Here is a 56,480-nt window from a genome sequence, read left to right as displayed (position 1 = left end):
GCGGTGACCGACGCGTGGGCCGTCCGGCGCAGGCCGACCGGTGGTCCGGCCACGGTGGCGGGCTCACCGCCGTCTTCGCGCGGGTCCAGCAGGTCTACGCTGACGAAGTCGGCGAGCGCGGGCACGCACACGTCCGCCAGCTCCTGCGCGGTGCGGGTGACGTCGAGGGTGCTGCCGATGCGCACGCTGGCCTCGTTGACCAGTTGCAGCCGTTCCCGGGCGCGGTGCTGCTCCGTGAAGTCGTGGGCGCTCACACACACGCCGCACACCTGACCGTCGGCGTCGGTGAGCGGCGCGATCCGGGCGCTCCACGCGTGGGCGCGGCTCTCGCCCACGGCCCTGAGGTGGGTCTGCATGTCGTGCCGGCGGCCGGAGGCCAGCACCCGCCGCATCTGCCGTTCCAGCTCCGCGTTCTGCGGCCGGCCGCTGATGTCGGTGGCCCGCAGGCCGCGCACGCGGTCGGGCGGGAGCCCCACCAGCCGCGCCATCGCGTCGTTGACCCCGCGCAGCAGGAGCCGGTCGTCGAAGATCATCATGGCGCAGGGGGACTGGGTGAGGGCCGCTCTGAACAGCGGGTCGTCCGCCGCTTCTGGGGCCGGTTCCAGCGGGGTGACGGCGAGCCATGTGCCCGGGGTGTCGTCCGTCGCCGGTCTGAGGTGTGCGAGCACCCACACCGACACGGTGTGCCCGTCGCGGTGCCGCAGTGCCAGGGTGCCGCTCCACTGTGCGTCGTCGCGCCCGGGTGGCTTGCCGCCCCGGCCGTCGGCGAGCAGGTCGGCGGCGGGGCGCCCCACGATCTCGGCGGCCCGGTGGCCGAGCAGCAGTCGGGCACCCTCGTTCCACTCCCGCAAGGTGCCGGACTCGTCGACGACGACGCGGGCCGTGGCGGCATCGTCGAACGGGTTCACCGGACTCATCGTCGCCACTCCATTGCGCACACCCACAGTGATCAGCGCGTCACCTTCTTCCCAGACTAGTGGGTCCGGGCGGCGTGCGGACCCGAACCCACCGGACCCGGGGAGCACGCCCCGTGCGTGCCGCGGGGCTGCCCGGGCGACCCAAGACAGAAAGAGCTTTCCGTGGCCTTGACGAGCACGTATGGCTCGACGTCAGAATCTGTTTGTTCACGATTACTTGTGAGTACTTCTGAGTTCCGATGAGGGAGATCCGTCATGACGGTCACGCGCAGATCGGTTCTGATCGCCTCCGCCGCCACGCCCGCGGCCGGGATGACGCTCGCCACCCCGTCCGCGTGGGCCGCGGAGGCGACCGGCGGTGCCGCGGGCCGCAGCACGGTCCCCCTGCGGAACGGCTGGCGCTTCCGGCTGGTCGACCCCGACGGAGCCGCCGAGGACTCCACGGACGCCGCCGACCCCGCTCACGACGACTCGGCGTGGCGGGAGGTCGCCGTCCCGCACGACTGGAGCATCGAGCAGACGCCCACCACCGAGCACGGCACCGCCGGCGGAACCGGGTTCCTGCCGGGCGGCCTCGGCTGGTACCGGCTCGCCTTCACGCTGCCGCCCGCGTTCGCCGGGAAGCGGATCGCGGTCGAGTTCGACGGCGTCTACATGGACTCCCGCGTCCACTGCAACGGCCGGGAGATCGGCCACCACCCCTACGGCTACACCGGATTCGCCCTCGACCTCACCGGCCTGGTGCACACCGACGGCCGCACCGAGAACGTCCTCGCGGTCCAGGTGCGCAACCGGCTGCCGAGCAGCCGCTGGTACTCCGGCAGCGGCATCTACCGCGAGGCCCGCCTCGTCGTCACCGAACCGGTGCACGTACGGCGCTGGGGCACGTACGTCACCACGCCGCGGGTGAGCGAGGACAGCGCCGTCGTGCGCGTGGAGACGTCGGTGGTGAACGCCTCGGGCACCGCGCGCGAGGTCGGGATCCGGTCGACGGTCAAGGACGCGGAAGGCCGTACCGTGGCCCGCACCGACTCCCGGACCCAGGTCACCGGCGCGGTGGCCGAGATCCACGAACTCACCGTCGCCCGCCCGAGGATCTGGGACTTCGCGACCCCGCACCGCTACACCCTGCACACCGAACTGCGCGTCGGCGGCCGGACCGTGGACACCTACCGCACCCGGTTCGGCATCCGCACCTTCCACGTCGACCCCGACGAGGGCTTCCACCTCAACGGCAGGCACGCCAAGATCAAGGGCGTCGACCTGCACCACGACCTCGGCGCGCTCGGCGCCGCCGTCAGCATCGACGCGATCCGCCGCCAGATGACGATCATGAAGTCGATGGGCGTCAACGCCTTCCGCACCTCCCACAACCCGCCCTCGCCCGAAATGACCGAGGTCTGCGAGGAGATGGGCATCATCATGCTGGTGGAGGCCTTCGACTGCTGGCGCACCGGCAAGAACCGATACGACTACGGCCGGTTCTTCGACGAGTGGTGCGAGAAGGACGCCACCGAGATGGTGCTCGCGGCCCGCAACTCGCCCGCCGTCGTCATGTGGTCCATCGGCAACGAGGTCCCCGACTCCACCGCCACCGCGGGACTCGCCATGGCCGACCGGATCATCGACGCCATCCGGGCCGCCGACGACACCCGTCCGCTGATCATCGGCTCCGACAAGTACCGCCGGATGCCCGCCAGGGGGTCCGCGGCCGACCTGATGCTGGCCAAGCTCGACGGACTCGGCCTCAACTACAACACCGCCAAGTCCGTGGACGACCTGCACGCGGCCTATCCGCACCTGTTCCTCTTCGAGTCCGAGTCGTCGTCCGAGACCTCCGCGCGCGGCACCTACCAGGAGCCGGAGCACCTGAACACCGGCGAGAACCACACACCGGGCAGGCGCGCCACCTCGTCCTACGACAACAACCTCGCCTCCTGGACGATGAGCGGCGAGTACGGCCACAAGAAGGACCGGGACCGCAAGTGGTTCGCCGGTCAGTTCCTGTGGTCCGGCATCGACTACATCGGGGAACCCACGCCGTACGACGTCTTCCCGGTGAAGACGTCCTTCTTCGGCGCGGTCGACACGGCCGGTTTCCCGAAGGACATGTACCACCTCTTCCGCAGCCAGTGGACGGACGAGCCGATGGTCCACCTCCTCCCGGCCACGTGGAACCACCGGGAGGGCGACACGGTGGAGGTCTGGGCGCACGCCAACGTCGACACCGTCGAGCTGTACCTGAACGGTAAGTCCCTCGGCGTCCGCCGCTTCGACACCAAGAAGACCGTCGACGGCCGGACGTACCTGGAGACCACCGAGGCCACCGGCGACGACAAGACCTTCACCGACGGCCCCTACCCCGGCAGTTACACCAGCCCGGGCGGCAGCGCGGGCAAGCTGCACCTGACCTGGAAGGTGCCCTTCGAGGCGGGCGAGCTGAAGGCCGTCGCCCGGCGGGGCGGCAGGGCGGTGGCCACCGACGTCCTGCGCACCGCCGGTGAGGCGCACGCCCTGCGCCTCACCCCGGACCGCGGGAGCGTCGCCGCCGACGGCCGCTCCCTGGTCTTCGTGACCGCCGAGGTGGTCGACAGGCGCGGCGTGGTGGTGCCCGGCGCCGAGCACCTGATCTCCTTCGACGTCGCGGGCGGTTCCCTCGCCGGACTCGACAACGGCCGCCAGGAGAGCGCCGAGCGCTACCAGGCGAGTACCCGCACCGCCTTCCACGGCAGGGCGCTCGCGATCGTCCGGTCCGGCACCCGGCCCGGCGTGGTGCGGGTGACGGCCCGCGCGGACGGGCTGCGCACGGACACGGCGGCGGTGCGCACCCGGCGGGCCCCGGACCGGGCGACCGCACCCGCCCGGGAGTTCCTCCCCGGGCACCCGGCGGCCGTGGACCACCCGCACGCGGACGCGAGCTACTCCGGCCGGCCCGACACCCTCCCCGCCGCCATGCTCGACGGCGACCCGGCCACCGGCTGGTCCAACGGCTTCCGCAAGGCGGCCACCGCCCTGCTGCCCGCCTTCGACGGCGCCCGCGCCGAGGACTGGGTCTCGGTCGACCACGGGCGCTCGCGTACCTACGACCGGATCGAGGTCTCCTTCACCGTGGACGGCGGGCACAGCCTGCCCGCGACCGTCGAGGTCGCCGTCTGGGACGGCCGCGCCTGGCGCGCGGCCGAGGGGACGGAGACCGACTGGGCCACGGTCTCCGACACGCCCACGGTCATCACCTTCGACCCGCTGCGGGGCTCCCGGGTCCGCCTCACGCTGACCAGCCGCCACCCCGGTGAGGCGCGCGGCGCGTTCCGCGTCAGCCGCCTGGAGGCGCCCGCCGCCTGAGCCGGCGCGGGGCGGCCCGCACGAGGACCGGACGGGACCGGAGCGGGAAACCGGTCCCGTCCGGACCGTTGACGGCATGTCATGTCTGCCACAAGCATGGCCTGCGACCGCATTTGGGAGCGCTCCCATCACGGTGAGCGCCATCTCCCCCGAGGAGCCCGGACGTGAAAAAACGCAGAACCGCGCTCGTCTCCCTGACGGCCCTGCTGGCGGCGGCCGTCACCGCGCTGCCCGCGGCCCCGGCCGGCGCGGAGGAGACCGAGCAGGTCAGGAACGGCACCTTCGACAACGGCACCGAATCCTGGTGGACGAGCAGCAACGTCAGCGCCGCCGTGACCGACGGGCGCCTGTGCGCCGACGCCCCCGGCGGCACCGCCAACCGCTGGGACGCCGCCGTCGGACAGAACGACGTCACCCTGGTCGCGGGGGAGTCGTACAAGTTCTCCTTCACCGCCACCGGTACACCCGCCGGCCACGTGGTCCGGGCGATCGTCGGCCTGTCGGTGGCCCCGTACGACACATACTACGAGGTCAGCCCGCAGCTGAGCGTCTCCGGCGACACCTACGCGTACACCTTCACCTCACCCGTCGACACCACGCAGGGCCAGGTCGGCTTCCAGCTCGGCGGCACGCCCGACGCCTGGCGGTTCTGCGTGGACGACGTGTCGCTGCTGGGCGGCGTGGCACCCGAGCCGTACGTGCCGGACACCGGGCCGCGGGTGCGGGTCAACCAGGTCGCCTACCTGCCGTCCGGGCCGAAGAACGCCACGCTCGTCACCGACGCGACCACCCGCCTGCCCTGGCGGCTGAAGAACGGCGCGGGCCGGGTCGTCGCCCACGGCCGGAGCGTGCCGCGCGGCGTCGACGCCTCCTCCGGGCAGAACGTCCACTCGATCGACTTCGGCCGCTTCGGGAAGCGCGGCGAGGGCTACACGCTGGTCGCCGACGGCGAGACCAGCCGCCCGTTCGACATCGGCACGGCCGCCTACGAGCGGCTGCGCCTGGACTCCGCGAAGTACTACTACACGCAGCGCAGCGGCATCGCCATCAGCGACGAACTGCGCCCCGGCTACGGACGCCCCGCCGGACACGTGGGCACGGCACCCAACCAGGGCGACACCGAGGTGCCCTGCCAGCCCGGCGTGTGCGACTACACCCTCGACGTCTCCGGCGGCTGGTACGACGCGGGCGACCACGGCAAGTACGTCGTCAACGGCGGCATCTCCACCTGGGAGCTGCTCAGCACCTACGAGCGCTCGCTGCACGCCCGCACCGGGGAGCCCTCGAAGCTCGGCGACGGCACCCTCGGCATCCCCGAGAGCGGCAACAAGGTGCCCGACATCCTCGACGAGGCCCGCTGGGAGCTGGACTTCCTGCTGAAGATGCAGGTGCCCCGGGGTCAGCCGCTGGCCGGAATGGCCCACCACAAGATCCACGACGAGCAGTGGACGGGGCTGCCGCTGCTGCCCAGCGACGATCCCCAGAAGCGCGAGCTGCACCCGCCGACCACCGCCGCGACCCTCAACCTGGCGGCGACGGCGGCCCAGGCCGCCCGCCTGTACCGCCCCTACGACCGGGAGTTCGCCGCGAAGGCGCTCGGCGCGGCCCGTACCGCCTGGGCGGCGGCGCTCGCCCACCCGGACCTGCTCGCCGACGAGAGCGACGGCGTCGGCGGCGGCGCCTACCCCGACAGCGAGGTCGCCGACGAGTTCTACTGGGCCGCGGCCGAGCTGTACCTGACGACGGGGGAGCGGGACTTCAAGGAGTACGTGCTGGACTCCCCGGTTCACACCGCCGACATCTTCGGCCCGACCGGCTTCGACTGGGCACGCACCGCGGCCGCCGCCCGGCTGGACCTGGCGACCGTCCCGAACCGGCTCCCCGGCCGGGACGAGGTCCGCCGCTCCGTCGTCCGGGGCGCCGACGGCTACCTGGCCACGGTGAGGACACACCCGTACGGCATGCCCTACGCCCCCGACGGGAACGTCTACGACTGGGGTTCCAACCACCAGGTCCTCAACAACGCGGTCGTCCTCGCCACCGCCTACGACATCACCGGCGGCTCCAGGTACCGGGACGGCGCCCTCCAGAGCATGGACTACATCCTGGGCCGAAACGCGCTGAACATGTCGTACGTCACCGGCTACGGGGAGGCCGACGCCCACCACCAGCACAGCCGCTGGTACGCCCAGCAGCTCGACCCGGCGCTGCCCGCGCCGCCGGACGGCACCCTGTCCGGCGGTCCGAACTCGAGCATCCAGGACCCCTACGCGCAGAGCAGACTCCAGGGGTGCGTCGGTCAGTTCTGCTTCATCGACGACATCCAGTCCTGGTCGACCAATGAGCACACCATCAACTGGAACGCCGCACTGGCCCGGATGGCCTCCTTCGTGGCGGACCAGGGCTGAGCTCCGCCGCCCCCGAGGGCCGCGCCGCCTCCGCGGAAGAAAGCGGAATGCCGGTGCGGCCCTCTTGGGATGCCCGGAAATCTGACCTTCTTTCAAAGGCGGCCGATGTTGTCCGGTCGCCTTGTTGACCATGAGTGGGTTGTGCGAGAGTGAAGCACCCGTGCGGGGGGTAAAGGCCGGGTCTCGCACGCGCTTTGACGGACCGGGTCCGATTTCGCCATGGCGAATTCACGCTCCCCACACTGTGCCAAGAGGTACATACCAATCCGTGGGTCCTTTTCGGCGATCGGAACTTCTGAGTCACCTGCGCGTGGGAAGGAAACATCTCAGTGCCCACCCCCCACCCCCCTCGACCCGCTCACCCGCCCTGCGGCGGGAACCCCGGGGAGTCCGACGAGTTGCTGGCCGCGCGGCTCCGGGACGGCCCGGAGAGCGAGGCCGCCCAGGTCGCCGCGCTGCTGATGGCCCGCCACTGGCAGCCCGCGCACGACTACGCGACCATCTGTCTCGCCACCTCGGCCCAGGTCACCGCCATGGTCACCGCCGCCGCCTGGCACCGGGTGCTGGCCCGCCTGGCCCAGGGCGAACCGGCCACCGCGCTGCGTCCGCGACTGCTGGTGGCCGTACGCGACACGGTCCGCCAGTGGGCCGCCGACGACGCTATATCCGGCGTTCTCCCGCAGTTGCTCAAACCTGCCGGCGGACGTGGTATGCGGGCGGCGAAGTCCCTGACTCCGGAAAACCGCACGCTGGCCGCCCGGGCATTCGCGTCTCTTCCCGGACCGGCCCGTTGTTTGCTGTGGCACACGGAGGTCGAAGGCGAGCCCATAAGCGTCCCGGCCGGTCTGCTCGGCATGGATACCGACACCGCGTCGGCCACCCTCGAACAAGCGCGTGAGAAATTCCGCGAGGGTTGTCTGCACGCCCACAGGCAGCTCGCGCCGAGCCAGGACTGCCGCTTCCACGGCCGACTGATCGACGTCCCGATCCGCCGGGGCGGCGCCCTGCTGCCGGATGTCCGCAAACACCTGGCGGACTGCCGCCACTGCCGGCACGCGGCCGATCAACTCGGTCATTTCGAGGGCGAGTTGGGCACGCTGATCGCTGAGGCCGTACTCGGCTGGGGCGCCCGGCGCTATCTCGACTCGCGTCCGGCCCGTGCGACGCTGGGCGCGCTGGCCAAGGGCGCCGCCCGGCACCGCGGCGGGCGCCCCGGGCTGCTGGCCCGGATTCCCGTGCCCGTGCGCGGGATGCCGCGCCGGCCGCGCTCCGGCCGGTCGCTGCTCAGACAGTTCGGCGCCGCGTCGGCCGGAGTGCTGGCCATCGCCCTCGTGGTGAGCGTGTGGTCCTACGACGGCGGCGGCGCCGATCCGGCCGCTTCCACCAGCGCCGTCGACGGCGACGGCGAGACGTCCGCGACGAGCCGCCCCAAACCGCCCGGTGCGGCCGGGCTGCCCACGTCGGCGGACCGGACGCGGCTGCGCAACGCCGCCGCGAACCTCTGTCTCGACGTCCGGGGCGAGCCGAAGGCCGGGGCGGCCGCCCGGCTGGCGGCGTGCTCGCAGGCGTGGACCCAGCAGTGGACCTACGAGGACGACGGGCTGCTGCGCAGCGTCGCCGACCCGGGGCTGTGTCTGGACTCGCGGGCGGACGCCGGAGTCGTCGTTCTCGGTACCTGCGCCGACGAGGGCACCGAGCGGGGCGACGACGTGCGCTACGAGCTGACCGGCCGCGGGGAGCTGGTGCCGCGCGGACAGGAGCTGCTCGCGCTCGCCACCACCACAGGTGACCCGGACGCCGACATCGTCGTCAAGGTGCACGACGGCTCCGAGGACCAGCGCTGGCGCACCGACCCGGTGCCGACGGCGGAGGGTTCGCTGTCGATCGCCCGTACCGACGCCCCGGGCGCGCGGGCCGTGGAGCTGTCCGGCGACTGAGGGGGCCGCCGAGCCACCGGCCGGCGCCCTCGGCGGCGCGGAGCCCCGCGCCACCGGCCGGTCACGCCGGGTCCTCCACGAGGTCCGCGGCCCCCGGCGTGGCCGGTGAGGCGTGCCCGGACAGGGCCAGGGTGAGATCGAGTTCGGCGAGCAGGCAGCGGATCACGTGCTCGACGCCCGCCTGGCCGTCCAGGGCGAGTCCGTAGACATAGGGGCGGCCCAGGAGCACCGCCCGCGCGCCGAGGGCGAGGGCCTTGAAGACGTCGTCACCGGTGCGCACGCCGCTGTCGAACAGCACGGTCAGCCGGTCGCCGACCGCCTCCACCACGCGCGGCAGGGCGTCGGCCGCCGCGACGGAACCCGCCACCTGACGCCCGCCGTGGTTGGAGACGACCACGCCGTCCATGCCCGCGTCGGCGGCGAGCCGGGCGTCGTCCGGGTGCAGCACGCCCTTGAGCACGATCGGCCCGTCCCAGTTCTCCCGCAGGAACGCCAGGTCGGGCCAGGACTTGCCGGGGTCGGAGAACATCCCGACGAAATGCGTCACCGCCGCGTTCGGGTCCTCGTGCACCGGCTTCGCGAGACCGGCCCGGAAGGCCGGGTCCGAGAAGTAGTTGGCGGTGCCGATCCCGTGCAGGAACGGCAGGTACGCCTGGTCGAGGTCGCGCGGGCGCCAGGACAGCAGCGGCGTGTCCAGTGTGACGAACAGCGCCGTGTACCCGGCCGCCCCGGCGCGGCCCAGGAAGCTGCGCGCCACCTCGCGGTCCTTCGGCCAGTACAGCTGGAACCAGCGCTCGGCGTCGCCCATCGCCTCGGCGACCTGCTCCATGGGCGTGCTGGAGGCGGAGGACAGGATGTACGGCACGCCCTGCGCGGCGGCGGCCCGGGCGGCGGCGCTCTCCGCGTCCGGATGCATGATCGACAGGACGCCCACCGGCGCCAGGGCCAGCGGAGCGGGCAGTGGGCGGCCCAGCACCTCGACACGCAGGTCGCGGTCGTGCACGTCCCGCAGCATGCGCGGAACGATCCGGCGCCGGTCCAGTGCCGCCCGGTTGGCGCGGGCGGTGCTGCCGTCACCCGCGCTGCCCGCGACGTAGCCGACCGGACCGGGGCCCAGGCGCTGCTCGGTCAGCTCCTCGAGCCGGGTCAGGTCGGTGGGCAGCCGCGGCACCGCACCCGTCATGCCGTTCAGATAGATCTCGTACTGGAAGTCCGCCCAGTGCTTCGGCATCCCGGATCCGCCTCTCGTCGTCGAGCTCGCGCCGCCAGCACCATACCCGCGGGTATGCCCGGGCCCCCCGCCGGGGCCGGGGCTGTTTCAGGGGTGTTTCAGGCCTATTGGCAAACGAACGGATCACGCCATTCGGCCAGTTCGGATCTCAATAATCGATCAAGAACCGCCCCGTTCCGGACTTGGAACGTTCGAATTCCGTGACTTCACGCCACTGATTCAATACGCAAGGTTATCGAAATCCGGGGGGTCGAGATGAGTTTCGGTGCCGGACTCGGCAGACTCGCGCTCGCCGTTCCGGCACCGACCGAGCCGGGCCGGCACCACCCTCGAAACGAGCGGAAGGATGCACACAATGCGGAACACCGCGCGCTGGGCAGCGACTCTGGGCCTGACGGCCACCGCCGTCTGCGGGCCCCTCGCCGGGGCCTCTCTCGCCTCCCCGGCCGCCGCCCCCGCGTCGCTCTACGCCCCCTCGGCCCTGGTGCTGACCGTGGGGCACGGAGAGAGCGCTGCCACCGCCGCACCCCTGCGCGCGGTCACCCTGACCTGCGCCCCGACGGCCTCCGGAACCCACCCCGCCGCCGCGGCCGCCTGTGCCGAACTGCGCGGCGCGGGCGGCGATCCCGGCGCCCTGGCGGCCGAGGACTCGGTGATGTGCACCCGGGAGTACGCCCCCGTGGTCGTCACCGTGGACGGGGTCTGGCAGGGCCGGCGCCTCTCCTACGAACGCACCTTCGCCAACGAGTGCGTGAAGAACGCGGGCAGCGCGAGCGTCTTCACGTTCTGAGGGACCGGGACCGTACGGCCCGTGCGGTGTGACCGGCGACTCGTTACTGGGGAGTGCGAGCGCCGCCGTACGAGGCCCGCGGTCCCGCACCGGGGGCGGCGGACGGAGTGGGGCCGTCCGCCGTCCTCCAGGACCAGGGGGGGCAGGAGGCCGAGGGCGCGGGGGCCAGTCCTTGACCAGGAGGGCAGGGGCCAAGTCCTTGACCAGGGGGCAGGGGCCCAACGGGGGCAGAGGGGTCAGTCCTTCGCGGGCGGCCCGTCGCCGCCCGGGGGCGTCCTGGCACGGTGGCTGGTGTCGCACCAGGGGTATCGCCGGCTGCGACGGCACGTGCACAGCGCTACCCGGAAGCGGTCGGAGGACACCGTCGTCCCGTCCTCCAGTTCCACCTCCACCGGGCCCTCCACCAGCAGGGGCCCCCGCCGCTGGACCTTGACGCGGCGCGGGGGGATCGTCGGGCGCGGCGTCTCAGACGGGGAGTTCGGCACGGACGACCACCAACTCCTCCTCCTGCTCGGCCAGGGACAACAGCCCCCGCTGCCGCAGCCAGCGCTCCCGGCCGCGCACCACGGGACCGAACCCGATCCGCTGCCGCCGGGTCACCGCGGCCTTCAGACCCGCCTCGCGCAGCAGCGTGACGGTCCTCTCGGGGTCACTGAGCGCCGACTGCACGAGCAGCACCACACCGCCCGGACGCAGCAGACCGGGGACCTCCCGGCAGATCCGGTCCAGGACCATACGGCCGTCGTGGCCCGCGTCCCAGGCCCGGGCGGCACCACGCGGCCTCCGGCCGCCGGCCGGAGCCGGCACGTACGGGGGATTCGCCAGCACCAGGTCGAACGACTCACCGCGTACGGGCGTGAAGAGGTTGCCGTGCCGGACACGGATCCGCACCCCGGCCCGGGCGGCGTTGAGCCGCGCCGCACACACCGCGCGCCACGACACGTCCACCGCGGTCACCCGGCCGCCTCGCAGCGCGGCCATCAGAGCGAGGGCGCCCGTGCCGGTGCCCACGTCGAGTACGGCCGCGTCCGGGGGAAGCGGCTCGTCGGACAGCGCCCCGGCCAGCAGGGCGGTGTCCTCCTGAGGGGCGTAGACGCCCGGTAGCACCATGAAATTCACGGAACCCACGTACCCCGGCCGTCACGAAATATGGGAAATTTCGGAAGCCGGGCGCGGGGCGGAGGCCGGCAGCGGTATGCGTAGGGACGACCGTCCCGCCCGCCAGTCGGCGAGCAACCGGGCGCCGAAGCGGTCTTCGAGGTGCCCGGTGGCGTCGATGCCGAAGACGACGTCCGCCGCGAGCCCCGGCTCCTGCTCCAGCAGACCGTCGATCACCTCGTGCCGCACGATCTGCTCGTGCACCGCGTCGGCCTCGACGTGCTCGTCGTAGAAGTGCTCGGCGGCCGATCCGGCACCGGTGCGGCGCATCGCCTCGGCGAGCCGCCGGGAACCGGGCGACGAGGTGATCTCCACCGCCGCGAAATGACCCACCAGAGCGCCGCGCAGGGCCCGGTGCAGGCCGAACAGGGACATCATGTTCACCGTGGCCAGGCACTCCGCCGAGGCCGCGTCGAGATGGCGCCCGTAGGCCGTGTCCAGGCCGAGGTCCGTCATCAGATCGGCGAACAGGCGCGCGTGCACCCGGTCGGCGCGGCCGCCGCCGTACTCGTCGAACTCGACCGCCGCCATCGCCGCCTTCGCGCGGCCCCAGAGCCGCGGCAGCACCCACGCGTGCGGGTCGGCCTCCTTGAGGTGGTACAGGGAACGCTGGGCCGCGTACTCGCGCAGTTGCCACAACTCGCCCTCGTCCCGCAGGAAGTGGCTGACGCCCTCGCCGTGCACGGGCTCGACGAGCAGCGCCCCGACCGCGTCCTCCACGCTGTCGTGCACCCGGGTGCCGGCCCGCAGCGCGGAAAGGAAGCGCCGCTCCAGCGCGGCCCGGGTGCCCAGCAGGCCGGGGTCCCACTCGAGCTCGGGGGAGACGCCCGCGAACCCCCGGTAGTGCAGCTCGTAGCACTGGTACAGGGCGAGCTGCAGGTCGTCGCCGTACACCGGCGCGGCCGCCACGGTCCCGGGGCCGGGCAGTGGTCCCGTCCCGAGCAGGTACGAGCCGACGGCCCCGGAGACAGGTCCCCGGGCCGCCGGCAGCTGTGGTCCTTCGCGGTCGTACTCCATGGGCCGCGGGTACCCGGACACCGCCCGGGCACCCCCGCCCGCGGGGCGCGACCGCGTCACTCTCCCTCGACGTCCTGCTGGGCGCCGGTGTTCGGCGAGGTGGCGTCGCCCGCCTCGCCCCGGTGCTCGCCCTGCCCGGACTCCGCGTCGCGGGGCCTGGCCTCCTCGATCTCGCGCAGCACCTCCTCGATGGCCGTCTCGGGCTGCTTGTGGTCGTGGTCGCCCTCGTGGGACACGTGGTTCTCCTTCTCCTCGTACGGTTCGTACCGTGCGTACGGTCAGTGCGACGTGGACGCCAGGCGCAGGGGCACCGGCGGCGGGGTCACGGCCTCGTCGCTGCGGCGGACGACCTCGGCCCACCAGGACGGGCCCTCCTCGATGTGGCGCAGCAGGATGCCCTCGCGGATCGCCCAGGGACAGAGCGTGACCGACTCGAGACCTGTCAGCTTCATCGCGGTGTGCCCGACGACGGCGCCTGCCAGGCTCTGTGCCGCGCGCGGTGCCGAGATGCCGGGGAGCCGGGCCCGCTCGGCGGCGGACAGGGCTGCCAGCCGGCCGGCCGCGTCCCCCAGGTCCGAGCAGAGCATCCGCCGCTCCATGAAGGGCCCGTGCCGACCGGGCGAGGCCCCGCACAGCCGCCCCAGCTGCTGGAAGGTCCGTGAGGTGGCCACGGCGGTGCGCGGACCCTCCCAGCGGATCCGGGCCGCGGCGTCCCGCAGCTGATGGCGGACCTTGCGGCGCAGCGCCCGGATCTGGTCCGGCGTCGCCGGGTCCTGGCCGCCCGCCAGGAACTCGTGGGTCAGCCGGGCCGCCCCCAGCGGCAGCGAGGCCACGAAGCCGGGCAGCCGGCCGCGGCCGAAGGCGACCTCCAGCGAGCCGCCGCCTATGTCGAGCAGGGCGAGCGGTCCGGCCCGCCAGCCCATCCAGCGCCGGGCCCCGAGGAACGTCAGTTCCGCCTCCACCTCGCCCGGCAGGGTGCACAGCGGCACGCCGGTGCGGGCGTGGACGGTGCGCAGCACCTCCTGCCGGTTCGGCGCGGCGCGCACCACGGCGGTCGCGAAGGAAAGCGGTCCCGGCGCTCCCCAGCGGTCCGCGGTCGCGCTCGCGTCGGCCACCGCCGCCGCGAGCCGCTCCACGGCCTCCTCGGGGACCGGGTCGCCCGGCTTGACCTGCTCCGACAGCCGCAGCCGCCATTTCGCGGTGTGCACCGGCAGCGGGACCCCGCCCTCGGCGTCCGCCACCACGAGCCGGACCGTGTTCGACCCCACATCCACCACGCTGATACGCATGAAGGCCCAGGTACCCACATACGCGCCGGTCCAACGGAATCGGCGGCGGGGCCGGAACGCGGAAGGCCACGAGCCGGGCCGCCGTGCCGGTGCCGGTGCCGGTGCCGGTCAGGCCAGCTGCCGCCGCACCAGCTCGTGCAGCCTGCCGCCGGTGTCCGCCAGCAAATGCCCCGGCGGCCCCTGCTCGGCGACCTTGCCGCCCTCCATCACGATCACGCGGTCGGCGTCCAGCACCGTGGACAGGCGGTGCGCGATCACGACGCGGGTGGCGTTGAGCGCCTTGGTGGACTCGATGACCGTGCGCTGCGTCTCGTTGTCCAGGGCGCTGGTCGCCTCGTCGAAGAAGAGGACGCGCGGCCGGCGGATCAGCGCCTGGGCGATCATCAGCCGCTGCCGCTGGCCCCCGGAGACCGCCCCGCTGCCCGACACGATGGTGTGCAGGCCCATCGGCATGCGCTTGATGTCCTCCGCGAGCCCCGCCATCCCGGCCGCCGCCATCACCTCCTCGGGCGTGTACGGCTCGGTGCCGCAGATGACGTCCAGGATCGAGCCGGTGAACGGCTGGGCGTGCTGGAGCACCACCCCGCACTGCCGGCGCACCGCCGACCGGTCGAGCGCGGCCAGATCCTGGCCGTCGTACAGGACACTGCCCGACAGCGGGCGGTCGAAGCCGATCAGCAGCCTCAGCAGCGTCGACTTGCCGCAGCCGCTGGGACCGACGACCGCCACGAACTCACCCGGCCGCACCTCGAACGACACGTCGTCCAGGACCAGCGGTCCGTCGTCGGTGTACCGGAACGACAGCCGCCGCGCCTCGATCGCCCCCGACAGCGGCCCCGGCCGGGTGCTCGCCGCGCGCACCTCGGGCGCGGCGTCCAGCACCGGCCTGATCTCCTCGAACAGCGGCAGCGCCGCCACCCCCGAGACGAATGCGCCGGTCAGCTGGGTGACGGAGGTCAGCAGCATCGTCACCGAGGCGTTGAAGGCGAGGAACTCCGCCGCCGACATCGAATCCCGCGCCGGACCGGCCAGCAGCATGAACATCAGCAGCGTGCACAACGGCAGGTACACCGCGCCGAGCACCGCGTTGAGGTTCTTGACACGCCCGGCCCGCTGCTGGAGCTCACGGCTGCGCGCGAACTGCCCCGCCCAGGCCGCGTACGCGTAGTTCTCGGCCGCCGCGACCCGCAGCTTGGGCAGCCCGCGCAGGGTCTGGAAGGCCTGGTTGTTCAGCTTGTTCGTGAGCTTGACCAGTCGTCGCTGCCAGCGCGCCTGCCACAGCCCGAGCCCCAGGAACACGCCGGCCACGACCACCAGCATGCCGACCGCCGCGAGCGCCATCGGCACGCTGAACCAGAGCAGCAGCCCCAGGTTCACCGTCCCGACGGTCACCGACTGGGCCACCGTCGGACCGACCCCCGCCAGCAGTCTGCGGATCGCGCTGATGCCCATGGCCGCGCTCGCCAGCTCGCCGGTGGAACGCTCGGTGAAGAACTGGGTAGGCAGCCGCAGCAGCCGGTCCCACACGGCCGGCTGGAGCGTCGCCTCGATCCGGCCCTCGAGGCGCAGGATGGTGAGGTTCTGCAACAGCATGAAGGCCGCGGCGACGACGCTGCTCAACATCACCGCGAGACACACCCGCACGATCAGCCCGGTCTGCGCCTTCGGCACGAACTCGCCCAGCACCTTGCCCGTCGCGACCGGCACCAGCGCGCCGATCGCCACCGTCACCAGACCGGCGAGCAGCAGACCGGTCAGGTCCCCGCGCGTGCCCGTCAGACAGAACCGCAGCAGCCCCAGCGGACCGAGCCGGCGCTCCGGCAACGGGCGGTAGAACATCACCGCGCGCGGTTCGAACTCCCCGGCGTTCGCCTTCTCCACCGGCGTCTCACGACCGGTCGCCGGATGCACGGCCACATAGCCGCCGCGCCGCCACAGCAACGCCACCGGAGCACCCGACAGGGACCGGTGCCCGACCAGCGGGCCGACGTCGTCCCGCCACCAGCGCTCGTCCAGCCGCACGGACCTGGTGCGCACGCGCGAGGCGAGCGCGATGCGCTCCACCGGGTCCAGCCGGTCGCTCTCCGTTCCGTTCCGGGTGGGCTCGGCGAGCCGGATCCCGGCGGCGCGGGCGACCAGCCGGCACGCCGCGTACGTGGCGTCGGCGTCGGCGGCCGTGGTGTGCGCCGACCGCCTGCCGATGGCGGCCAGCAGCGTCCGGTCGGCCTGGGCGCGCACCGCCTCGCCCGCCCTGATGCCGGCCGCGGTACGCGTCTCGTGGGTGCGCTCCAGCTGCTCGATCCACCGGTCCAGGGTGGTCAGCAGCCGGTACTGCTGGTCGACCATGCTCCGCCACAGCGCCGGGTCCATCAGCAGATCGGCGGCCGCCTCCTCGCCGTACACCGCCCCGTACTGCACGCTGCCCGGCGGGACCTGCATCCAGAACACGTCGTCGTCCCCCACGCCCGAATGCGCTCGCGTGGGGGGACCCCCGTGCGCCGGGGCGCGTTCCGTTGCCATCGGCGCCTGGAACAGGACGGTCAGGCCGCGGCCCACGCCGAGGGCGAGGGCGTACTCCAGCGGACTCGTCGTCGGCGGCACGTACTGCGGCTGGCCGTACGCGTCGTACGACCATGTCTGCGTGCCCGCGGGCTGGTACAGCTCGCGCAGCCCGATGCGGTGCACCACGCAGTCCCGCAGCGGTCGCGCCACCAGCGTGTGCCGCGGCCCGGCGACCGGCCCGAGCAGCACGGAGCCCGCCTCCAGCCGGCCCAGGTGGTGCCAGTGGCCCTGTTCCCCGGCGTCGACCGCGAACAGGTCCACCGCGCCGGACGCCACCAGCCACAGCACCTGCGGCCCCTCCAGGTCGAGCCGGTTGGGTCCGGCGCGGTCGACGCGCGTGCCCAGCGAGCCGAGCGCCCCCAGGACGAGGTCGCCGTGTTCTTCGTGCACGGCTCTCACCTCACCGCTCCCCGACCAGCGCCGCGTACGCGCCACCGCGCGCCACCAGCTCCTCGTGCCGTCCGCGCTCCACGACCGTGCCGTGCTCCAGGACGACGATCTCGTCGCTGTCCCGCACGGTGCTGAGCCGGTGTGCGATCACCACGCAGGCACAGCCGCGCCGGCGCAGGTTGTCCATGACCACCAGTTCGGTCTCCGCGTCCAGCGCGCTGGTCACCTCGTCCAGCACCAGGATGCTGGGGCGGCGCACCAGGGCCCGCGCGATCTCCAGGCGCTGGCGCTGCCCGCCGGAGAAGTTGCGGCCGTCCTGCTCGACCGGGCTGTGGATGCCGCCCGGCCTGCGCGTCACCACGTCGTACAGTGCGGCGTCCTTGAGCGCGTTCACCACGGCGTCGTCGGGAATCGACGGGTCCCACAGCGCCACGTTGTCGCGCACCGAACCGTCGAACAGGAACACGTCCTGGTCGACGAAGGAGACGGACGACGCCAGCGCACCGCGCGGGATGTCGTCGAGACGCCGCCCGTCGATGCGGATCACGCCGCCCCAGGGCGCGTACAGGCCCGAGATCAGCCGCGACACCGTCGACTTGCCGCTGCCCGAACCGCCCACCAGGGCCACCTGCTGCCCCGGCCCGACGGTCAGGTCGAAGCCGGTGAGCAGCGGCTTGTCGAGCGGGTTGTAGCCGAAGGAGACGTTCTGCAGTTCGACGTGGCCGCGCAGCCGGCGTGTGGAGTCGGCGCCGCCGGGACGGTCGTGGAGCGGGTCCGCCCGGAAGTTCTCCACGTCCTTCAGCCGGGCCACGTCGGCGGCGAAGTCCTGGATGCGGCCCGCGACGCCGTTCAGGCGCGTCAGCGGGGCCGTGAAGCGGACCACCAGCGCCTGGAAGGCGACCAGCAGACCGACCGAGATGTGGCCCTCGACCGCGCGCATACCGCCGATCCACAGGATCAACGCGCTGTTCAGCGTCGCGAGAGTCGGCGCGACCACCCCCAGCCACGCACTCGGCACCCCGAGCCGCTGCTGCTCCTCCAGCGTGGTGGCGTGCTGGCCGGCCCACTTGCGGAAGTAGCCGTCCTCGCCGCCGGTCGCCTTCATCGTCTCGATCAGCTGGAGGCCGGTGTACGCGGTGTTGGTCAGCCGCGCCGTGTCCGCCCGCAGCTTCGCCGTCCGGGTCGCGCGCAGCCGGATCACGACCCGCATCGCGCAGATGTTGAGCAGCGCCACGCCGATACCGACGAAGGTGAGCTGGGGGTCGTACGTGTACAGCAGCACGGCGTACAGGACGACCACGATCGCGTCCACGCCCGCCGCGGCGAGGTCGCGGGCCAGCGTCTCGGCGACGGCGTCGTTGGACTGGAGCCGCTGTACGAGGTCGGCGGGGCTGCGCTGGGAGAAGAAGGTCACCGGCAACCGCAGCAGGTGCCGCAGGAAGCGGGCGCTGGAGAGGGTCGAGGAGATGATGCGGCCGTGCAGCAGGTTGGCCTGCTGCAGCCAGGTGAGCACCACCGTGAGCAGCACGCAGGCCCCCATCGACGCGAACACCACACCGAGCAGTGAGGTCTGGCCCCCGATCAGGTACGTGTCGATGTAGGTGCGGCTGAGCGCGGGCACCGCCGCGCCGACCGCGACCAGCAGCAGGCTCGCCAGCACGGCGGCGGGCAGCGTTCCGGCGGTGCCGCGCAGCCGGGCCGGCATCGCGCCCAGCACACCCGGTTTGCGGCCGCCCCGGCTGAAGCCCTCGCCGGGCTCCATGGTCAGCACGACCCCGGTGAAGGAACTGTCGAAATCCTCCAGCGACACGAAGCGGCGACCCTTGCCGGGGTCGTTGACGAACACCCCGCGCCGCCCGAACCGGCGGCCCATGCCGTCGTAGACGACGTAGTGGTTGAACTCCCAGAAGAGGATGGCCGGTGCCGTCACCCCGGCGAGGGCGGCCAGGTCCATCTGCATGCCCTTGGCGGTCAATCCGTAACCGCGCGCCGCCTTCAGCAGGTTGCCGGCGCGCGACCCGTCGCGGGAGACGCCGCAGGCGATGCGCAGTTCCTCCAGCGGAACGTGGCGGCCGTAGTGGCCCAGCACCATCGCGAGGGAGGCGGCGCCGCACTCCACCGCCTCCATCTGGAGCACGGTCGGCGTACGGACGGTCTTCGCACGGCTCTCGGGGACGCTGCGCCGGGGCGGGGCGGCACGGCGTCTGCCCCGGGTCTCCTGTGCGGTGCTCACGGCAGCAGCCAGTCGACGGGGCGCTGGTCGGCCAGCCGGATCGAGCCCGAGGCCAGGGTCATGGAGGTCAGTTCGAACGGCGGCCCGTCCGCCGACGACCACGCGTAGCCGCTCTTCGTGGACTTCGAGGCGGCCAGCCGCACCGTCACGGCCACCGGCCTGCCGTCCTCGGTGAACTGCTCGCCGAGCCGGCTGTCCCCGAGGAACGCGGCGATCGTCTGCGCCGACTGGGCCGAGCGGTCCACGGACTTCACCTTCCCGTGCAGGACGCCGTACTGCTGCGGCGGCACCGACTGGACGGTCAGGTCGACGGAGGCGTGCGCGGGGATGGCCGCGGCGTTCCCGGCGGGCACGTAGACGGTGGCGTAGAGCGGATCGTCGGCGTGGGCGACCTTCTCCACCGAGGCGACGTTCGCGCCGGTCCGGATGATCTGCCCGACGGTGGCCGCGAGCGCGCTGACCCGGCCGGCGTCGACCGCGCGGACCACGGTCTCGCCCTCGGCGGTGCGGACCTTCAGCACCGGGGCGTCGGCGGCCAGCCGCTGCCCCGGGCGCGCGAGAACCGCGGTGACCTGCCCCGAGACGGGACTCTGCAGGAGGTAACTGCCCTGCCCGTGGGTGAGGATGGCGGGTGCGGCGACCGTGGAGGTCACCGAGCCGCCCACCGCCCAGACGGACGCGGCGGCCATCGCGACCACGGTCACGGACAGCACCAGCCAGCCCTGCGGACGGGCGAAGCGCACCGGAAGATCGAGCTCCTCCGGTGACTGGAGTTTTGCGAGAGCCTGCTGGCGGAACTGCACGTCGGACGTACCCCGGTGATTCCTGGAGAAGCCTGGTGAGAAGAGTCGGAGGGCCGAGCGGAACGGCCGAAAAGCCCCGAAGCCTGGATGGCTCCGGGACTCGGCGGCACAGGGGCGCGATCAGAGACCGGCGACCAGGCCCGTGACCGGGGCGGTGTTCAGGCCGGTGACACCCTCGACGGTGCCGACGGCCGTGTTGACCACGCCGGAGACCGGGGCGATACCGTCCACCAGGCCGGTGACGGTGCCGACGGCGTTCACGCTCAGGCCACCGGAGACGTTGTCGAGGTCGGCGTCGGAGATTTCGACGGTCTCGACCTGGGGGGTGGAGTTCATGATGGAACTTCCCTTCGTATAGCGATTTCACAAGGGGGGAGCGGCCCCCTCTGGGGACAGATGACGGCCGCGGCCGCGGGCGCCGGGCATCCGTCTCAGGAGCCCTCCGCGGCCCCCGCGGTGCGATGGATCAAAGCACGCGGCCGGTCCGGGCTTCCAATCAACCAGCCCTCCCACCAGCGCACTTGCGACGCCCGGGCGCCCAACCGTGCAGGAGCGCGCACGTCTTCGCGGCCACTTCTTCACACGGCGGGCCACATCGGCTCGTGCGGCCCCTTGCCCGTACGGAGGGGATTGGGACACTCCGGCCCCAAAGGCGTACGGGCCGCCCCGGGGTTGTGCAGATACCTCAACGAGGGTGACCGGGTCGAGCATTCGATGTGCAGATTCGCTGAATCGGTCATTCCGCTCCGCGACCCGAACAGCGCGTACCCGGGCGAACGCGGAGGGTGCCGGTCCGGCGTGACCCGGCGGCCCGTCTGAACACCCCGCCCGGCCCGTGCGTACCAACAGCCGTCCAGGCGCCCCCAACAGCTGCCGGACCGGCGGGCACGGACCCCCGGTCCCAGGAGGTCGAGCAGGTTGAGTCACAAGCGAATTCCGAAGCGCAGGGCCGCGATGGCGGCGGGCGGCGTGGTGGCACTCGGCGCGGCCGCCGTCCTGCTGCCGAACGCCAACGCCTCGCAGGACGGCGGATCCTCCGACGACGTCGCGGCGGCACCCAGGACCCTCAAGGCGGCGGACGCGTCGGACCTCGCCTCCCGGCTCGCCGGCCTGCTCGGCGACACCTTCGCCGGCTCGTACTACGACGCCGACGCGCGGCAGCTCGTCGTCAACGTCGTCCCCGGCGACAACGACCAGGTCGTCGTCCAGGCGAAGAAGGCGGGCGCGGACGTCCGCGAGGTCGACAACAGCATGGGCCGGCTCAGGAGCGGCGCCCGGACCCTGAAGTCCGAGGCGAGCATCCCGGGCACTTCGTGGGCGATCGACCCGCGCGCCAACAAGATCCTGGTGACCGCCGACAGCACCGTCACCGGCGACAGGTGGGAGCAGTTGGAGTCCACCGTCGAGGGCCTCGGCTCCGGCATGGCGACCGTCAGGAAGTCCACCGGCACCTTCAAGACCTTCGTGTCGGGCGGCGACGCCGTCTTCGGCGGCGGCGCGCGCTGTTCCCTCGGCTTCAACGTCACCGCGGGCGACGGCTCGCCCGCCTTCCTGACGGCCGGTCACTGCGGGGTCGCGGCCGAGCAGTGGTCCGACGCGCAGGGCGGGCAGCCCATCGCCACCGTCGACCAGGCGGTCTTCCCCGGCGACGGCGACTTCGCGCTCGTCAAGTACGACGACCCGGCGACCGAGGCCCCCAGCGAGGTCGACCTCGGCGACCAGACGCTCCCGATCAGCCAGGCCGCCGAGGCGACGGTCGGGCAGCAGGTCTTCCGCATGGGCAGCACGACCGGACTGGCCGACGGTCAGGTCCTGGGCCTGGACGCCACCGTCAACTACCCCGAGGGCACGGTCACCGGTCTCATACAGACCGACGTCTGTGCCGAGCCGGGCGACAGCGGCGGTTCCCTGTTCACGCGGGACGGCCTCGCGATCGGTCTGACCTCCGGGGGCAGCGGCGACTGCACGGTCGGCGGCGAGACCTTCTTCCAGCCGGTCACCACCGCCCTGGAGGCGGTCGGTGCCACCCTCGGCGGTGACGGGGCCGGGGGCGCGGGCGACCAGGCGGGCGGTGAGCAGGCCGGCGGAGAGAACGCGGGCGCCGGTGCCGCGGGTGACGGCCCCGGGACGGGTGACGCGGGTGACGGTACGGGCGTCGACGGCGGGGACGGGGACGGCTCCGGTATCGGTGGCGGTGACGGTACGGGCTTCGACGGCGGGGACGGCTCGGGGCTGACGGGCTGACGGGCTGACGGGACGGTCCCCCGGGCGCCGGCCGGTCCTGCGACGGGACCGGCCGGCGGCCCGTCGGCGTGAGGTGGCGTGCGGGTGGTGCGGGGTGGCCGGTGTCCGGCCCTCCTGGCATCAGGCCTTCCGCCTTCCGGCCTTCCGCCTTCCGGCCTTCCGGCTTTCCGGTCGTCCGGTCGTCCGGCCTTCCGGTCGTCCGGTCGTCCGGCGGGAGACCGCCACCGGAGGACCGGGCACGCCGACCGGCCCCGCGCACCTGTGCGGGCCGCACCGCACGGGCAGCCCCCTGGTCCGTCCGCTCACCGGTCCGCGTCCACCGTGTACGTAGCGTGTCCGGTCGCTGCTCCACCGGCGGGTGCCCACCCGCACCGCGCGGCGGCCTGGAGCAACGGCCCGTGAAAGTCCGCGTGCCCCTCATCTCCGGTAGCCGGTCCGCAGGGGCTGCGCGGGTGTCCCATAAGCGCTGTAATGGCGACGTGGTCAGAGAGGGCGCTGCGGAACGCGGATCGAGGTCGCTGCGTGCCGAGGGCGCCCTGAAGGCGATCGCGGCCGGACCGGAGCCGGAGGAGCGGCTGCGGCGGGTCCTCGAGCAGGCGCTGGTGTTCGCGGGTGCCTCGCTCGCCGCGCTCTACACGCCCGGCGACGACCGCGAGCTGCTCTGCCTGGTCGGGTCGGCCGGTGTCCCACGCACCCTGTACGGCGTGCGCGACAGCTATCCCGCGGCGGGCGGTTCCCCGGTCGCCGACGCCCACAGGGCCGGTGCGGCGGTGTGGATCGGACCGGAGGAGTTCGCCGGATCGGCCGAGTCGCGGCACGTGCCGTCGAGCGGTTTCTCACTCGCGACGCTGCCCGTGCGCGGGGACGGGGGCGGCTGCCTTCTCGCCCTGACCGAGCGCCCTGACGGCTTCGACGCCGACGACCGCGCCTGCCTCGAACTGATCGCCGAGGCCTTGACCTGCCCCACCCCGGCAGTCGCCGCCGAGGCCGAGGAGCTGCAGCCGGACGCCTTCACCCTGGCCATGGACACCGGCCGCGCTGAGGTCGGCGACGACATCCTGCGCCTGTTCGGCCTCACTCCCGACGAGTTCGACGGCAGGGTCGAGACGCTGCTCGGCCTCACCGTGCCGGAGGACCTGCCCTCGCTGATGTCGGTGACCGAGTCCGACCACCTGTCCATCGGCGACCGCGAGCTGGAGTTCCGGGTGCTCCAGCCCACCGGCCCGCCGAAGTGGCTCCGGCTCAGCGGGCGCCTGCTGCCCGGCGGCGACGGCCGGCCGACCCGTCTGGCCGGCACCGTCGCCGACGCCTCCACCCTGCGTCCGGACGTCACCGACGTGGCCCGGGTCCAGCGGCTCGCCGCCGCGCTGGCCACCGCCGGTACGGTCCAGGACGTCAGCCAGGCCGTGGTCGCCGCCCTGCGCAGGCCGCTGCGCGCCGACCGGATCGCGCTGGCCGAGCTGGAGAACGACCGGCTCGTCGTCACCGTCCTCGATCCGCCCGAACCGGAGTCCTGGCCCGAGTTGTGGCGGCTGGAGTGGCGCACCGAGTGGCCGGACGCGCCGGTACGGGCCATGCCCACCCTCGCCGCCGCGCTGCGCGAGGGACGCGCCCGGATCTGGCCCGCGGGCACCGGTGACCTGGAACCCGCCCTCGCCGACGTCGGCCCCGGCGGCCTGGCCGTGCTGCCGCTGCCCGCCGGTGGTCGCATGGCCGGCGCCTGTCTCATCGGCTGGGACGCCCCGCACGACTTCGGCCCCGACGAACGCGCCCTGCTCACCGCCTCCGCGGGCCTCGCGGGGCAGGCCCTGATGCGGGCCCACGCCTTCGACGCCGAGCACGAACTCGTCGGCATGCTCCAGCGCCAGCTGCTGCCGCGCCGGCTGCCGAAACTGCCCGGCGCGGTCGCCGTCGCCCGTTACCTGCCCAGCACGGCCGGCCTGGAGCTGGGCGGCGACTGGTACGACGTGATCCCGCTGCCCGACCACCACGTGGCCCTGGTCATCGGCGACGTCCAGGGCCACAGCGCCGGGGCGGCCACCCTCATGGGCCAGATGCGCACGGCCCTGCGTGCCTACGCCGTCGAGGGCCACCCGCCCGACGTCGTGGTGTCGCACGCGAACCGGCTGCTGACGGGTATGGAGACCGACCTCTTCGCCACCTGCGTCTACGTCGAGCTCGACATGGAGGAGGGTTCCGCCTGGTGCGTGCGGGCCGGGCATCTGCCCCCGGTGCTGCGCCACCCCGACGGCAGCACGGAGATCGCGGAGGTGGAGGGCGGCCCGCCGCTCGGCGTCGTGACGCAGGCCGACTTCCCGATGAGCCCGCTGCGGCTGCGCCCCGGCACACTGATCGCCCTCACCACGGACGGCCTGGTGGAGTCGCCCGGCGCCGACATCGACGAGGGCATGGACCGGTTCGCGCACGCCCTGGCCGTCTCCGACCCCGCGCACGTCGGGCTCGTCGCCGACGCCCTGCTCGGCAACGCCCGCCGCAACGACGACGTCGCCCTGCTGCTGGTGCGCTACGACGGCATGGCCCTGCGCCCGCTGCGGGAGAGCTGGTCGGTGTGGCGGCTGCCCGAGGCCGTGCGGCACGCCCGCCGTTTCACCCGGCGCACCCTGCGCTCCTGGGGCGTACCGGACGGCGACGTCGACGGCGTCCTGCTGATCGTGTCCGAGCTGGTCACCAACGCCCTGGTGCACACCGACGGTCAGGTACGGCTCGACCTCACCCTGATCGGCGGCCGGCTGCGCGTCGCGGTCGCCGACGCCTCGCCCCGTACGCCCGTCAAGCCGACCAGTATCGGCTGGGAGGCCACGGGCGGACGCGGCATCCTCCTCGTCGAGGCGATGTCGGCAACCTGGGGGACGCTGCCGGTCAGCGGGGGAAAGCAGGTCTGGAGCGAGCTCCCGGTGGGCGGGCCGTAAGAGTCACCGGTCCGGGACCGCCGGGCTCGCCGGGACCGCTGGGCTCGCCGGGACCGCTGGGCTCGCCGGGCGAGCGCCGGGACGCCACCGGGCCGTTCCCCCCGCTCACCGAGGTGCGGACGGCGCGACGCAGGGTACCCGCCCGCCACACCACGAGCGAGCTGAAGAAGCCCAGGAGAATCCAGGAGTACCTCATGACCCAGTACGTCCGCGACATCATGACCGGCGACCCGGTGACCGTGGAGCCGCAGACCTCCGTCACGGCCGTGGCCCGCATCATGCGCGACCGCGACCTCGGAGCCGTCCTGGTCACGGACGGCGACCGGCTGCGCGGCCTGGTCACCGACCGCGACCTGGTGATCCGGTCGGTCGCGGAGGGCGGCGACCAGGAGCAGACCACCGTGGCCGGCGCGTGCAGCGACGACATGGTGACCGTGCGGTCCGACGAGGAGCTGAGCCACGCCGTCGCGCTGATGCGCGAGCACGCCGTACGCCGCGTCCCGGTCGTCGACGACGGCCGCCCGGTCGGCATCGTCTCCCTCGGCGACCTGGCCATGGAACGCGATCCGGAGTCGGCGCTGGGCGACATCAGCGTGGCCCGGCCCAACCCGTAGACGCACGGGCCCGGAGTTTCACGGCGCCCCGCCCGGGGACCCGGTGGGGCGACCGCACCCGGACGCGGAGACAGAAGGAAGATGATGCCTCGTGACCACGGACACCAGCGGGAAACCCGCTGTCCGTCGGCTGGAGACGGGATGGTCGAAGGCCCGCCGCCTGCGGAGCAGGGGCCTGATGCGCACCTGCGTACCCGCTGTAGAGGACGGCAGCGCCGCCCGCGCACCGCAACCGGGGCAGGAGTCGAACATCGTCCGGGGCGAGGACTGAGCGAGCCCCGAGAGTGGTGACGCCGCCCAGCGCGCCGGCCTCTGTGCCGGCGCGGCGCGCTTTCCGGACCGGCCGCGGACGGGGACGCCGGTAGCGGCACAGGCGTCCCGCTCCGCCCCGACCGCAGCAAGGCACTGAAACCGTTCATGAACATCCTGGTCACAAGGCCCGCGAGGAGCTGGGCCATGCCCCGCGCCGCGACTTCGCGGCCGGACTGGCCGGGACCGTCGCCCGGTACCGGGACAACCGGACCTGGTGGGAGCCGCTCAAGCCGCGCACCGACGCGGGGTGAGGAGCGTCGGGCCCGTCAGCAGTGCGTCTTGGCCAGCAGCCCCAGGATCTCCTGCGTCGTGCCCGTCTCCCCGAGGCGCGGGAAGATCCGCTCGACGCTGCCCCGGTGCGCCTCGGCGTCCATGTCGCTCATGGCGTCGGTGGCGAGCGTGACGTGGTAACCGTGCTCGTGGGCGGCCCGGGCGGTGGACTCCACGCCGATGCTGGTGGCGATCCCGCAGAGCACGATCTGGGTGACGCCGCGGCGGCGCAGCCGGACGTCGAGGCCGGTGCCGTGGAAGGCGCCCCAGTTGCGCTTGGTGACGGTGATGTCGCCGGGGCGACCGGCCAGTTCGCCGACGACGACGTCCCAGCCCTCGGGCCGCGGACCGCCGGCGCCGCCGGCCTCCGTACGACCGGGTACGGCGTCCGCCCCGTCGGGGGCGAAGGAGACCCGGACCAATACCACGGGCAGGTCGCGGGCCCGGAAGGCCTCGGCCAGTTCGGCGCTCCGGGCGACGACCTCGGCGCCGCTGTACGGCTCGGTGGGCGCGGCGACGATGCCGGCCTGGAGGTCGATCACGACGAGGGCGGTGCGGGGGTCGAGGGCGGTGACGGCCATGAGGTGGTGCCTTTCAGACGGTTGGGGAATCGCCGGGGTCCGGCCCGGTCAGCCGGTCCAGCAGGGCGAGCGCTTCGAGGACCGTGTCCCGTTCCTCGTCGGTGCACCGGTTCTGGAGGGCGCGTGCCAGCCACTCCTGGCGGACCCGCCGGTCACCCTCGATTCGTGCCCGGCCCGCCTCGGTGAGCGCCACGAGCTGCCGGCGGCCGTCCGCGGGGTCGGGGCTGCGCCGGATCAGCCCACGCTGGTCGAGGGCGACGAGTGTGGCCGCCATCGACTGCGGGCGGACGCCCTCGGCGGACGCCAGCGCGCTGGCGGTCGCGGCGCCGTGCTTGCCGACCAGGGTCAGGGCCGAGACCTGGGACGGGGTGAGGTCCCCGTCCCGGGCGACCTGCCGGATGCGCCGCCGCAGCCGGCCGAACACCACATGCAGCTCGCGCGCGGCACGAGCGGCCGAGTCGGAGATGTCCACCGCGGAACCGGGAGCGGTGGGGCCGGGAGCGGATGAGCCGGGCCGGGAAGCGTGCGCGTCCATCACACCACCGTAAATTCGACAGGTAAGACTGTCCAGTGAGACTGAACAGTTTTGCCTGCTGATTGCGCGAGCACCGGTGCGTGCCCGCCACTAGGCTGGATCCGTGCGCCTGTTGATCATGTCCGACACCCACCTGCCGAAGCGGGCCAGGGAACTGCCCGCGCCGCTGCTGGCGGAGATTCCGGACGCGGACGTCGTCCTGCACGCGGGGGACTGGGTCGACACGGACACCCTGGACCTGCTGGAGAGCCGCAGCCGCAGACTCGTCGGGGTGTACGGCAACAACGACGGACCCGGACTGCGCGCCCGGCTGCCCGAGGTGGCGTACGCGGAACTCGGTGGCCTGCGCTTCGGCGTGGTTCACGAGACGGGCGCCGCACAGGGTCGTGAGGGGCGCTGCGCCGCCCGCTTCCCCGACCTCGACGTCCTCGTCTTCGGGCACAGCCACATCCCGTGGGACACCACCGCCGCCACCGGCCTGCGGCTGCTCAACCCGGGGTCGCCCACGGACCGGCGCCGTCAGCCGTACCGCACGTACATGACCGTCACGGTCACCGACGGCCGGCTCGGGGACGTCGCACTGCACCGGCTGCCGCCGCGGTGAGGAGAGGCGGGAAGGCGGCGAGAGCGGGAAGGCGGCGGGAGGCGGGAAGAGAGGCGGGCAGCGCCCGTGAGGACGCCGCCCGCCGCGGACCGGGCCGCTCCGTGTCGCAGCAAGCGGTCCGGGCGCTTCTTCTGGAGTGCGCTGTCCCGGACCCCTTCCGGGGGAGTGGTGCCGAGGACACGCATGCCTCGTCCGTTACCGGCCGACCACCCAATCCGGGCGGCCCACACGCGCGCGGGGGCGACGTGCGGGGCACCGGCCGACCGGTGCCTCAGCCCGCCGACGGCCCCGTCCAGTCCGCCGCCACCCGGCCGACGCGGACCCGCTGCGGGTGGTCGCCGACGGGGACGGACACCGACTTCTCGCCGGTGGCGAAGTCGATGGCCGTGACCCGGTCGGCGCCGCTCTCGGAGACCACGCAGTGCGTGCCGTCGCCGCTGACCGTGGCCCAGTACGGCTTGGCGGCGGCCACGAGCGGGCCCTCCCGCAGTGTGCCGAGGTCGACGACCGTCGCGTAGTCGTCCATCGTGCCCGCGACGCACAGCTTGGTGCCGTCCGGGCTCATGGAGAGGCCGTGGTGCCGCGAGTCGTTGACCCAGGTGGTGCGGTCCCCGCTCGTGGCGGGGTTCTTCGGCAGGGTCTTCGTCCGGGTGATCCGGTCGGTGGCGACGTCGTACTCGAGGAAGCCGTTGAAGAACGAGACCTGGAAGTACAGCTTGGACTCGTCGGGCGAGAAGACGGCGGGCCGCACCGCGTCCGAGTGGTCACCGAGACCGATGGCGTCGAGCCGCTCGCGCATGTCGATCACCCGGACCCGCTCGTACGTCGTCGCGTCCACGACCGTGATGCGCCGGTCGCCCTTGGTCCAGTCCAGCCAGGGGGCGTCGAGCGCGGTGTTCACCTCGCCGATGGACATGTTCCAGATGTGCTTGCCGTCGCCGGAGAAGATGTTCTCGTGCGGCTTGTCGCCCGTGCCGAAGGAGCCGAGCTGCTCACCCGTCCCGGTGTCCAGGACGTGCACGGTGTTGGAGGTCGACGCCGAGACCGCGACCCGGGTGCCGTCGGGGGAGACCGCCATGTGGTCGGAGCGGTAGCCCGACACGGGGAAGCGCCAGTTGATGTCGCCGGTGGCGAGGTCGACGGACACCACGTCGGCGAAACTCGGCCGGGAGACGACCACCGAGGCGCCGTCCGGCGTCGAGTACATGTCGTCCACGAGCTGGTCGTGCCCCTCGCCGACGCCGTTGCGGATGGCCTGGAAGTAGATCCACTTGATCGGGTCGGCGTTGATCTCCGCCATCCGCTCCGCCTTGTCCGGGACGACATCGATCCGGCCGATGCCCGCGAAGTCGCCGGTGGACCGGATGACGTCCGCGGTCCCGTCCCAGTTGTTGCCGACGAACATCACCTCGCGCAGGTCGGCGGAGGTCTGCGGGGCGGCCGCGGCGGTGGTGGCGGGGGCGGCGACGGTGAGGGCGAGGGCGGTGACGACGGCGCCGAGGTGCCTGGTCGTGAAGGCGGGCATGCTGCTCTCCTCCGGCAGTGGGCGTGGTGGGGGCGATGGGGCACGCGTTCTGAGCACAGCCGCTTTCAGAGCGAACTTACTGCAAAGTAAGGACAGGGCGCCTTCTCCACAAGGCCGCGGACACGACAAAATCGGCCGTGGGGCGAGGAGTCGGCGGCCGAAAGGGGCAGCGGTGGCGGGACGGCTCAGGGCGCCGACGGGCCGCTACGGCGGCAAGACGGCCGAGCGGCGCCAGGCCGAGCGGCGCCGGCGCTTGCTCGACGCCGCCCTCCGGCTGTTCGGCGACACCCCCGGTTACCGCGCCACGACCGTGGCGGCCCTCAGCGACGCCGCCGGACTGTCCACCCGCCAGTTCTACGAGGAGTTCCGGACCCTGGAGGACGTGCTCGCCGCGCTCCACCTCCAGGTCAACGGCTGGGCGGAAGAGGCGGTGCGCACCGCGGCCGCCGACACCCGCGGCCTGCCGCTGCCCGGCCGGTAGTGGCCCGGTCGGCGGTCCGGCCGCGGCGTCCGCCCGGCCCGGGGCCCGCCGTCGTCGCCGTGACCGCCCCTACTCGTCCCAGGCCTGGACCATGGTCTGCTCGACGATCTCACCGTCCCGCAGTGACAGCATCGACTCGGCGAGGACCCGCACACCGTCCGGATAGGTGCACGCCTCGACGAACGCCGCCTGGTCGCCCTGGACGACGCAGCGTTCCAGCCGGTGGGTCATGTCGCGGCCGTAGACGTCGTCGAGCATCTCGGCGATCTCGTCCCGGCCGTGCAGGACCTTGGGGCGGCTGGGCTGGTCGTGCCGGTCGACGACGCGTACCTCCGCGTCCCGCGCGTACAGCGACAACAGGGCTGCCGCCGTCTCTCCCTCGATGCCCCGGCGCAGTGCTTCGGTGTCGAAGCCGGGGCCTGCCGTGGTGCCCATGACGACCTCCTCGGAAGGCCGTGGCCCGAAGGGGGACGGGCCGCCGCGGCCCTCTCCTTCGAGCTTCCTCCGTCCCGGCGTCCACGGCAACGGCGACCGCGACACTGGTCCTCACGGGTGAGCGGCGCCGTCGGCCCGTGTCCGGTTGCGCCCCGCCCGCGTTGCTCAGCACATGATCTCCACACGACGTATCGTCGCCGTCGTCGGGCTCGCCGCCGGCGTCACCGGCCTCGCAGCCCCGATGGCGAGCGCGGCCGACGGGTCGGCCCTGGGCTCGCAGAAGCTCAGTGTGACGAACACCCTCGACTCGCTCGCGGCCAGTGACATGCCCGCCGAGGACCGGGCCCGGATGCCACTCCCGTCCCAGCAGCTGAACCGGCTGAACGACCTCGAGCAGCTCCAGCAGGTCACCGGTCTCGTCTCGCCCCTCTTCGGCGCCGTACCCGCCCTGGGCTGACGCCGGCGTCAGCTCCCGCCCGCCAGGAACTGGGTGGCCGCCAGCTCCGCGTACAGCGGATCGGCGGTCACCAGCTCCCGGTGCGTGCCGACCGCGCGCACGCGCCCCGCGTCCATCACCACGATCCGGTCGGCCGTCGTCACCGTGGACAGCCGGTGGGCGACGACCAGCACCGTGGTCGACCGGGCCACCTCGGCCACGGTGTCGCGCAGCGCCGCCTCGTTCACCGCGTCCAGCTGCGAGGTGGCCTCGTCGAGCAGCAGCAGCCGGGGACCGCGCAGCAGCGCGCGGGCGATGGCGACCCGCTGTCGCTCGCCGCCGGACAGCTTGGTGCCGCGATGCCCGACGAGCGTGTCCAGCCCGTTGGGCAACCGGCCGACCAGACCGTCGAGGCGGGTCGTCTTCAGCACGGTGGCGAGCGTGCCCTCGTCCGCCTCCGGATTGCCCAGCAGCAGGTTGTCCCGCAGCGAGCCGGACAGCACCGGGGCGTCCTGTTCCACATAGCCGATCGCGGCGCGCAGCGAGGCCAGTTCCCAGTCCGCGAGGCTCCGTCCGTCCAGCGTGATCTCCCCGGAGCCCGGGTCGTAGAACCGCTCGACGAGGGAGAAGACGGTGGTCTTGCCCGCGCCGGACGGGCCGACGAACGCCGTCATCCCCCGGGCGGGTACCTCGAAGCTCACCCCGTGGTGGACGTACGGCAGATCGTCGGCGTAGCGGAAGCGGACGTCGTGGAAGGCGACGGACGCCGGTGGTGCGCCGGACGGGGGCAGCGGAACCGGCCGGGCCCGCGGCTCCGCCGGCAGGCCCAGCGCGTCCTGGATCCGGGCGAGCGCGGCCCGACCCGTCTGATACTGCGTGATCGCGCCGACGACCTGCTGGATCGGGGACATCAGATAGAAGACGAACAGCAGGAACGCCACCAGCGTGCCCACGTCGATCGCCCCCGTCGCCACCCGCGCCCCGCCCACCGCGAGCACCGTGATGAAGGCGATCTGCATCGCGAGCCCGGCCGTGTTGCCCGCGGCGGCCGACCACTTGGCGGCACGCACGCTCTGCCGCCAGGACTCCTCGGCGGCCTCGTGCAGCGCCCGCTCCTCCCGGGGCTCGGCGCCCGACGCCTTCACCGTGCGCAGCGCGCCGAGGGTCCGCTCCAGCGCGGCACCCATCACGCCCACCGCGTCCTGCGCCTGCCGGCTCGCGCGGTTGATGCGCGGCACGATCAGACCCAGGACCGTGCCCGCGCCCAGTACCACCGCCAGCGTCACCCCGAGAAGCACCGGGTCGACCACGCCCGTCATCACCAGCGTCGCCACCAGCGTGAGCCCGCCGGTGCCGAGGCCGATGAGCGAGTCGGTGGTGACCTCGCGCAGCAGGGTCGTGTCGGAGGTGATCCGGGCCATCAGGTCGCCGGGCTCGGTGCGGTCCACCGCGCTGATGCGCAGGCGCAGCAGATACGACGACAGCGCGCGCCGCGCCCCGAGGACCACCGACTCCGCGGTGCGCCGCAGCACGTACGAACCCAGGGCGCCGAGCGCCGTGTTGGCGACCACGAGCCCCGACATGGCCAGCAGGGCACGGGTGATGGCCCGGTCGTGCGCCAGGTCGTCGATCAGTTCCCGCGCCACCAGCGGCAGCAGCAGCCCCGTCGCGCCGTTGACCAGGGAGAGCAGGGCGCCCGCGAACAGGGCGGCGCGGTGCGGCCGCACGTATGACAGGAGCAGCCGCCAGGCGGGCTGCGCGGTCTCCGGCTCTGCGGGGGTCACGTCGCTCCTTCGGCACACGGGCGGGGCACTCAGGCTACGTCGGGGCCCGGGCGGCCCGGCCCGCCGGTGTGCGGACGGCCACCGGCACCCCGTGAACCGCCCTGTCACCTGCCCCTTCCCGATCGCTTGCGCGTAGGGTCGGGGAGAACGCTGAACGGCCGAGGAAGGGGTCAGGACCATGGCGCAGGAAGTACGCGGCGTGATCGCGCCGGGCAAGGACGAACCGGTGCGGATCGAGACGATCGTCGTGCCGGACCCCGGCCCGGGCGAGGCCGTGGTCGGTATTCAGGCCTGCGGAGTGTGCCACACCGACCTGCACTACAAGCAGGGCGGCATCAGCGACGACTTCCCCTTCCTGCTCGGCCACGAGGCCGCCGGCGTGGTCGAGTCGGTCGGCGCCGGTGTCACCGACGTCGCCCCCGGTGACTTCGTGATCCTCAACTGGCGCGCCGTGTGCGGCAAGTGCCGGGCCTGTCAGCGCGGGCGGCCCTGGTACTGCTTCGACACCCACAACGCCGAGCAGAGGATGACCCTCGCCTCGACCGGCCAGGAGCTCTCCCCGGCCCTAGGTATCGGCGCCTTCGCCGAGAAGACCCTGGTCGCCGCCGGACAGTGCACCAAGGTGGACCCGGCCGTCTCCGCCGAGGTGGCCGGCCTGCTGGGCTGCGGGGTGATGGCCGGCATCGGCGCCGCCATCAACACCGGCGACGTCGGCCGCGGCGACACCGTCGCCGTCATCGGCTGCGGCGGCGTCGGCGACGCGGCGATCGCCGGGTCCCACCTGGCGGGCGCGTCGAAGGTCATCGCCGTGGACATCGACGACCGCAAGCTGGAGACAGCCCGCTCCATGGGCGCCACCCACACCGTCAACTCCCGCCAGAGCGACCCCGTCGAGGCGATCCGCGAACTGACCGGCGGCTTCGGCGCCGACGTCGTCATCGAGGCCGTCGGCCGCCCCGAGACGTACCGGCAGGCCTTCTACGCCCGCGACCTGGCCGGCACCGTCGTCCTCGTCGGCGTTCCGACGCCCGAGATGAAGCTGGAGCTGCCGCTCCTGGACGTCTTCGGCCGCGGCGGTTCGCTGAAATCGTCCTGGTACGGCGACTGCCTGCCCTCCCGCGACTTCCCGGTGCTCATCGACCTCCACCTCCAGGGCCGCCTGGACCTCGGCAAGTTCGTCACCGAGACCATCCGGCTGGACGAGGTCGAGCAGGCCTTCGAGCGGATGCACGCCGGTGACGTGCTGCGTTCGGTGGTGGTGCTGTGATGGCCCCCCGCATCGAACGCGTCGTCACCTCGGGACAGTTCAGCCTCGACGGCGGCACCTGGGACGTCGACAACAACGTCTGGCTCGTCGGCGACGACCACGAGGTGGTCGTCATCGACGCCGCCCACGACGCCGACGCGATCGCCGACGCCGTCGGGGACCGTAGGCTGACCGCCATCGTGTGCACCCACGCCCACAACGACCATGTCAACGCCGCGCCCGCGCTCGCCGAGCGCACCGGCGCCACCATCTGGCTGCACCGCGACGACCTGCCCCTGTGGCAGCAGACCCACCCCGACCGTGACCCCGACGCCTGGCTGACCGACGGCCTCGTCGTCGAGGCCGCCGGCGCCGACCTGACCGTCCTGCACACCCCGGGCCACGCTCCCGGCGCGGTCTGCCTCCACGACCCGGGCCTCGGCACCGTCTTCACCGGCGACACCCTCTTCCGGGGCGGACCCGGCGCCACCGGCCGCTCCTACTCCCACTTCCCGACCATCATCGGCTCGATCCGCGAGAAGCTGCTGGTCCTCCCGCCGGAGACGGAGGTCCGCACCGGGCACGGCGACCCCACGACCATCGGCGCCGAGGCCCCGCACCTGGAGGAGTGGATCAAGCGCGGGCACTGACCGGGACGGTCACCCGCAAGATCGCTCCAGACACGCGGTAAAGGTGACAGAAGATGTCCGGCTTCCCGGGCAGTCTCGAACACGACATCGCTCGTGCGGGACGTGACGGAGAGGAACGGGAGCCGGACATGACAGGGTCATCGAGGGGTTCGCTGGCAGGCAGGGTCGCACTGGTCGCCGGGGCGACCCGCGGCGCCGGACGGGGCATCGCCGTCGAACTGGGCGCGGCCGGCGCCACCGTCTACGTCACCGGCCGCAGCACCCGCGCCCGGCGCTCGGAGTACGACCGCCCCGAGACCATCGAGGACACCGCCGACCTGGTCACCGAGGCGGGCGGCCACGGCATCGCGGTACCCGCCGACCACCTCGATCCGACGCAGGTCGCCACCCTCGTCGACCGCATCGCCCGCGAACAGGCCCGCCTCGACGTTCTGGTCAACGACATCTGGGGCGGGGAGAACCTCTTCGAGTGGGACTGCCCCGTCTGGGAGCACGACCTCGACAAGGGCCTCAGGCTCCTGCGGCTCGCCGTCGAGACCCACGCCATCACCAGCCACCACGCCCTGCCCCTGCTGCTGCGCCGTCCCGGCGGGCTGGTCGTCGAGGTCACCGACGGCACCGACGACTACAACCGCGTCCACTACCGCAACTCCTTCTTCTACGACCTCGCCAAGACGTCCGTCCTGCGCATGGCCTTCTCCCTCGGGCACGAGGCCGGGCCGCGCGGCGCCACGGCGCTCGCGCTGACCCCCGGCTGGCTGCGCTCGGAGATCATGCTCGACCACTTCGGCGTACGCGAGGAGAACTGGCGCGACGCTCTGGACCGCGTCCCGCACTTCGCCATCTCCGAGACGCCCCGCTACGTCGGGCGCGCGGTCGCCGCCCTCGCCGCCGACCCGGGCGTGAAGCGCTTCAACGGGCGGTCCCTCTCCAGCGGCGGCCTCGCCCGGGAGTACGGCTTCACCGACGTCGACGGCAGCCGCCCGGACGCCTGGCGCTATCTCGTCGAGGTGCAGGACGCGGACAAGCCCGCCGACGTCACCGGCTACCGCTGACGGGCGGCAGGGGCCACCGGGCACCGTGACCCGGCGGCGGGGCCAAGTCCTCCCGTACGGCCGTGCCGTACCCCTCGCGCACGGCGCGCTGCCGTTCCAGCAGCACCCGCCGGGCCCCGGGGCCGCGCGTCTCCTCGCGCAGGAAGCGCTCCGCCCCCATTACGGCCACCACCCGGACCCGCGCCCTCTCCACCACGTCCTTGCCGCCCAGCGGAAGCGGCGCCTCGCCGGCCGGGTCCCGGGCGAGGGGCGCCTCGGCGCGGGCCGGTGCGGCCTCCCGGGGAGCCGGCGGACGCGGGTCGTCGCCGAGGAAGGGCGGCGACCGGGTACGTCGGCGTGCCGGAGGTCTTCGGCGTCCGCGCGTGGTGGGCGTACACCGCGAGCCCGCGCTCCTCCCGGCGGGCCGCCGTCTCACGGCGGAACCCGGCCCGGTCGCTGCGGACCACGGCGAGATGGGGCCCGAGCGCACCGGGACAACCCCTGTGTGCGCGGGGAGTTGCTGCACAACGCGGATATGGCCGCACGGGTGCCCGCCCGCGGGATCGTCGCGCCAGTACGGTCGGACCCATGACGGACACCAGGCGTTTCACGGACCACGGAGTACTCGTGACGGGCGCGGCCCGGGGCATCGGCGCGGCCGGCGCGCGCCGGCTCGCCACGGAGGGGGCCCGGGTACTGCTCACCGACGTGGACCTCGCCGCGGCTCGGCGGACGGCGGGGGAACTGGCGGAACAGGGGCTCGCCGTCGAGGCGTTCGCCTGCGACGTGAGCGACCGCTCGTCCGTCGAGGCGGCCGTGGCCCACGCCGTGGACACCTTCGGCGCCCTGGACGTGCTGGTCAACAACGCCTACGCCTGCGCCCCCGACGCCCCGCTCTTCGAGGACGAGCCGGACGAGGTCTGGGCCCGCGACCTCGACGTCACACTCACCGGCGCCTACCGCTGCTGCCGGGCCGCGCTGCCCCACCTCGCCGCCTCGGGGCGCGGCGCGATCGTGAGCATCGGCTCGGTCAACGGCGTCCAGGACTTCGGCAACCACGCCTACAGCGCGGCCAAGGCGGGCCTCGCCTCGCTGACCCGCACACTGGCCGGACATGCGGCGCCACGCGGTGTCCGGGTCAACCTCGTGACGCCGGGCACGGTGCGCACCACGGCCTGGGAGGGCCGGGACGAGGAACTGGCATCGGTACGGGGGCTGTACCCGCTGGGGCGGGTCGGTGAGCCCGAGGACGTCGCGGCGGCCGTCGCCTTCCTGGCCTCGCGCGACGCCTCCTGGATCACGGGGACGACGCTGGTGGTCGACGGTGGCCTGACCGCGGTCAACACCGGTTTCCGGCAGGCTCTGAAGGAGGCGGACGGCGCGGACTGAGGGATCGGCGGGGCGTGGCGGGCCGTCCGGTGGCGTTTGTCACCGTTTCGTCGCGGCGTGGGGCGGCGTGCAACCAAAGCCGCGGGGCGGCGGTCTAGCAGGCGGGGATCGCACCAGGGCGACCTTCCGCTCAGCGCACCGCCTCGACGCGAAAGGCATGACCGGCCATGGGGGACATACGCAGACGGGGAGCCGTCGCACTCGGGGTCACCGCACTGGTGGCACCGCTCACACTCGCGCTCACGGCGGCACCCGCGCAGGCCGCGAGCTGCACCGCGAAGGCGGGTCCGTACCAGAAGAAGGTGGAGAAGTTCCTCGGCCGCAAGGCCGACGGCAAGCAGTCCACCGCCGACTGCAAGGCCATCCGCGCCTTCCAGACCAAGCACGGCATCACGCCCGACGCGGGCTACGCGGGCCCCATCACCTGGGGGGTGATGGACCTGATGACGAAGCAGAAGGCCGTCGGGAAGAAGCCGAACAAGTCCGGCAAATGCCCGACGAACAAGGGCCGTATCGCCTGTGTGAACCTCAGTCTCCAGCTGAGCTGGATCCAGGACGGCAAGAGGCTGGTGTACGGCCCGGTGCCGGTCCGCACCGGGCGCAACGGGTACGAGACGCGCACCGGCCTGAAGAAGGTCTACTGGCGCAACATCGACCACGTCTCGACCATCTACCACGTGCCGATGCCCTACAGCCAGTTCTTCGACGGCGGCCAGGCCTTCCACTCCGTCGGCGTCAGCGTGTGGAGCCCGCCGGGCTCGCACGGCTGCGTCAACATGAAGAAGACCGACGCCAAGAAGTACTGGTCGCTGCTGAAGAAGGGCGACGACGTCTACGTGTACGGCCGCAAGCCGGGCACCTGACCCACCGGGGCGCCGGGCTCGCGCGAGAACGCCGCGGCTCCGGCGCCTCCCCGGGGTCCGGGATCCCGGGCCGGACCCCCGGCCTGCCGGGCGGCCTCGTGCGCGACCTGCGGCGGCGGGGCGTCGGGGGCATGGCGGGCTTGGGCTCCAGCGGCTCGCTGATGTCCTCCGTCCCGGTCGTGCATCCCGGTCCCGTCCTGCCGCAGCGCCACCGTGGCCGGCTGCTGCCCGTCCGCCTCCGTGCCGAAGGGACCGGAGGCGGGACTCCCGGATGTGCGAGGGCGGCCGACCCGGCGGAACGCGTTCGTACGGAGCGGCCCGCCGCCTTGGTGGCACCCGCGAGCTGGTTCGGGGCCCGCCGGCCCGCCGGATCGGCGACTTCGTGAGACACCGCGGAAGATCCCGCCGCGGGGAGGGGCGGGCCGTGTGCGGCGGGACACATTCGCGGGAAAGAACTCGCCGCCAGGTCTTGACAGATGAGGGAATCGACGTGATCAGCGACACGGTCCGATATGTCTGCTTGGCTCGTGATTACTCATATCGTCTTCACGCCGGGCGCCGTATGCTTCACAGTATGTCCACCACTGTTGAACCCTCCTCCGAGCGATCGGCTGCCGAGGTCAACGAGGAGATCCGGGCCCTGTGGCTCCGGTCGGGCGGGACACTGAGCGTCGAGCAGCGCGCGGAGTACCAGCGGCTCGTCCTGGAGTGGGCCAGCGCGGCCCCCGAGTCCGCGAACGCCGCCTGACCGACGTCCTGGTCTCCTCGGCGTCCCGGCCCGCCGCCGTCATCCACGGGCCGGCTCCTCGCACCGGCCCCGGTCAGCCCCACGTCGCCGAGTAGTGTCGCCGATAGGCCTTGCGGTCCTGCTCCGCCCGCATCCACCGCGTGGCCACGAGCGCCACCAGGCTGCCCGCCACGACCAGCAGACCCGGACCGATGTTCCGGCGATCCGTGAGACGGGCGAGCAGAGTCGAACCGTCGGCCCCGGTCACGGGCGCCGGCGCCCCCGGAGCCGCGGCGCCCGGGGCGGCCCCACCGGACGCCGGCGACGACGGCGCGGCCCCCTGCGCGGCGCCCTCCCGTCCGGCGCCCTGCCCGGAGACGATGAGCCGGACCCCGAGCGACTCCATGGCCTCGGTCAGCGGCTGGAAAAACGTCGTTCCGCCCTTGTCGCAGTCGCCGCTGCCGCCCGACGTCACGCCGAGCGCGATGCCCTCCGAGAACATCGGCCCACCGCTGTCCCCGGGCTCGGCGCACACGTCGGTCTCGATGAGGCCGGTGACCGTGCCCTCCGGGTAGTTGACCGTCGCGTCCAGGGCCGTCACCCGCCCGTCGCGCAGCCCGCTGGTGCTCCCGCTGCGGAACACCCGCTGCCCGACCGCCGGTTCACCCGCCCCCGTGATCCGCACCCCCTTGCCGGCGCCGACCGCCACGACGTCGGCGCCGTCGCCCGCCTTGCCGCCTGCGTACCGCACCAGGGAGAAGTCGTCCCCGGGGAAGCTCCCCGCCACGGTCTTGCCGACCTGCCGCTCACCCTGGCCGTCACCGAACCAGACGGAGCCCGTCGGCCCGCAGTGACCGGCGGTCAGGATGAAGTCGCTCGTGCCGTCGGTCACGTTGAAGCCCGCCGAGCAGCGGCCCGCCGTGGACAGGATCGGCTCCGCCCCGTTCAGGCGGGTGGTGAACTCGCCCTCGGCGCGCTCCATCCGGACGAACCCGCCGATGCGCTCCGCCACGCCCGTCAGACGGGACCAGTCGGACCCGGAGACCGTGCGGTCGCCGCGCACCACCACCCGGTTCGACCGGTAGTCGAGCGCCCATGCCGTACCGGGCACGCGGGGGGCCGAACGCAGCGTCGAGGCCGCCGACCTCAGCTCGGACATGCTGTGCCGCACCGTCTTCACCTCGGCACCGGCCCGCCGCACCGCCTCGGCCGCCCTCTCGTCGGTGACCGCCACGACCGGCCGCCCGTCGGGGCCGACCCAGTGTCCCGCCGTACGGTCGGTGCCCAGCCGGGCCACGAGGTCGGCGCCGGCACCGGACGAGGTCCGCGCGAGGGTGTGCGGCGCGGCGGACGGGCCGGGAGGCTCGCTCGCCACGGCCCGGGTGACCATCGTCACCCCGAGCAGGAGCCCGCCGACGGCCGCCAGCCGTGCCACTCGCCGGACGATGCGTCGTCGTGCGTGTCTCATGAGTGCGCTCCCGAACCCGACCACGCGGCGTCGCCGCCGCGGGGGCCTCCGGACGTCGGGCGCCCTCCTCCCATACGGCGGCGGGCACGGTGGTGTTCACCGGTGGGGCGCCGTGTTCCCCCGCCGCACCGCGGCGTCCTATCTTGGGCCCATGACCAGCATCCTGCGGGACCGGTCCGGTGAACCGAACCCCCTGAGGGCGCTCACCCTGGACCAGCTGCGCCGCCGTACGAGCATGAAGTGGCGCACCCACCCACCGGACGTGCTGCCGCTGTGGGTGGCCGAGATGGACGTGCCGCTCGCCGGGCCGGTCGTGCGTGCCGTCACCGGGGCCATGGAACTCGGCGACACCGGCTACCCCGTCGGCACCGCCTACGCCGAGGCCCTCGCCGCCTTCGCCGGCAAGAGGTGGGGCTGGGACGGCCCGGCCGTGGAACGCACGGCGATCGTGCCCGACGTGATGCTGGGCGTCGTCGAGATGCTCAAGCTGGTCACGGGACCCGGCGACCCGGTGATCGTCAACCCGCCGGTGTACCCGCCGTTCTACCAGTTCGTGACCCACCTGGACCGGCGCGTCGTCGAGGCGCCGCTCGGCCCCGGCCTGCGCATCGACCCCGGCGCCCTGGAGGAGGCGTTCCGGCGGGCCGTCACCGGTGGCGGCCGGGCGGCCTTCCTGCTGTGCAGCCCGCACAATCCGACCGGTACGGTGCACACCGCCGACGAACTGGCGGCCGTCGCCGCCCTCGCCGAGCGGTACGGCGTCCGGGTCGTCGCCGACGAGATCCACGCGCCGGTCGTCACCGGCGACACGCGGTTCGTGCCCTACCTGGGCGTGCCCGGCGCCGAGCGCGGCCTCACGCTGATGTCGGCGTCCAAGGGCTGGAACCTGGCCGGTCTCAAGGCGGCTCTGGCCGTCGCGGGTCCCGGCGCCGCCGACGACCTGGCCCGGATGCCCGAGGAGGTCGGCCACGGGCCGAGCCACGTCGGCGTTCTCGCCCACACGGCCGCCCTGCGCGACGGCACCGCCTGGCTGGACGCGGTGCTCGCCGGACTCGACGAGAACCGGCGGCTGCTCACCGACCTGCTCGCCGAGCGGCTGCCCGGGGTCGTCCACCGCACCGGGGAGGCCACGTGCCTCGCGTGGCTCGACTGCCGGGCCCTCGGCCTCGGTGACGACCCGGCGGACGTCTTCCTCGAGCGGGGCCGGGTGGCCCTCAGCTCCGGCATCCCCTTCGGCAGCGGCGGGGCGGGACACGTGCGGCTCAACCTGGCGACCTCGCCGGAGGTGCTCACGGAGGCGGTGCGGAGGATGTCGGCAGCCCTGGAGTGAGGCGCGGGCGCGGTGCGGCCCCGCGCGTCCGGGCGCCTAGACTTGCGGACCATGGACGACGACGCGTCACTGGCCCGACTCGGTGCCGGCAAGTACCTGCTGGTCACCACCTACCGGAAGAACGGCACCCCGGTCGCCACCCCGGTGTGGGTCGTACGCGACGGGGACGCCCTCGGCGTCTGGACGGTCGCCGGCTCCTGGAAGGTCAAGCGCGTCCGCAACCGCGCCGACGTCCTGGTGGGCCCCTGCGACGTGCGCGGCAGACCGACCGGCGAACAGGTCCCGGGAACGGCGGAGATCTGCGACCCGGCCACCACGGCCCGCTACCGGCGGCTGCTCGCCCGCAAGTACGGCGTCGTCGGCCGGCTCACCCTCCTCGGCAGCCGGCTGCGCCGGGGACTCGGCGGCACCCTCGGGATCCGCATCGCGCTCACACCCGGGCCGGCGGCCGGGAGCTGAGACCGCCCTCAGGTCCAGGCCCGGTACGGCTCGTCGACCAGCTGGAAGACCGGCTCGCCCCGCACCGGGTCCTTGGCCGTGGACAGCCGTACCCGGTCGCCGCCGTGGATACCGATGAGCGGGCCCATGACCCGGCCGCGCAGGACGAAGCCCTCGGTCATCTCGATGAGGGAGACGTTGCGCGCGGCGGGGGTGTTGCGGTGCACCACCGTGGCGTGGCGCACCGTCCCCGTGCCCTCGCTCCGCTCCGTCCGCAGCTCGCTGCCGCGACAGACCGGGCACAGCACGCGGTGGTACATGGCGGTGCCGCACCAGGTGCAGCGCTGGTAGAAGACGGCCTCGGTGTCCGGGGCCTGGCGGCCCTGGTCCCGGGGCTTCGGGTCGAGCAGGCCCGTCGCGGGGCCGGCTGCCTGCTGAGCGACGTTTCCTGAGTGGTACACGCTGGTCAACTCCCTGCACTCGGGCCGGAATCCCGCGTGCGCGGTCACCGGGCACGCGTGTGCGCGGCTCACCGTGCCACCGTGCACGCACCACAGCGTATGGCACTGAGTGTCACCCGTAAAGGCACTCGGTACCCTTGATCGCGAGAAGAGCGAGCGGGCGGGTGCGTGGGGGTGAGGCCGGGCGCCCGGGCGTCAGCCGGACGTGAACGCGCTCTCGATCTCCCGCAGTACCTGCCACAGGGGCGTCCCGCGGCGCGCGGCCACGACCACCACGTCCTCGGGCGACTCGCCGCGCAGTGGCACGGGGACGTCGCCGAAGGCGGACTGCGCGTACCCCAGCGCGTGGTCCACCGCGGCGCCCGCGTCGTCGCGTCCGTCCGAACGCAGCCAGGACCGCAGGGCGTTGTTGTGCGCCGCTACCACCGCGGCCGCGATCACGTCGGCGCGCAGGATTCCGTCCGGCCGCCCGCCCAGGCGTCCGCGCAGATACTCGGCGAGCGCGCGCTCGTAGCGCCACACCACCGACAACTCGTAGGCACGCAGCCCGGGGACCTTCTTGGTGAGGTGGTAACGCTGCACCGAGAACGCCGGGTTCTCGGCGTACATGCGCAGGACGAGCCGGGCCGCGTCGCAGACCCGCCGCACCGGGTCGGCGTCCTCGGGGGAGTCCGCCAGGAACGCCTCCATGTCGGCCAGGCACCGCTCGTGGTCGGGGAAGACCACGTCCTCCTTGGACGGGAAGTACCGGAAGAAGGAGCGCCGTCCGACGCCGGCCAGGGCCACGACGTCGTCCACGGTGGTCTGTTCGTACCCCCGCTCCAGGAACAGCCGGAACGCCGCCGCGACCAGTGCCTCCCGCATCGGCGGCCGGACCTGGGCCGCGTCCGTCCCGTCCCCGCGGCGGGACGCCGCACTGCTGGTGCTCATGAGGGGGAACGTAGCAGGCCGTCGACGTTCATGGCACTCAGTGCAGTGCCAGGAGGGAACCGAGTGCCCCCGTCGCTGCGCCACGCCGATCGCATACGATCACTTCCGGCCAGTCCCGGAGGAGCCCCGCATGCCGTTCACCCGCCCCCGCGTCCTGTACGTCACCGACCTGGCCTACGAGGCGCGCGGGCGGCGCTACTGCGACGAGGACATCTTCCTGACCGCACGGCTGCGCGAGGAGTTCGACCTGGCCCTGTGCCACCCCCGGGACGCCGCCGCACTGCTGGACGCCTTCGACGCCGTCGTCGTACGCAACAGCGGTCCCGTGCCGGCGTACAAGACCGCCTACGACGCCTTCCGCGAGCGCGCGGCCGAGCGTGGCACGCGGGTCTACAACCAGCTCACCGGCAGGGCGGACATGGCAGGCAAGCAGTACCTGGTGGACCTGACCGCCGCGGGGTTCCCGGTCATCCCCACCGTCGACCGCCCCGAGGACCTGCACCGGCTGCCCGTCGCGGACGAGTACGTCGTCAAGCCCAGGCTCGGCGCCGACTCGGCGGGCCTGCGGATCGTGGCCGCGGGCCGGGTGCGCGAGGCGCTGGCCGGAGCCCCGGACCTCCTCGTCCAGCCGCGCGTCGACTTCGCCTACGAGGTGTCCTTCTACTTCGTCGACCACGACTACCAGTACGCCCTGTACGCGCCGCACCCCGAACGCCGCTGGCGGTTGGAGCCTTACGACGCCACCGTCGCGGACCTCGACTTCGCGCGGCGGTTCATCGAGTGGAACGGCGTCGACCACGGCATCCAGCGCGTCGACGCCTGCCGCGCGCCCGGCGGCGAACTGCTGCTGGTCGAGCTGGAGGACCTCAACCCCTACCTGTCCCTGGACGCCCTCGACGAGCCCGCCCGCGACGCCTTCGTCACCGCCCTGCGCACGGCCCTGCGCCGCCTGCTCGCCACCTGAACGGCCCAGCGGCCTAACATGGCCGCCATGGACGTGTTCCTGGACCGACTCGACCCGGACATGTGCGTCGTCACGGCCGCCGCGGACGGAGAACGGGCCGGCTGCCTGGTCGGCTTCTGCTCGCAGTGCTCCATCCGGCCCGTGCGGTACGTCGTCTGGATCTCCGACGTCAACCGGACCTACCGCGTCGCGCGGTCCGCCGACGTCCTGGCGGTCCATCTGCTCGCCCGCGACCGGCGGGCCGAGGCCGAGCTGTTCGGCGGACGCAGCGGCGACGACATCGACAAGTTCCAGCGGGTCCGCCGACGGGAGGCGTACGGCGGGGCCGTCGTGCTGGAAGACGCCGAAGCGTGGTTCGTGGAGCGGATCGCGGGGGGCGACCACGTCGGTTTCGTTCTCGAGCCGGTCGAGTGGGGAGGGCGGGAGCAGGCCGCCGGACCGCTGCTGCGGCTCTCCGACGCCCGCACCATCCGGCCGGGGCACCCGGTGGACTGACGCGCATCCGCCGGTCAGCGCCCGGCGGTGCCCCGTTCGGCCAGTGCCTCGGTGACCGCCCGCACGCTGCGCGCGATGTGCTGCAACTGGAGGACCTCCGCCGCGTACAGCTTGATGGTGTGCTCGATGACCGCCTCGTGCAGACCGAGCCGCGGCAGGTCCGCCCGGGCGGTCTGCAGAGCGGTGCGGGCCACCCGGATCTCCTGCTGGACCTGGATCTGCGCATGACGGGCGAGGAGCACCGGATGCCGGATCAGGGCCGGATAGCCGGCGTAGCGGGCCGGGACCAGCTCGCGCAGCCACCTGGTGGCCGAGCGTTCCCAGTCGTAGCTGCCGGGAGTCCTGACCTGGCAGGGCCAGTCCGGGCTGATGCGCGTGGTCGTCAGGGGCATGATCATCGCTTCCGGGTGTGCGGCGTCGACGGGGTGGGCGACGGGTGGGGGCGGTCCCGGTCCAGGGGACGACCGGGACCGCCACGGGCGGTCGCGCAGGCGACGCCCGACCGGAACACCCGGAGCGCCGAAGCGGGTAGGAGTCGGCGGCCCGAGGTGTTCGCGGCAGGTGCGGACGCATTCCGGGACGGCCGGGTTGCGATCCGTGAGCAGTATTTATATATGCCATCTGCTTTGCAAGACGTATGAAAACATTCATGCCTGCTGTGACGGGGACGGTCCCGTCCGCGCCGACCCGTCGCCGCGCCGACCCCTCCCTGAGTGAGGACCCGGCCCGCTCAGTCCCGCAGGAAGAACTGGTGCTGGTCCGCGACCTGCTCGTACTCTTCCAGCCGGGCCTGCGTCCGCTCGGGATCGGCGTCGGTCATGGCCTGGAGCAGCGCCGCGCACATCACGCCCGGCGCCGCGTAGGAGTCGAAGACCAGGCGGGACCCCGTGCCGGTGGCGAAGGTGACGTCGGCCTCGTCCACCAGGGGACCGAGCGCCAGATCGGTGATCAGAGCCACCTTCAGCCCGGCACCGCGTGCCACCAGGACCGCGTCCAGCGTCTCGTGGGCGTGCCGTGGCATGGAGAAGGCCAGCACCCAGGTGCCGCCCGCCTCCCGCGACTGGAGCAGGGCGTCGTAGGCGACGCTGCCGCCCTGGGTCACCAGGCGTACGTCGGGATGGACACGGCGGGCCGCGTAGGCGAAGTACTCGGCGAGCGAGACGGAGATGCGCAGGCCGAGGACGGTCAGCGGCGCCGAGGCGGCCAGCTTGCGGCCGACGTCGATCACCCGGTCCGCGTCGGCGAAGTCGCGCCGCAGGTTCTCCAGGTTCTCGATCTCGGCGTCGACGGCCGCCTGCAGCTCGTTGCCCCGGTTCTCCTCTGCCGCGGCCCCGCCGCGGCCGCCCAGCGCGATCGCCTGGAGCCGCTCCCGCAGGGCCGGGTAACCGCTGAAGCCGACCGCCGAGGCGAACCGTGTCACCGACGGCTGGCTCACGCCCGCCCGGTCGGCCAGGTCGGTGATCGACAGGAACGCCGCCTCGGTGAGGTGCTCGATGAGGTACTGCGCGATGCGCCGCTGTCCCGGGGAGAGGCGGGGCCGGTCGAACAGCGTCCTGAGCCGGGAGGTGGGGGAGGCCTCCGACTCCGGGGCCGCCCGTCCCGAGGTGATCGCCGATGCCTGCGCACGAGCCTGCTGCGGCGATGGCACCGGTGCGCCTCCTCTGTCTCCCACGGAGGTCAACATAGCTCACCCGCTGAGGCAGGCAGGGCGGGTCGCCGCACACGGAAAGGTCACCGCACCGCCCTTGAGGGGGATAGCGGCGCGCCGCCCGGGAACCCGCCGCCACGTAAGGACCAGGGGCACCGAAAGCCCACCGACCGCACACGGACCAGGAGCCGCCGTCATGACCGTCCCGGAAGAGAACCGGCCGAAGACCGACACCACCGACGACGTTCTCGACCAGCGCCGGCGCGAGGAGGACGAGCCCCCCACGACGGGTGGCACCGGCCGGACCATGCGCGAGGCCCTCGAGGAGGCGCACGTCCGCCCGGACGACTTCGACGAGGAGTGACCGCGCCCGCACCGGCGTTGATCACACGGGCGACGAGGGCGCGGGCCCCCGCGCTGCCGGGGGCCGGCCGCGCGTCGCCCCGTCCGGAACCACCAAATCGGCCCGGTGCCGGGTCGTGGCGACCAGGTCGGCGTTGCGCTGGTCGGGGCCGAGCGCCCAGGCGGCCGCGTCCGCGGGGGACTTGCCGAAGCGCTCGTGCCGCGCCACGAGCCGCCGCACGCGCTCCCTCTCGTCCAGCCCGCAGAACCACACCTCGTCCAGCCGGGACCGCACCCGCGCCCAGGACCCGGTCTCCAGCAGCAGGTAGTTGCCCTCGGTGACGACCAGGCGTGCGGCGGGCGGCACCGGCACGGCCCCGGCGATCGGCTGCTCCAGCACCCGCTCGAAGCCGGGCGCGTAGACGATGTCGCCGTCCGCCTCCTCGCGCAGCCTGCTCAGCAGCGCCGCGTACCCGGCCGCGTCGAAGGTGTCCGGTGCGCCCTTGCGCTCCCGGCGGCCGAGCCGGTCCAGTTCGGCGTCGGCGAGGTGGAAGCCGTCCATCGGCACGTGCGCCACCCAGGGCTCACCCGTGCCGTTCAGCTCCCGCACCAGATCCTCCGCGAGCGTCGACTTGCCGGAGCCGGGGCTGCCCGCGATGCCCAGGACGGCGCGCCGTCCGTCGCGGGGAAGGGAACGGGCGCGGGCGAGCAAGTCGTCGAAAGTCAGCGACACACCCCACAGTGTGTCACCCGATGGGACTCGCTCCGGCGGGGAACTGTGGGGGGTATGACGACGCAGCTCGGACTTCCCGACGACATCCAGGCCTGCCTCTTCGACCTCGACGGGGTCGTCACCAGAACGGCGGTGGTGCACGCCGCCGCCTGGAAGGAGACCTTCGACGCCTTCCTGCGCGAGCGGGACGGCGCTCACTTCCGCGCCTTCACCGACTCCGACTACGACCAGTACGTCGACGGCCGCCCCCGCGCCGACGGCGTACGCTCCTTCCTCGCCTCCCGCGGCATCGAGCTGCCCGAGGGCACTCCCGACGATCCCCCCGGCGCGCGGAGCGTCAACGGCGTCGGCAACCGCAAGAACGAACTACTCCTGGAGAAGATCCGCACCGACGGCGTGGAACCCTACGAGGGCACGCTGCGCTACATCGACGCCGTCCGCGCCGCCGGACTCGCCACCGCCGTCGTCTCCTCCAGCGCCAACACCCGGGACGTGCTGCACTCCATCGGCGCCGAGCGGCTGTTCGACGTACGGATCGACGGCGTGGTGGCCAGGGAACGGAAACTGCCGGGAAAGCCACGTCCCGACACCTTCCTGGCCGCCGCCCGCGAACTCGGCGTCGAACCGTCGCGTGCCGCCGTCTTCGAGGACGCGCTGGCGGGCATGGACGCCGGCCGCTCCGGACACTTCGGCTACGTCGTCGGCGTCGACCGGGTCGGACAGACCGACGCTCTCTACGCCCACGGCGCCGACCGCGTCGTCAAGGACCTCGCCGACCTGGGAGGCCGCGCGTGATCACCAACCGGACGTACACCGTGGAGCCCTGGCGGGTGCGCGAGACGGCCCTCAACCTCGACCTCCTGGCCCAGAGCGAGTCCGTCTTCGCCCTGTCCAACGGGCACGTCGGCTGGCGCGGCAACCTCGACGAGGGCGAACCGCACGGCCTGCCCGGCAGCTACCTCAACGGCGTCTACGAACTCCACCCGCTGCCCTACGCCGAGGCGGGCTACGGCTACCCGGAGTCGGGTCAGACCGTCATCAACGTCACCAACGGCAAGCTGCTGCGCCTGCTCGTCGACGACGAGCCCTTCGACCTGCGCTACGGGAGGCTCGGCAAGCACGAACGCACCCTGGACTTCAGGCGCGGTGTGCTGGAGCGGACCTGCGAGTGGACCTCACCGGCCGGTACGACCGTCCGGGTGCGTTCCACCCGCCTGGTCTCGCTCACCCAGCGAGCCATCGCCGCCGTGGAGTACGAGGTCGAGCCCCTCGACAGCCGGACCCGGGTCGTCATCCAGTCGGAGCTCGTCACCAACGAGAGCCTGCCCGACCCCGACGGCGACCCCCGCGCGGCCAAGGCGCTGCAGTCCCCACTGGAGCCGGAGGAGGACATGGCCGTCGGGTCCCGGCTGCGCCTGGTCCACCGCACCCGGCGCAGCGGCCTCAGGGTCGCCGTGGCCGCCGACCACGTCGTCGACGCTCCCGGGGAGATCACCACCAGCAGCGAGAGCAACACCAACGTGTCCCGGCTGACCATCACCTCCGTCCTGGACCCGGGGCAGCGGCTGCGGGTGCAGAAGACGGTCGCCCACGGCTGGTCGGGTGCCCGTTCCAGGCCCGCGATGAGCGACCAGGTCGAGGCGGCGCTGGCCGCCGCCGCACACGGCGGCTGGGACGGCCTGGTGGCCGAGCAGCGGGCCTACCTCGACGACTTCTGGGCCCGCGCGGACGTCGAGGTGCACGGCGACGAGGAGATCCAGCAGGCCGTCCGCTTCGCCCTGTTCCACGTACTGCAGGCCGGGGCCCGCGCCGAGCAGCGAGCGATTCCGTCCAAGGGGCTGACCGGTTCCGGATATGACGGGCACGCGTTCTGGGACACCGAGATGTTCGTGCTGCCCCTGCTGACCTACACCGCGCCGGGGGCCGTCGCCGAGGCGCTGCGCTGGCGCCAGGGCACTCTGCCCGCCGCACGGGACCGCGCCACCCAGCTCGGGCTGCGCGGGGCCGCGTTCCCGTGGCGGACCATCGACGGCTCGGAGGGTTCCGCGTACTGGCCGGCCGGCACGGCGGCCTTCCACGTGGCCGCCGACATCGCACACGCCGCGGTGCGCTACACGGCGGCGACCGGCGACACCGACTTCGAACGCGAGACCGCCCTGGAACTCCTGGTGGAGACGGCCCGGCTGTGGCGCTCGCTGGGCCACCACGACCACCACGGGGTCTTCCACATCGACGGAGTCACCGGCCCGGACGAGTACAGCGCCGTGGTCGACGACAACACCTACACCAACCTCATGGCGCGCTCCAACCTCCTCGCCGCGGCCGACGCCTGCGAACGCCACCCGGTGGAGGCGACCCGGCTCGGCGTCGACGAGGAGGAGAGCGCCACCTGGCGGGACGCCGCCGAGGCCGTGCACATCCCGTACAACGAGGAGATCGGCGTCCACGAGCAGCACGCGGGCTTCACCCGCCACCAGCGCTGGGACTTCGCCGGCACCGGGGCCGACCAGTACCCGCTGATGCTGCACTTCCCCTACTTCGACATCTACCGCAAGCAGGTCGTCAAGCAGTCCGACCTCGTCCTGGCCATGTACACCTGCGGCAGCTGGTTCGACGCCCACTGCGACGAGGACCAGATCGCCGCCAACTTCGCCTACTACGAGCCGCTGACCGTGCGGGACTCCTCCCTGTCCGCGTGCTGCCAGGCCGTCGTCGCCGCCCAGACGGGGCATCTGCGGCTGGCCTACGACTACGCCACCGAGGCCGCCCTGATGGACCTGGCGGACCTGGAGCACAACACCCGCGACGGACTGCACATCGCCTCCCTGGCCGGTACCTGGATGGCACTGGTCGCCGGTTTCGGCGGCACCCGCCGGGACGGCGACAGCCTGAGCTTCTCGCCCCGGCTGCCCGAGAAGTTCAGCCGCCTCGCCTTCCGGCTCCAGTTCCGCGGCCGGTGCCTGCAGGTGGAGATCGAAGCCGACAAGGCCACGTACTCGCTGCTGGGCGGCGAGCCCCTGACGATCCATCACCACGGAACCGAGGTGCGTGTGAACGGGGACGGCCCTGTCACCCTCGGCATTTCCGCGCCGAAGTGGCGGCCCACACCCGAACAGCCCCCGCACCGCCGCCCCAACGCCGCCGACCGGACCGGCCCCAGTGACGGATGAGGTGGCCAGACTGGCCGAGTTCTGTCCTGCGTGCCGGTGGCACGCGGGGTAGTTTGACCTTGTTTTCCGGGATTCCGGGCTCCCGCCACGGGCGGCAGGAGGTGAGGACCGAGCGGCCCCGCGACGAGCGGGGGTGAGGGGTGCACGATGGCCGACCGCGCCAACACCATGCTCGTCGGCAGGCGCGGGAACGAGGCGGCAGGCACGCGCGGCACCCCCCGGCGGCGGCGCGGTGACGCACGGATCGCCGCGGTCGCCGCCGTCTTCACCCTGGCCCAGCTGGTCTTCGTCCACCCCGCGATGGGCCTCGGCTGGGACGAGACGGTGTACGTCAGCCAGGTCACCACCCACCACCCCGCCGCCTTCTTCAGCGCGCCCCGGTCCCGGGGCGTCTCCCTGCTCGTGGCGCCCGTCGCCTCCTGGTCGGCCTCCACCGAACTGCTGCGCGTGTACCTCGCCGTCATGTCGGGCCTGGGCCTGTACCTCGCCCTGCGCGCCTGGAAGGGCCTGTTCCCCGGCCGGGTCCTCGCCACGGCCGGAGCGTTCTTCGCCACCCTGTGGGTGACCCTCTTCTACGGTCCGCAGGCCATGCCCAACTACTGGGTCGCGATCGGCGCCCTGATCACCGCGGGCTGCTGCCTGCGCGCCCTGAGGGCCGGGCGGGGGCGCTCCGGCCGGGGGACACTGTGGGGGGTGGCGGCCGGGGCCGCGCTGATGGCGTTGATGCGGCCCACCGACGCGGTCTGGGTGACCGTCCCCCTGCTGGTCCTCGTCCTCGTGCGCCGGCACTGGCCGCTGCTCCTCGCCCTCGCGGGCGGCCTGGCGGCCGGGGGAGCGGAGTGGGTGATCGAGGCGTACGCCTGGTACGGCGGCCTCGGGGAGCGGCTGTCCCGGGCCTCCGAGATCCAGGGCGGCCTCGGCTGGAACCTCGCCGTCGACGACCAGATGCGCAGCCTGGGCGGACGGGGCCTGTGCCGCCCGTGCACGGGAGCGATGCCGCACCCGGTGGTCACCGTGTGGTGGTTACTGCTCCCGGTCGTCGCCGTCCTCGGCGTGGCCGTCGCGGTCCGGGCCCGGCGCGCCGCCGCGACGCTGGTCCCCTTCGCCTGCGCGGCGACGGCCGCGGCACCGTACCTGTTCATGATCGGCTACGCGGCGCCCCGCTTCCTGCAGCCCGCCTACGCCCTGCTCGCCGTCCCGGTCGCCGACGCGCTGTGGCACCTGGCCGGGACCGGCCGCGACAGGTGGCGCCCCGTGGCCGCGACGCTGGTGGCGCTCGCGCTGGCCGGGCATCTGGCGGTCCAGTTGTCGGTCCTCGTCGGCACCGTGGACCGCAACGTCGAAAGCCGTGAGGACTGGGCCCGCGTCGCCGACGAACTGCACCGGCTCGGGGTCCGCCCGCCCTGTCTGCTCACCGGGCACGAGGCCATCCCGATCGGCTACTACACCGGCTGCTCCTCCGGCGCCACCGGCGGCAACAACGAGAACACCACCGCCGCCGAGATCACCGACACCGCCCGGCGCATCCCGGCCGCCGCCCTCACCGGCCCCGGCGGCACCCCGCCCGGCTACGCCCGCGACTGGGCTCCGCACCGCATCACCGGCCTGGTGATCCGCGTCGCACCTCCGGGTTAAAGATCGCGAATCGGGAAACGCGAACCGGACAGCGACACGACCGAGCCGACGCGAGCGCGAGAGGGAGGCAGCGATGGGCACGGACCCGATGGCCGACGACGCCTACCAGCCCACCGGTAGCAACGAGGAGCAGGAGGACGCCGCGCCCCTCGACCTCCAGGACGCCCTCGACGAGCGGACCTACGACGACACGCTCGACGAGGGCTACTCCCCGCCGGAGAAGCCGCTTGGCGTGACCAAACACGGCACCACCGCCGCCGAGCAGCACGAGGGCGAGACCCTCGACGAACGACTGGCCGAGGAGGTGCCCGACGTGTCGGCGCCCGACGGGGACGGCGTGGGCGACGAGCCCGACGGCGAGGGCGAACCGGTCGACCCGGAGGCGGGCACCGATCGCTCCGGGCGGCTGGTCGCCCCCGACGAGGGCGTACGCACCGACACGACCAAGGAGACGGTCGCCAGGGACGTCGGCATCGACGGCGGGGCCGCGGGCGCCGAGGAGGCGGCGGTGCACGTGGTGGAGGACGAGACGGAGCTCCCGGGCTCCTAGGGCGGACTCCCCCTGGGAGGAGGCGTAGCGACGCCGGGGCCCCGGCGTCGGGGCAGCGGGGGTCAGGGCAGCAGCTTGTCGAGGGCCGCGGGGCCCTCGTCGGCCAGCTTGCGCCTGGCCCACTCCAGGTTCTTCGGGGTGACGTCCCGGCCGGCCGCCAGGACGAGGTCCTCCGGGGACACCTCCGTGCCGGTACGGGCGTGGAGCAGGTCGTCCGGAGTGGCGCGGTCGTCGCCCGCACGGGCTTCGGAGGGCCGGGAGGCGTCGGGCTGTGACGTCGACATGATCAATGCTCCTCGCATCCGGATCGCTGCTTCGGTGCCGTGCTGTTGTGGGTCCCGAATATCCCGATAACACCATTCAATGCGGAACCGGCCCGCGCATCCCGGGCGCCGGCCGCGAGGGAGTGAGCACGAGCATCGTGACGTCGTCCTGCACATCCGGGCAGAAGCGCACGAGATCCGCCCAGACCCGTTCCGGAAGTGCGGCGGAGTCCTCGTCCGCGAGGGCGCTCAGCCGGTCCGCCAGCGGATAGAACGCGCCGCTGTCGTCCCTGGCCTCGACCACGCCGTCGGAGGCGAGGAAGAGCCGGTCGCCGGGCCGCAGCGACACCGTGCACGCCTCGATCGCCCCGGCGTCCGCCAGCCCGAGCCCGAGCGGCGTCCACGGCGAGACCTCCAGCTCCGTGGCGTCCGCACCCCGCAGCAGCAGGGGAGGCGGGCTGCCGCACACGACGACGCGCACCTCCAGGGCGTCGGCGGAGAACTCCAGCAGCGCGGCCGTCGCGAACAGCTCGGCGTGCCGTGCGTCCGCCGAGTCCACCAGCAGCCTGCGATCCAGCCGCCCGGCCACCGACGCGAGGCCCGGCTGGTCGAGCACCGCCTCCCGGAACGCCCCCAGCAGCGAGGCGACCGTCGACACCGCCGACAGGCCGTGCCCCTGCACGTCCCCCATCACGGCCCGCACGCCGAAGGGCCCGTCCCACACGTCGAAGAAGTCGCCCCCGACCAGGGTCCCGCGCTGCGCCGCCCGGTACAGCCCCGCACACCGCACCACCCCAACCCGCTCGGGCAGCGGCGGTACGACGGCGTGCTGCGCGGCTTCGGCGACCGTGCGTTCCAGACCCAGCTGGGCGTCACGGCGACTGCGAACGAAGGACACGAAGACGCTGAGCACGGCGACGAAGACGATGGTCAGCAGGTCGGCGTCGCCCGGCCGGTCGAGCTGGAGGGCCGGGATGTGCAGCAGGGCGATCACCACACCGCCCAGCACGGCGGTCGCCAGTGGGCCGTACGACAGGACGGCCAGCGGCGGAATGGCGCCCAGCAGGAACCCGATCTCCAGGGGTTCCTGACTGAGCAGGGTCGCCACGCAGATCCCCACGACGAGGGCCGGCGGGAGCACCCGTACCCAGCGGGGCGGCGGCGCTCCGCTCAGCCAGCTCCGCCGGTCCTCGCCCCGGCGCGCCGGCGGGGCGGACACCCTTCGCACACCACCACGCTCCTACGCCCCCGGGCCGCCCGCACGCGGGGGAGCCGGGCGGGCGGGAATCCGCGGGGGGACTCAGAAGGCGCCGAGCGTCAGCCGGAAGCCCGTGGGCGCCGTGTCCTGGATGTACGAGGCGAAGTCGGCGACGTCGTCGAAGGCGAAACCGTACGCCCTGCCGTCCTCGGTGGCCGCGTGCACCGCCTTCGCGTAGTGGTTGGTCAGCGCGGTGCCGTAGAACGTCGCGGGGTCGGTCGTGGGCTGCTCGGCCGAGGAGACCAGCGTGGAGCGGTTGAAGCCCGCGCCGAGGACCGCGGCCACGGGCCCGGTCGTGCCGTCGTTGGGCGCGGCCAGGGCGCCGTCGCAGAACAGCACGTCCCGGGTGGACGGCTTGGCGAAGGACACCTGGGCGGGCCCGGTGAAGGTCAGCCGGTCCCCGCGCACCCGGCCGGTGAAGGTCCCGGCGTTGGTGGCGATCCTGAGGTCCTTGCCGGTGTAGGTGCTCCACACCTCGTCGATGTACGGGGCGAGGTAGTCCTTGGGGAACAGACCCGCGTCCAGCCCGTGGCCGGGGGCGATCACCCGCGTGTCGTCCACGACCAGCGGTGCGAACTCCTCGACCTTCCGCACCGCCTCGAAGACGCCCGCCCGGCCGCCGGCCCGGACGGTGCCGGTGGTCTGGTCCCTGGCGCCGGTCAGCCGGATGGCGAGCGGCACGCTGAACATGTCGACCATGGTGGTGTTGCAGAACATGCCGGAGGAGTTGTACGTGAACTCCGCGCAGTCGTGCAGCACCCCGTAGTTGGGGTCCGACTCGACCCAGCCCGCCGGGTACTGCAGCGCCGGGTTGCCCGCGCCGTCCGTGACGACCCTGAACTTCAGCTTCCCGCCCAGGGACACGTAGATCCGGCCGGATAGGTGGGGAAGGCTCAGCCTGGTCTCGCCGCTGCCGGCGAGACCGATCGCGTAGTCGGTATAGCCGTCGGCGCCGTTGTCGGAGAGGGCCACGGGCGCGACCCTGCCGTCGGGGGTGACACGCACCTGGCGGCCGTCCACGTTGCCGACGATGTAGAGATGCACGTCGGCGTTGCCGAAGGTGCCGGTGCTGTTGACGACCGTCAGCGGCAGGGCGCCCGCCGCCTCGGCCTCGGGGGCCGTGCCGTCCGAGCCGACGCCCGCGAGGGCGTGCGGGGCGACGGCGGCGGCGACCGGTGCGGCCACGACCATTCCGCCGAGGGCGACGAGGAGCTTGCGGCGGGCGAGCGGACGCTGGTGACGAGGGGTCATGTGGGGGGTCTCCAGAGTGATCGGGGTCTTACGGAGGGAGAGCGGGACCCGGGAGGGGAATGCCTGAGAGCGCTCTCACGCGGTGCGGTGATGGTACGCAGGGCGGACGGCCCGGCCAACAGCCCTCAGCCGCCCCGAACCCGTTGTGCCAGCTCGCACTTGGGGCGGCCGGTGTCGCGCAGGGAACGCTTAATCGGTGTTTAAGGCGCGCTTAATACTCCAGCTGTAGATCGCGATCTTGCTGGTCGGGGCTGGTCCGGGAACGGGTGCGGCCACCGGTGATCATCGGTGTGTGAAGACAGAAGATCAGACGGTGGCCGCAGGTCACAGCATAGATCCTGGCCGCTGGCAGGAGACGTTCGAGGTACTGATGGGCCGTATCGCGGGGCGGTTCGTCCGGGTGGAACCACGTCGCAGGGCACGGGCGTTCGTGCTCGGGCTGCTGTCGGACCTGCCGCGCAAGAACTGCTGGACGCTCGCCGAGCATGCCGGGGACACGACCCCTTACGGTCTGCAGCATCTGCTGTCGAGAGCCAGGTGGGACGCCGACGCGGTACGCGACGACATCCGCGGTTTCGTCGTCGAGCGCCTGCACCACCAGGACGCGGTGCTGGTCGTGGACGAGACCGGCGACCTGAAGAAGGGCACGCACACGGTGGGCGTGCAGCGCCAGTACACCGGCACCGCCGGACGCATCGAGAACAGCCAGGTTGCTGTCTACCTCACCTACTCCACCCCGCTCGGGCACGCGGCGATCGACCGGGAGTTGTATGTCCCGCGTTCCTGGACCGAGGACGCGGCCCGCTG

Annotated in this window: 52 protein-coding genes and 2 pseudogenes (1 of these 54 running past the window's edge); 28 read left to right on the top strand and 26 right to left on the bottom strand. The window is 73.1% G+C overall.

Annotation, left to right across the window (positions count from 1 at the left end; genetic code table 11):
* Positions 1–917: the 5' end (the start) of a SpoIIE family protein phosphatase gene (locus tag ACGFYH_RS12845; RefSeq protein ID WP_393803165.1), read on the bottom strand. 1,465 nt of this gene lie to the left of the window's left edge; the window shows 917 of its 2,382 coding nt (coding positions 1–917); its start codon is at positions 915–917; its stop codon lies beyond the left edge, outside the window.
* A 255-nt stretch (positions 918–1,172) separates the two neighbouring features.
* Here ACGFYH_RS12845 and ACGFYH_RS12840 point away from each other — a divergent pair, with 255 nt between their 5' ends.
* From ACGFYH_RS12840 to ACGFYH_RS12830, 3 genes are all read left to right on the top strand, one after another.
* Positions 1,173–4,259 carry a glycoside hydrolase family 2 TIM barrel-domain containing protein gene (locus ACGFYH_RS12840; protein WP_393803164.1) on the top strand — a complete coding sequence of 1,029 codons (3,087 nt, stop codon included), beginning with the start codon at positions 1,173–1,175 and terminating at the stop codon, positions 4,257–4,259.
* A 164-nt stretch (positions 4,260–4,423) separates the two neighbouring features.
* Complete coding sequence (locus ACGFYH_RS12835; RefSeq protein ID WP_393803163.1) at positions 4,424–6,667, top strand: glycoside hydrolase family 9 protein; 2,244 nt, start codon at positions 4,424–4,426, stop codon at positions 6,665–6,667.
* 329 nt (positions 6,668–6,996) lie between these two features.
* Complete coding sequence (locus ACGFYH_RS12830; protein ID WP_393803162.1) at positions 6,997–8,604, top strand: RICIN domain-containing protein; 1,608 nt, start codon at positions 6,997–6,999, stop codon at positions 8,602–8,604.
* A 61-nt stretch (positions 8,605–8,665) separates the two neighbouring features.
* Here ACGFYH_RS12830 and ACGFYH_RS12825 read toward each other — a convergent pair whose 3' ends face one another.
* Positions 8,666–9,835: a lactate 2-monooxygenase gene (locus ACGFYH_RS12825; protein WP_393803161.1), complete on the bottom strand. Its 1,170-nt coding sequence runs from the start codon at positions 9,833–9,835 to the stop codon at positions 8,666–8,668.
* 355 nt (positions 9,836–10,190) lie between these two features.
* Between ACGFYH_RS12825 and ACGFYH_RS12820 the strand changes: the two genes are divergently transcribed.
* Complete coding sequence (locus ACGFYH_RS12820) at positions 10,191–10,625, top strand: protease inhibitor (RefSeq protein WP_393803160.1); 435 nt, start codon at positions 10,191–10,193, stop codon at positions 10,623–10,625.
* A gap of 236 nt (positions 10,626–10,861) precedes the next feature.
* On the opposite strand, the gene ACGFYH_RS12815 is transcribed toward ACGFYH_RS12820, so the two are convergent.
* From ACGFYH_RS12815 to ACGFYH_RS12775, 9 genes are all read right to left on the bottom strand, one after another.
* Positions 10,862–11,110 carry a CDGSH iron-sulfur domain-containing protein gene (locus tag ACGFYH_RS12815; RefSeq protein ID WP_393803159.1) on the bottom strand — a complete coding sequence of 83 codons (249 nt, stop codon included), beginning with the start codon at positions 11,108–11,110 and terminating at the stop codon, positions 10,862–10,864.
* Positions 11,091–11,735 (bottom strand): HemK2/MTQ2 family protein methyltransferase, encoded by a 645-nt coding sequence (locus tag ACGFYH_RS12810; RefSeq protein ID WP_393803158.1) that lies wholly within the window; start codon positions 11,733–11,735, stop codon positions 11,091–11,093. Before ACGFYH_RS12810 ends, ACGFYH_RS12815 begins: the two co-directional genes overlap by 20 nt.
* 30 nt (positions 11,736–11,765) lie before the next feature.
* Positions 11,766–12,800 carry an iron-containing redox enzyme family protein gene (locus tag ACGFYH_RS12805; RefSeq protein WP_393803157.1) on the bottom strand — a complete coding sequence of 345 codons (1,035 nt, stop codon included), beginning with the start codon at positions 12,798–12,800 and terminating at the stop codon, positions 11,766–11,768.
* 56 nt (positions 12,801–12,856) lie between these two features.
* Positions 12,857–13,036: a hypothetical protein gene (locus ACGFYH_RS12800; RefSeq protein WP_393803156.1), complete on the bottom strand. Its 180-nt coding sequence runs from the start codon at positions 13,034–13,036 to the stop codon at positions 12,857–12,859.
* 42 nt (positions 13,037–13,078) lie between these two features.
* On the bottom strand, positions 13,079–14,089 hold the full coding sequence (locus ACGFYH_RS12795; RefSeq protein ID WP_393803155.1) for a Ppx/GppA family phosphatase: 1,011 nt from the start codon (positions 14,087–14,089) through the stop codon (positions 13,079–13,081).
* A gap of 108 nt (positions 14,090–14,197) precedes the next feature.
* Positions 14,198–17,050 (bottom strand): NHLP bacteriocin export ABC transporter permease/ATPase subunit, encoded by a 2,853-nt coding sequence (locus tag ACGFYH_RS12790; RefSeq protein WP_393803154.1) that lies wholly within the window; start codon positions 17,048–17,050, stop codon positions 14,198–14,200.
* A gap of 1 nt (position 17,051) precedes the next feature.
* On the bottom strand, positions 17,052–19,274 hold the full coding sequence (locus ACGFYH_RS12785) for an NHLP family bacteriocin export ABC transporter peptidase/permease/ATPase subunit (protein WP_393803153.1): 2,223 nt from the start codon (positions 19,272–19,274) through the stop codon (positions 17,052–17,054).
* Positions 19,271–20,077, bottom strand: a complete 807-nt coding sequence (locus ACGFYH_RS12780; RefSeq protein ID WP_393803152.1) for an HlyD family efflux transporter periplasmic adaptor subunit — start codon at positions 20,075–20,077, stop codon at positions 19,271–19,273. Before ACGFYH_RS12780 ends, ACGFYH_RS12785 begins: the two co-directional genes overlap by 4 nt.
* 120 nt (positions 20,078–20,197) lie before the next feature.
* Complete coding sequence (locus ACGFYH_RS12775) at positions 20,198–20,413, bottom strand: type A2 lantipeptide (protein ID WP_393803151.1); 216 nt, start codon at positions 20,411–20,413, stop codon at positions 20,198–20,200.
* A 582-nt stretch (positions 20,414–20,995) separates the two neighbouring features.
* On the opposite strand from ACGFYH_RS12775, the gene ACGFYH_RS12770 reads away from it, so the two are divergent.
* From ACGFYH_RS12770 to ACGFYH_RS12750, 5 genes and pseudogenes are all read left to right on the top strand, one after another.
* Positions 20,996–22,321 carry a S1 family peptidase gene (locus ACGFYH_RS12770; protein WP_393803150.1) on the top strand — a complete coding sequence of 442 codons (1,326 nt, stop codon included), beginning with the start codon at positions 20,996–20,998 and terminating at the stop codon, positions 22,319–22,321.
* A gap of 479 nt (positions 22,322–22,800) precedes the next feature.
* Positions 22,801–25,251 (top strand): SpoIIE family protein phosphatase, encoded by a 2,451-nt coding sequence (locus tag ACGFYH_RS12765; RefSeq protein ID WP_393803149.1) that lies wholly within the window; start codon positions 22,801–22,803, stop codon positions 25,249–25,251.
* 194 nt (positions 25,252–25,445) lie between these two features.
* Entirely contained in the window at positions 25,446–25,865 is a 420-nt protein-coding gene (locus ACGFYH_RS12760) for a CBS domain-containing protein (protein WP_393803148.1), read from the top strand.
* Positions 25,866–25,956: 91 nt separating this feature from the next.
* Positions 25,957–26,136 (top strand): hypothetical protein, encoded by a 180-nt coding sequence (locus ACGFYH_RS12755; protein ID WP_393803147.1) that lies wholly within the window; start codon positions 25,957–25,959, stop codon positions 26,134–26,136.
* A 163-nt stretch (positions 26,137–26,299) separates the two neighbouring features.
* Positions 26,300–26,428, top strand: a pseudogene (locus ACGFYH_RS12750) (dTDP-glucose 4,6-dehydratase); the annotation flags it as partial.
* A 15-nt stretch (positions 26,429–26,443) separates the two neighbouring features.
* Here the strand turns inward: ACGFYH_RS12750 and ACGFYH_RS12745 are convergent.
* Both ACGFYH_RS12745 and ACGFYH_RS12740 read right to left on the bottom strand, forming a co-directional pair.
* Positions 26,444–27,028: a hydrolase gene (locus ACGFYH_RS12745; RefSeq protein WP_393803146.1), complete on the bottom strand. Its 585-nt coding sequence runs from the start codon at positions 27,026–27,028 to the stop codon at positions 26,444–26,446.
* Positions 27,029–27,041: 13 nt separating this feature from the next.
* Positions 27,042–27,563, bottom strand: coding sequence for a MarR family winged helix-turn-helix transcriptional regulator (locus ACGFYH_RS12740; RefSeq protein ID WP_393803145.1), 522 nt, complete (start codon positions 27,561–27,563; stop codon positions 27,042–27,044).
* A 103-nt stretch (positions 27,564–27,666) separates the two neighbouring features.
* On the opposite strand from ACGFYH_RS12740, the gene ACGFYH_RS12735 reads away from it, so the two are divergent.
* Entirely contained in the window at positions 27,667–28,167 is a 501-nt protein-coding gene (locus tag ACGFYH_RS12735; protein ID WP_393803144.1) for a metallophosphoesterase family protein, read from the top strand.
* Between the two features lie 271 nt (positions 28,168–28,438).
* On the opposite strand, the gene ACGFYH_RS12730 is transcribed toward ACGFYH_RS12735, so the two are convergent.
* A complete protein-coding gene (locus tag ACGFYH_RS12730) occupies positions 28,439–29,692 on the bottom strand; it encodes a YncE family protein (RefSeq protein ID WP_393803143.1) in 1,254 nt (417 codons plus the stop codon).
* A 172-nt stretch (positions 29,693–29,864) separates the two neighbouring features.
* Between ACGFYH_RS12730 and ACGFYH_RS12725 the strand changes: the two are divergent.
* Positions 29,865–30,170, top strand: a pseudogene (locus ACGFYH_RS12725) (helix-turn-helix domain-containing protein); the annotation flags it as partial.
* 72 nt (positions 30,171–30,242) lie between these two features.
* Here the strand turns inward: ACGFYH_RS12725 and ACGFYH_RS12720 are convergent.
* Positions 30,243–30,608, bottom strand: a complete 366-nt coding sequence (locus ACGFYH_RS12720) for a nuclear transport factor 2 family protein (RefSeq protein WP_393803142.1) — start codon at positions 30,606–30,608, stop codon at positions 30,243–30,245.
* 172 nt (positions 30,609–30,780) lie between these two features.
* On the opposite strand from ACGFYH_RS12720, the gene ACGFYH_RS12715 reads away from it, so the two are divergent.
* Positions 30,781–31,065, top strand: coding sequence for a hypothetical protein (locus tag ACGFYH_RS12715; RefSeq protein ID WP_393803141.1), 285 nt, complete (start codon positions 30,781–30,783; stop codon positions 31,063–31,065).
* Between the two features lie 8 nt (positions 31,066–31,073).
* Here the strand turns inward: ACGFYH_RS12715 and ACGFYH_RS12710 are convergent, their stop codons facing one another.
* Complete coding sequence (locus ACGFYH_RS12710) at positions 31,074–32,828, bottom strand: ABC transporter ATP-binding protein (RefSeq protein WP_393803140.1); 1,755 nt, start codon at positions 32,826–32,828, stop codon at positions 31,074–31,076.
* A 178-nt stretch (positions 32,829–33,006) separates the two neighbouring features.
* On the opposite strand from ACGFYH_RS12710, the gene ACGFYH_RS12705 reads away from it, so the two are divergent.
* The 3 genes from ACGFYH_RS12705 (at position 33,007) to ACGFYH_RS12695 (ending at position 35,779) form a co-directional block, all read left to right on the top strand.
* Positions 33,007–34,095 carry an S-(hydroxymethyl)mycothiol dehydrogenase gene (locus ACGFYH_RS12705; protein WP_393803139.1) on the top strand — a complete coding sequence of 363 codons (1,089 nt, stop codon included), beginning with the start codon at positions 33,007–33,009 and terminating at the stop codon, positions 34,093–34,095.
* Entirely contained in the window at positions 34,095–34,724 is a 630-nt protein-coding gene (locus ACGFYH_RS12700) for an MBL fold metallo-hydrolase (protein ID WP_393803138.1), read from the top strand. Before ACGFYH_RS12705 ends, ACGFYH_RS12700 begins: the two co-directional genes overlap by 1 nt.
* Positions 34,725–34,852: 128 nt before the next feature.
* Complete coding sequence (locus ACGFYH_RS12695; RefSeq protein ID WP_393803137.1) at positions 34,853–35,779, top strand: SDR family oxidoreductase; 927 nt, start codon at positions 34,853–34,855, stop codon at positions 35,777–35,779.
* Here the strand turns inward: ACGFYH_RS12695 and ACGFYH_RS12690 are convergent.
* Positions 35,763–36,194: a hypothetical protein gene (locus tag ACGFYH_RS12690; protein ID WP_393803136.1), complete on the bottom strand. Its 432-nt coding sequence runs from the start codon at positions 36,192–36,194 to the stop codon at positions 35,763–35,765. The genes ACGFYH_RS12695 and ACGFYH_RS12690 overlap by 17 nt on opposite strands.
* 152 nt (positions 36,195–36,346) lie before the next feature.
* On the opposite strand from ACGFYH_RS12690, the gene ACGFYH_RS12685 reads away from it, so the two are divergent.
* From ACGFYH_RS12685 to ACGFYH_RS12675, 3 genes are all read left to right on the top strand, one after another.
* Positions 36,347–37,147 (top strand): SDR family NAD(P)-dependent oxidoreductase, encoded by an 801-nt coding sequence (locus tag ACGFYH_RS12685; RefSeq protein WP_393803135.1) that lies wholly within the window; start codon positions 36,347–36,349, stop codon positions 37,145–37,147.
* A gap of 167 nt (positions 37,148–37,314) precedes the next feature.
* On the top strand, positions 37,315–38,010 hold the full coding sequence (locus ACGFYH_RS12680) for a L,D-transpeptidase family protein (protein ID WP_393803134.1): 696 nt from the start codon (positions 37,315–37,317) through the stop codon (positions 38,008–38,010).
* Between the two features lie 562 nt (positions 38,011–38,572).
* A complete protein-coding gene (locus ACGFYH_RS12675; protein ID WP_393803133.1) occupies positions 38,573–38,758 on the top strand; it encodes a hypothetical protein in 186 nt (61 codons plus the stop codon).
* A 73-nt stretch (positions 38,759–38,831) separates the two neighbouring features.
* Here the strand turns inward: ACGFYH_RS12675 and ACGFYH_RS12670 are convergent, their stop codons facing one another.
* Positions 38,832–40,205, bottom strand: a complete 1,374-nt coding sequence (locus ACGFYH_RS12670; protein ID WP_393803132.1) for a S1 family peptidase — start codon at positions 40,203–40,205, stop codon at positions 38,832–38,834.
* Positions 40,206–40,356: 151 nt separating this feature from the next.
* Between ACGFYH_RS12670 and ACGFYH_RS12665 the strand changes: the two genes are divergently transcribed.
* The gene (locus ACGFYH_RS12665; protein WP_393803131.1) at positions 40,357–41,535 is read left to right on the top strand and encodes a MalY/PatB family protein; all 1,179 of its coding nucleotides are present in this window, start codon (positions 40,357–40,359) and stop codon (positions 41,533–41,535) included.
* 51 nt (positions 41,536–41,586) lie between these two features.
* Complete coding sequence (locus tag ACGFYH_RS12660; protein WP_393803130.1) at positions 41,587–41,994, top strand: PPOX class F420-dependent oxidoreductase; 408 nt, start codon at positions 41,587–41,589, stop codon at positions 41,992–41,994.
* 8 nt (positions 41,995–42,002) lie between these two features.
* On the opposite strand, the gene ACGFYH_RS12655 is transcribed toward ACGFYH_RS12660, so the two are convergent.
* On the bottom strand, positions 42,003–42,434 hold the full coding sequence (locus tag ACGFYH_RS12655) for a Zn-ribbon domain-containing OB-fold protein (protein ID WP_393803129.1): 432 nt from the start codon (positions 42,432–42,434) through the stop codon (positions 42,003–42,005).
* A 195-nt stretch (positions 42,435–42,629) separates the two neighbouring features.
* Entirely contained in the window at positions 42,630–43,364 is a 735-nt protein-coding gene (locus ACGFYH_RS12650) for a TetR family transcriptional regulator (protein WP_393803128.1), read from the bottom strand.
* Between the two features lie 130 nt (positions 43,365–43,494).
* On the opposite strand from ACGFYH_RS12650, the gene ACGFYH_RS12645 reads away from it, so the two are divergent.
* Both ACGFYH_RS12645 and ACGFYH_RS12640 read left to right on the top strand, forming a co-directional pair.
* A complete protein-coding gene (locus ACGFYH_RS12645; RefSeq protein ID WP_393803127.1) occupies positions 43,495–44,328 on the top strand; it encodes a hypothetical protein in 834 nt (277 codons plus the stop codon).
* A gap of 18 nt (positions 44,329–44,346) precedes the next feature.
* Positions 44,347–44,823 carry a flavin reductase family protein gene (locus ACGFYH_RS12640; protein WP_393803126.1) on the top strand — a complete coding sequence of 159 codons (477 nt, stop codon included), beginning with the start codon at positions 44,347–44,349 and terminating at the stop codon, positions 44,821–44,823.
* 14 nt (positions 44,824–44,837) lie between these two features.
* Here ACGFYH_RS12640 and ACGFYH_RS12635 read toward each other — a convergent pair whose 3' ends face one another.
* Positions 44,838–45,221 carry a hypothetical protein gene (locus ACGFYH_RS12635; RefSeq protein WP_393803125.1) on the bottom strand — a complete coding sequence of 128 codons (384 nt, stop codon included), beginning with the start codon at positions 45,219–45,221 and terminating at the stop codon, positions 44,838–44,840.
* 332 nt (positions 45,222–45,553) lie between these two features.
* Positions 45,554–46,471, bottom strand: coding sequence for a MurR/RpiR family transcriptional regulator (locus tag ACGFYH_RS12630; RefSeq protein ID WP_393803124.1), 918 nt, complete (start codon positions 46,469–46,471; stop codon positions 45,554–45,556).
* A gap of 196 nt (positions 46,472–46,667) precedes the next feature.
* Here ACGFYH_RS12630 and ACGFYH_RS12625 point away from each other — a divergent pair, with 196 nt between their 5' ends.
* The gene (locus ACGFYH_RS12625) at positions 46,668–46,835 is read left to right on the top strand and encodes a hypothetical protein (RefSeq protein WP_393803123.1); all 168 of its coding nucleotides are present in this window, start codon (positions 46,668–46,670) and stop codon (positions 46,833–46,835) included.
* 21 nt (positions 46,836–46,856) lie between these two features.
* On the opposite strand, the gene ACGFYH_RS12620 is transcribed toward ACGFYH_RS12625, so the two are convergent.
* On the bottom strand, positions 46,857–47,546 hold the full coding sequence (locus ACGFYH_RS12620; protein ID WP_393803122.1) for a nucleoside/nucleotide kinase family protein: 690 nt from the start codon (positions 47,544–47,546) through the stop codon (positions 46,857–46,859).
* A 54-nt stretch (positions 47,547–47,600) separates the two neighbouring features.
* Here ACGFYH_RS12620 and ACGFYH_RS12615 point away from each other — a divergent pair, with 54 nt between their 5' ends.
* The 4 genes from ACGFYH_RS12615 to ACGFYH_RS12600 all read left to right on the top strand — a co-directional run bounded on the left by ACGFYH_RS12615 (position 47,601) and on the right by ACGFYH_RS12600 (position 52,901).
* The gene (locus ACGFYH_RS12615; protein ID WP_393803121.1) at positions 47,601–48,341 is read left to right on the top strand and encodes a beta-phosphoglucomutase family hydrolase; all 741 of its coding nucleotides are present in this window, start codon (positions 47,601–47,603) and stop codon (positions 48,339–48,341) included.
* A complete protein-coding gene (locus ACGFYH_RS12610; protein WP_393803120.1) occupies positions 48,338–50,716 on the top strand; it encodes a glycoside hydrolase family 65 protein in 2,379 nt (792 codons plus the stop codon). The genes ACGFYH_RS12615 and ACGFYH_RS12610 overlap by 4 nt, the downstream gene beginning before the upstream one ends.
* A gap of 147 nt (positions 50,717–50,863) precedes the next feature.
* Positions 50,864–52,351, top strand: a complete 1,488-nt coding sequence (locus ACGFYH_RS12605; protein WP_393803119.1) for a hypothetical protein — start codon at positions 50,864–50,866, stop codon at positions 52,349–52,351.
* A 73-nt stretch (positions 52,352–52,424) separates the two neighbouring features.
* Positions 52,425–52,901, top strand: coding sequence for a DUF5709 domain-containing protein (locus ACGFYH_RS12600; protein WP_393803118.1), 477 nt, complete (start codon positions 52,425–52,427; stop codon positions 52,899–52,901).
* A 62-nt stretch (positions 52,902–52,963) separates the two neighbouring features.
* Here ACGFYH_RS12600 and ACGFYH_RS12595 read toward each other — a convergent pair whose 3' ends face one another.
* The 3 genes from ACGFYH_RS12595 to ACGFYH_RS12585 form a co-directional block, all read right to left on the bottom strand.
* On the bottom strand, positions 52,964–53,185 hold the full coding sequence (locus ACGFYH_RS12595) for a hypothetical protein (RefSeq protein WP_393803117.1): 222 nt from the start codon (positions 53,183–53,185) through the stop codon (positions 52,964–52,966).
* 76 nt (positions 53,186–53,261) lie between these two features.
* On the bottom strand, positions 53,262–54,392 hold the full coding sequence (locus tag ACGFYH_RS12590; RefSeq protein WP_393803116.1) for a PP2C family protein-serine/threonine phosphatase: 1,131 nt from the start codon (positions 54,390–54,392) through the stop codon (positions 53,262–53,264).
* A 72-nt stretch (positions 54,393–54,464) separates the two neighbouring features.
* Positions 54,465–55,673, bottom strand: a complete 1,209-nt coding sequence (locus ACGFYH_RS12585) for a glycoside hydrolase family 64 protein (RefSeq protein ID WP_393803115.1) — start codon at positions 55,671–55,673, stop codon at positions 54,465–54,467.
* A 370-nt stretch (positions 55,674–56,043) separates the two neighbouring features.
* On the opposite strand from ACGFYH_RS12585, the gene ACGFYH_RS12580 reads away from it, so the two are divergent.
* A partial coding sequence (locus tag ACGFYH_RS12580) for an IS701 family transposase (protein WP_393803338.1) occupies positions 56,044–56,480 on the top strand: 437 nt, incomplete at its 3' end.

Origin of the sequence: Streptomyces sp. NPDC048392, from assembly GCF_043200575.1 — a bacterium.
Lineage (GTDB): Bacteria > Actinomycetota > Actinomycetes > Streptomycetales > Streptomycetaceae > Streptomyces.
This window is presented reverse-complemented; position numbering and strand designations above follow the sequence as displayed.

Excerpts from the sequence above, each read along its gene's own strand:
- ACGFYH_RS12680 (WP_393803134.1), top strand. The coding sequence starts at position 37,315 with ATGGGGGACATACGCAGACGGGGAGCCGTCGCACTCGGGGTCACCGCA.
- ACGFYH_RS12760 (WP_393803148.1), top strand. The coding sequence starts at position 25,446 with ATGACCCAGTACGTCCGCGACATCATGACCGGCGACCCGGTGACCGTG.
- ACGFYH_RS12730 (WP_393803143.1), bottom strand. The coding sequence starts at position 29,692 with ATGCCCGCCTTCACGACCAGGCACCTCGGCGCCGTCGTCACCGCCCTC.
- ACGFYH_RS12805 (WP_393803157.1), bottom strand. The coding sequence starts at position 12,800 with ATGGAGTACGACCGCGAAGGACCACAGCTGCCGGCGGCCCGGGGACCT.
- ACGFYH_RS12675 (WP_393803133.1), top strand. The coding sequence starts at position 38,573 with ATGCTTCACAGTATGTCCACCACTGTTGAACCCTCCTCCGAGCGATCG.
- ACGFYH_RS12825 (WP_393803161.1), bottom strand. The coding sequence starts at position 9,835 with ATGCCGAAGCACTGGGCGGACTTCCAGTACGAGATCTATCTGAACGGC.
- ACGFYH_RS12820 (WP_393803160.1), top strand. The coding sequence starts at position 10,191 with ATGCGGAACACCGCGCGCTGGGCAGCGACTCTGGGCCTGACGGCCACC.
- ACGFYH_RS12685 (WP_393803135.1), top strand. The coding sequence starts at position 36,347 with ATGACGGACACCAGGCGTTTCACGGACCACGGAGTACTCGTGACGGGC.
- ACGFYH_RS12635 (WP_393803125.1), bottom strand. The coding sequence starts at position 45,221 with ATGATCATGCCCCTGACGACCACGCGCATCAGCCCGGACTGGCCCTGC.
- ACGFYH_RS12605 (WP_393803119.1), top strand. The coding sequence starts at position 50,864 with ATGGCCGACCGCGCCAACACCATGCTCGTCGGCAGGCGCGGGAACGAG.
- ACGFYH_RS12810 (WP_393803158.1), bottom strand. The coding sequence starts at position 11,735 with ATGGTGCTACCGGGCGTCTACGCCCCTCAGGAGGACACCGCCCTGCTG.
- ACGFYH_RS12615 (WP_393803121.1), top strand. The coding sequence starts at position 47,601 with ATGACGACGCAGCTCGGACTTCCCGACGACATCCAGGCCTGCCTCTTC.
- ACGFYH_RS12745 (WP_393803146.1), bottom strand. The coding sequence starts at position 27,028 with ATGGCCGTCACCGCCCTCGACCCCCGCACCGCCCTCGTCGTGATCGAC.
- ACGFYH_RS12600 (WP_393803118.1), top strand. The coding sequence starts at position 52,425 with ATGGGCACGGACCCGATGGCCGACGACGCCTACCAGCCCACCGGTAGC.
- ACGFYH_RS12640 (WP_393803126.1), top strand. The coding sequence starts at position 44,347 with ATGGCCGCCATGGACGTGTTCCTGGACCGACTCGACCCGGACATGTGC.
- ACGFYH_RS12625 (WP_393803123.1), top strand. The coding sequence starts at position 46,668 with ATGACCGTCCCGGAAGAGAACCGGCCGAAGACCGACACCACCGACGAC.
- ACGFYH_RS12670 (WP_393803132.1), bottom strand. The coding sequence starts at position 40,205 with ATGAGACACGCACGACGACGCATCGTCCGGCGAGTGGCACGGCTGGCG.
- ACGFYH_RS12645 (WP_393803127.1), top strand. The coding sequence starts at position 43,495 with ATGCCGTTCACCCGCCCCCGCGTCCTGTACGTCACCGACCTGGCCTAC.
- ACGFYH_RS12700 (WP_393803138.1), top strand. The coding sequence starts at position 34,095 with ATGGCCCCCCGCATCGAACGCGTCGTCACCTCGGGACAGTTCAGCCTC.
- ACGFYH_RS12595 (WP_393803117.1), bottom strand. The coding sequence starts at position 53,185 with ATGTCGACGTCACAGCCCGACGCCTCCCGGCCCTCCGAAGCCCGTGCG.
- ACGFYH_RS12650 (WP_393803128.1), bottom strand. The coding sequence starts at position 43,364 with ATGAGCACCAGCAGTGCGGCGTCCCGCCGCGGGGACGGGACGGACGCG.
- ACGFYH_RS12715 (WP_393803141.1), top strand. The coding sequence starts at position 30,781 with ATGATCTCCACACGACGTATCGTCGCCGTCGTCGGGCTCGCCGCCGGC.
- ACGFYH_RS12705 (WP_393803139.1), top strand. The coding sequence starts at position 33,007 with ATGGCGCAGGAAGTACGCGGCGTGATCGCGCCGGGCAAGGACGAACCG.
- ACGFYH_RS12665 (WP_393803131.1), top strand. The coding sequence starts at position 40,357 with ATGACCAGCATCCTGCGGGACCGGTCCGGTGAACCGAACCCCCTGAGG.
- ACGFYH_RS12740 (WP_393803145.1), bottom strand. The coding sequence starts at position 27,563 with ATGGACGCGCACGCTTCCCGGCCCGGCTCATCCGCTCCCGGCCCCACC.
- ACGFYH_RS12720 (WP_393803142.1), bottom strand. The coding sequence starts at position 30,608 with ATGGGCACCACGGCAGGCCCCGGCTTCGACACCGAAGCACTGCGCCGG.
- ACGFYH_RS12775 (WP_393803151.1), bottom strand. The coding sequence starts at position 20,413 with ATGAACTCCACCCCCCAGGTCGAGACCGTCGAAATCTCCGACGCCGAC.
- ACGFYH_RS12795 (WP_393803155.1), bottom strand. The coding sequence starts at position 14,089 with ATGCGTATCAGCGTGGTGGATGTGGGGTCGAACACGGTCCGGCTCGTG.
- ACGFYH_RS12695 (WP_393803137.1), top strand. The coding sequence starts at position 34,853 with ATGACAGGGTCATCGAGGGGTTCGCTGGCAGGCAGGGTCGCACTGGTC.
- ACGFYH_RS12660 (WP_393803130.1), top strand. The coding sequence starts at position 41,587 with ATGGACGACGACGCGTCACTGGCCCGACTCGGTGCCGGCAAGTACCTG.
- ACGFYH_RS12840 (WP_393803164.1), top strand. The coding sequence starts at position 1,173 with ATGACGGTCACGCGCAGATCGGTTCTGATCGCCTCCGCCGCCACGCCC.
- ACGFYH_RS12585 (WP_393803115.1), bottom strand. The coding sequence starts at position 55,673 with ATGACCCCTCGTCACCAGCGTCCGCTCGCCCGCCGCAAGCTCCTCGTC.